General features: G+C 39.1%; 54 protein-coding genes and 1 pseudogene (1 of these 55 cut by a window edge). 34 read left to right on the top strand and 21 right to left on the bottom strand.

Annotation, left to right across the window (positions count from 1 at the left end; genetic code table 11):
- Window positions 1–2,089: the 5' portion of a hypothetical protein gene (locus LVQ96_04540; protein ID MCW6170423.1), read on the bottom strand. It extends 83 nt beyond the left edge of the window; the window shows 2,089 of its 2,172 coding nt (coding positions 1–2,089); it begins with the start codon at window positions 2,087–2,089; its stop codon lies off the left edge, out of view.
- A 673-nt stretch (window positions 2,090–2,762) separates the two neighbouring features.
- Here LVQ96_04540 and LVQ96_04535 point away from each other — a divergent pair.
- On the top strand, window positions 2,763–3,899 hold the full coding sequence (locus LVQ96_04535; GenBank protein MCW6170422.1) for a glycosyltransferase: 1,137 nt from the start codon (window positions 2,763–2,765) through the stop codon (window positions 3,897–3,899).
- Between the two features lie 129 nt (window positions 3,900–4,028).
- On the opposite strand, the gene LVQ96_04530 is transcribed toward LVQ96_04535, so the two are convergent.
- Window positions 4,029–5,108: a glycosyltransferase gene (locus LVQ96_04530; protein MCW6170421.1), complete on the bottom strand. Its 1,080-nt coding sequence runs from the start codon at window positions 5,106–5,108 to the stop codon at window positions 4,029–4,031.
- A 233-nt stretch (window positions 5,109–5,341) separates the two neighbouring features.
- Here LVQ96_04530 and LVQ96_04525 point away from each other — a divergent pair, with 233 nt between their 5' ends.
- The 5 genes from LVQ96_04525 to LVQ96_04505 are packed head-to-tail and all read left to right on the top strand — an operon-like array spanning window position 5,342 to window position 10,407.
- Window positions 5,342–6,460: a DegT/DnrJ/EryC1/StrS family aminotransferase gene (locus LVQ96_04525; GenBank protein ID MCW6170420.1), complete on the top strand. Its 1,119-nt coding sequence runs from the start codon at window positions 5,342–5,344 to the stop codon at window positions 6,458–6,460.
- 7 nt (window positions 6,461–6,467) lie between these two features.
- Window positions 6,468–7,523 carry a GDP-mannose 4,6-dehydratase gene (locus LVQ96_04520; GenBank protein MCW6170419.1) on the top strand — a complete coding sequence of 352 codons (1,056 nt, stop codon included), beginning with the start codon at window positions 6,468–6,470 and terminating at the stop codon, window positions 7,521–7,523.
- A 24-nt stretch (window positions 7,524–7,547) separates the two neighbouring features.
- Window positions 7,548–8,321 carry a methyltransferase domain-containing protein gene (locus tag LVQ96_04515; GenBank protein ID MCW6170418.1) on the top strand — a complete coding sequence of 258 codons (774 nt, stop codon included), beginning with the start codon at window positions 7,548–7,550 and terminating at the stop codon, window positions 8,319–8,321.
- A 15-nt stretch (window positions 8,322–8,336) separates the two neighbouring features.
- On the top strand, window positions 8,337–9,440 hold the full coding sequence (locus tag LVQ96_04510; GenBank protein MCW6170417.1) for a glycosyltransferase family 4 protein: 1,104 nt from the start codon (window positions 8,337–8,339) through the stop codon (window positions 9,438–9,440).
- Complete coding sequence (locus tag LVQ96_04505; GenBank protein MCW6170416.1) at window positions 9,433–10,407, top strand: glycosyltransferase family 2 protein; 975 nt, start codon at window positions 9,433–9,435, stop codon at window positions 10,405–10,407. The genes LVQ96_04510 and LVQ96_04505 overlap by 8 nt, the downstream gene beginning before the upstream one ends.
- Window positions 10,408–10,429: 22 nt before the next feature.
- Here the strand turns inward: LVQ96_04505 and LVQ96_04500 are convergent, their stop codons facing one another.
- Window positions 10,430–12,826, bottom strand: coding sequence for a hypothetical protein (locus LVQ96_04500; GenBank protein MCW6170415.1), 2,397 nt, complete (start codon window positions 12,824–12,826; stop codon window positions 10,430–10,432).
- Window positions 12,827–13,052: 226 nt separating this feature from the next.
- On the opposite strand from LVQ96_04500, the gene LVQ96_04495 reads away from it, so the two are divergent.
- The 8 genes from LVQ96_04495 to LVQ96_04460 all read left to right on the top strand — a co-directional run bounded on the left by LVQ96_04495 (window position 13,053) and on the right by LVQ96_04460 (window position 19,077).
- On the top strand, window positions 13,053–13,220 hold the full coding sequence (locus tag LVQ96_04495) for a hypothetical protein (protein ID MCW6170414.1): 168 nt from the start codon (window positions 13,053–13,055) through the stop codon (window positions 13,218–13,220).
- A gap of 321 nt (window positions 13,221–13,541) precedes the next feature.
- Window positions 13,542–14,660 carry a glycosyltransferase family 4 protein gene (locus LVQ96_04490; protein ID MCW6170413.1) on the top strand — a complete coding sequence of 373 codons (1,119 nt, stop codon included), beginning with the start codon at window positions 13,542–13,544 and terminating at the stop codon, window positions 14,658–14,660.
- Window positions 14,661–15,047: 387 nt separating this feature from the next.
- Complete coding sequence (gene istA, locus LVQ96_04485; GenBank protein MCW6170412.1) at window positions 15,048–16,220, top strand: IS21 family transposase; 1,173 nt, start codon at window positions 15,048–15,050, stop codon at window positions 16,218–16,220.
- Entirely contained in the window at window positions 16,217–16,987 is a 771-nt protein-coding gene (gene istB, locus LVQ96_04480) for an IS21-like element helper ATPase IstB (protein ID MCW6170411.1), read from the top strand. The genes istA and istB overlap by 4 nt, the downstream gene beginning before the upstream one ends.
- 125 nt (window positions 16,988–17,112) lie before the next feature.
- On the top strand, window positions 17,113–17,478 hold the full coding sequence (locus tag LVQ96_04475) for a hypothetical protein (GenBank protein ID MCW6170410.1): 366 nt from the start codon (window positions 17,113–17,115) through the stop codon (window positions 17,476–17,478).
- Between the two features lie 96 nt (window positions 17,479–17,574).
- Window positions 17,575–17,748 carry a hypothetical protein gene (locus LVQ96_04470; GenBank protein ID MCW6170409.1) on the top strand — a complete coding sequence of 58 codons (174 nt, stop codon included), beginning with the start codon at window positions 17,575–17,577 and terminating at the stop codon, window positions 17,746–17,748.
- Window positions 17,749–17,801: 53 nt separating this feature from the next.
- Window positions 17,802–18,155 (top strand): transposase, encoded by a 354-nt coding sequence (locus tag LVQ96_04465; GenBank protein ID MCW6170408.1) that lies wholly within the window; start codon window positions 17,802–17,804, stop codon window positions 18,153–18,155.
- 88 nt (window positions 18,156–18,243) lie between these two features.
- The gene (locus tag LVQ96_04460; protein MCW6170407.1) at window positions 18,244–19,077 is read left to right on the top strand and encodes an FkbM family methyltransferase; all 834 of its coding nucleotides are present in this window, start codon (window positions 18,244–18,246) and stop codon (window positions 19,075–19,077) included.
- 78 nt (window positions 19,078–19,155) lie between these two features.
- Here the strand turns inward: LVQ96_04460 and LVQ96_04455 are convergent, their stop codons facing one another.
- Together LVQ96_04455 and LVQ96_04450 are read right to left on the bottom strand one after the other, a co-directional pair.
- Window positions 19,156–20,808, bottom strand: a complete 1,653-nt coding sequence (locus tag LVQ96_04455; protein MCW6170406.1) for a hydantoinase B/oxoprolinase family protein — start codon at window positions 20,806–20,808, stop codon at window positions 19,156–19,158.
- Complete coding sequence (locus LVQ96_04450; protein MCW6170405.1) at window positions 20,805–22,814, bottom strand: hydantoinase/oxoprolinase family protein; 2,010 nt, start codon at window positions 22,812–22,814, stop codon at window positions 20,805–20,807. Before LVQ96_04450 ends, LVQ96_04455 begins: the two co-directional genes overlap by 4 nt.
- Window positions 22,815–23,139: 325 nt before the next feature.
- Here LVQ96_04450 and LVQ96_04445 point away from each other — a divergent pair, with 325 nt between their 5' ends.
- Window positions 23,140–24,429 (top strand): MFS transporter, encoded by a 1,290-nt coding sequence (locus LVQ96_04445; GenBank protein MCW6170404.1) that lies wholly within the window; start codon window positions 23,140–23,142, stop codon window positions 24,427–24,429.
- A gap of 285 nt (window positions 24,430–24,714) precedes the next feature.
- Here LVQ96_04445 and LVQ96_04440 read toward each other — a convergent pair whose 3' ends face one another.
- Together LVQ96_04440 and LVQ96_04435 are read right to left on the bottom strand one after the other, a co-directional pair.
- Window positions 24,715–24,933 (bottom strand): hypothetical protein, encoded by a 219-nt coding sequence (locus LVQ96_04440; protein MCW6170403.1) that lies wholly within the window; start codon window positions 24,931–24,933, stop codon window positions 24,715–24,717.
- Between the two features lie 483 nt (window positions 24,934–25,416).
- Window positions 25,417–26,976 (bottom strand): acyl--CoA ligase, encoded by a 1,560-nt coding sequence (locus tag LVQ96_04435; GenBank protein MCW6170402.1) that lies wholly within the window; start codon window positions 26,974–26,976, stop codon window positions 25,417–25,419.
- A gap of 160 nt (window positions 26,977–27,136) precedes the next feature.
- Between LVQ96_04435 and LVQ96_04430 the strand changes: the two genes are divergently transcribed.
- The 5 genes from LVQ96_04430 to LVQ96_04410 are packed head-to-tail and all read left to right on the top strand — an operon-like array spanning window position 27,137 to window position 32,380.
- A complete protein-coding gene (locus tag LVQ96_04430; GenBank protein ID MCW6170401.1) occupies window positions 27,137–28,612 on the top strand; it encodes an AMP-binding protein in 1,476 nt (491 codons plus the stop codon).
- The gene (locus LVQ96_04425) at window positions 28,609–29,028 is read left to right on the top strand and encodes a hypothetical protein (GenBank protein ID MCW6170400.1); all 420 of its coding nucleotides are present in this window, start codon (window positions 28,609–28,611) and stop codon (window positions 29,026–29,028) included. The genes LVQ96_04430 and LVQ96_04425 overlap by 4 nt, the downstream gene beginning before the upstream one ends.
- A gap of 17 nt (window positions 29,029–29,045) precedes the next feature.
- On the top strand, window positions 29,046–30,299 hold the full coding sequence (locus tag LVQ96_04420; protein MCW6170399.1) for a thiolase domain-containing protein: 1,254 nt from the start codon (window positions 29,046–29,048) through the stop codon (window positions 30,297–30,299).
- A 1-nt stretch (window position 30,300) separates the two neighbouring features.
- The gene (locus tag LVQ96_04415; protein MCW6170398.1) at window positions 30,301–30,858 is read left to right on the top strand and encodes a Zn-ribbon domain-containing OB-fold protein; all 558 of its coding nucleotides are present in this window, start codon (window positions 30,301–30,303) and stop codon (window positions 30,856–30,858) included.
- A 4-nt stretch (window positions 30,859–30,862) separates the two neighbouring features.
- Window positions 30,863–32,380: an AMP-binding protein gene (locus LVQ96_04410; protein ID MCW6170397.1), complete on the top strand. Its 1,518-nt coding sequence runs from the start codon at window positions 30,863–30,865 to the stop codon at window positions 32,378–32,380.
- On the opposite strand, the gene LVQ96_04405 is transcribed toward LVQ96_04410, so the two are convergent.
- The 6 genes from LVQ96_04405 to LVQ96_04380 all read right to left on the bottom strand — a co-directional run bounded on the left by LVQ96_04405 (window position 32,381) and on the right by LVQ96_04380 (window position 35,594).
- Window positions 32,381–32,893: a transposase gene (locus tag LVQ96_04405; GenBank protein ID MCW6170396.1), complete on the bottom strand. Its 513-nt coding sequence runs from the start codon at window positions 32,891–32,893 to the stop codon at window positions 32,381–32,383. It lies immediately after the preceding gene.
- Window positions 32,894–32,955: 62 nt separating this feature from the next.
- Window positions 32,956–33,375, bottom strand: a complete 420-nt coding sequence (locus LVQ96_04400) for a helix-turn-helix domain-containing protein (GenBank protein MCW6170395.1) — start codon at window positions 33,373–33,375, stop codon at window positions 32,956–32,958.
- Window positions 33,376–33,483: 108 nt separating this feature from the next.
- Complete coding sequence (locus LVQ96_04395) at window positions 33,484–33,732, bottom strand: hypothetical protein (protein MCW6170394.1); 249 nt, start codon at window positions 33,730–33,732, stop codon at window positions 33,484–33,486.
- A 24-nt stretch (window positions 33,733–33,756) separates the two neighbouring features.
- Window positions 33,757–34,272, bottom strand: coding sequence for a GNAT family N-acetyltransferase (locus LVQ96_04390; GenBank protein MCW6170393.1), 516 nt, complete (start codon window positions 34,270–34,272; stop codon window positions 33,757–33,759).
- On the bottom strand, window positions 34,256–34,573 hold the full coding sequence (locus tag LVQ96_04385) for a hypothetical protein (GenBank protein ID MCW6170392.1): 318 nt from the start codon (window positions 34,571–34,573) through the stop codon (window positions 34,256–34,258). The genes LVQ96_04390 and LVQ96_04385 overlap by 17 nt, the downstream gene beginning before the upstream one ends.
- Window positions 34,563–35,594, bottom strand: coding sequence for a hypothetical protein (locus LVQ96_04380; GenBank protein MCW6170391.1), 1,032 nt, complete (start codon window positions 35,592–35,594; stop codon window positions 34,563–34,565). Before LVQ96_04380 ends, LVQ96_04385 begins: the two co-directional genes overlap by 11 nt.
- Window positions 35,595–36,018: 424 nt before the next feature.
- Between LVQ96_04380 and LVQ96_04375 the strand changes: the two genes are divergently transcribed.
- Together LVQ96_04375 and LVQ96_04370 are read left to right on the top strand one after the other, a co-directional pair.
- Window positions 36,019–37,203, top strand: coding sequence for an AAA family ATPase (locus LVQ96_04375; protein MCW6170390.1), 1,185 nt, complete (start codon window positions 36,019–36,021; stop codon window positions 37,201–37,203).
- Window positions 37,200–37,724, top strand: a complete 525-nt coding sequence (locus LVQ96_04370; GenBank protein ID MCW6170389.1) for a hypothetical protein — start codon at window positions 37,200–37,202, stop codon at window positions 37,722–37,724. Before LVQ96_04375 ends, LVQ96_04370 begins: the two co-directional genes overlap by 4 nt.
- A gap of 82 nt (window positions 37,725–37,806) precedes the next feature.
- On the opposite strand, the gene LVQ96_04365 is transcribed toward LVQ96_04370, so the two are convergent.
- The 3 genes from LVQ96_04365 to LVQ96_04355 form a co-directional block, all read right to left on the bottom strand.
- Complete coding sequence (locus tag LVQ96_04365; GenBank protein ID MCW6170388.1) at window positions 37,807–38,517, bottom strand: hypothetical protein; 711 nt, start codon at window positions 38,515–38,517, stop codon at window positions 37,807–37,809.
- Window positions 38,507–39,070, bottom strand: coding sequence for a hypothetical protein (locus tag LVQ96_04360; protein ID MCW6170387.1), 564 nt, complete (start codon window positions 39,068–39,070; stop codon window positions 38,507–38,509). Before LVQ96_04360 ends, LVQ96_04365 begins: the two co-directional genes overlap by 11 nt.
- A gap of 180 nt (window positions 39,071–39,250) precedes the next feature.
- The gene (locus LVQ96_04355) at window positions 39,251–40,600 is read right to left on the bottom strand and encodes an ATP-binding protein (GenBank protein MCW6170386.1); all 1,350 of its coding nucleotides are present in this window, start codon (window positions 40,598–40,600) and stop codon (window positions 39,251–39,253) included.
- Between the two features lie 715 nt (window positions 40,601–41,315).
- Between LVQ96_04355 and LVQ96_04350 the strand changes: the two genes are divergently transcribed.
- Entirely contained in the window at window positions 41,316–41,570 is a 255-nt protein-coding gene (locus LVQ96_04350; GenBank protein MCW6170385.1) for a hypothetical protein, read from the top strand.
- A 237-nt stretch (window positions 41,571–41,807) separates the two neighbouring features.
- Window positions 41,808–43,130, top strand: a complete 1,323-nt coding sequence (locus LVQ96_04345) for an ATP-binding protein (GenBank protein MCW6170384.1) — start codon at window positions 41,808–41,810, stop codon at window positions 43,128–43,130.
- A gap of 120 nt (window positions 43,131–43,250) precedes the next feature.
- Here LVQ96_04345 and LVQ96_04340 read toward each other — a convergent pair whose 3' ends face one another.
- Window positions 43,251–43,781 carry a hypothetical protein gene (locus tag LVQ96_04340; GenBank protein ID MCW6170383.1) on the bottom strand — a complete coding sequence of 177 codons (531 nt, stop codon included), beginning with the start codon at window positions 43,779–43,781 and terminating at the stop codon, window positions 43,251–43,253.
- Window positions 43,782–43,916: 135 nt separating this feature from the next.
- Between LVQ96_04340 and LVQ96_04335 the strand changes: the two genes are divergently transcribed.
- The 7 genes from LVQ96_04335 to LVQ96_04305 all read left to right on the top strand — a co-directional run bounded on the left by LVQ96_04335 (window position 43,917) and on the right by LVQ96_04305 (window position 52,244).
- Window positions 43,917–44,753 (top strand): winged helix-turn-helix domain-containing protein, encoded by an 837-nt coding sequence (locus tag LVQ96_04335; GenBank protein MCW6170382.1) that lies wholly within the window; start codon window positions 43,917–43,919, stop codon window positions 44,751–44,753.
- Window positions 44,754–45,006: 253 nt separating this feature from the next.
- A complete protein-coding gene (locus tag LVQ96_04330; GenBank protein MCW6170381.1) occupies window positions 45,007–46,413 on the top strand; it encodes an ATP-binding protein in 1,407 nt (468 codons plus the stop codon).
- Between the two features lie 232 nt (window positions 46,414–46,645).
- Window positions 46,646–48,490, top strand: a complete 1,845-nt coding sequence (locus LVQ96_04325; GenBank protein MCW6170380.1) for an ABC transporter substrate-binding protein — start codon at window positions 46,646–46,648, stop codon at window positions 48,488–48,490.
- Between the two features lie 111 nt (window positions 48,491–48,601).
- The gene (locus tag LVQ96_04320) at window positions 48,602–49,522 is read left to right on the top strand and encodes an ABC transporter permease (protein MCW6170379.1); all 921 of its coding nucleotides are present in this window, start codon (window positions 48,602–48,604) and stop codon (window positions 49,520–49,522) included.
- A 1-nt stretch (window position 49,523) separates the two neighbouring features.
- Window positions 49,524–50,480 carry an ABC transporter permease gene (locus LVQ96_04315; protein MCW6170378.1) on the top strand — a complete coding sequence of 319 codons (957 nt, stop codon included), beginning with the start codon at window positions 49,524–49,526 and terminating at the stop codon, window positions 50,478–50,480.
- Complete coding sequence (locus tag LVQ96_04310) at window positions 50,477–51,292, top strand: ATP-binding cassette domain-containing protein (GenBank protein MCW6170377.1); 816 nt, start codon at window positions 50,477–50,479, stop codon at window positions 51,290–51,292. The genes LVQ96_04315 and LVQ96_04310 overlap by 4 nt, the downstream gene beginning before the upstream one ends.
- Entirely contained in the window at window positions 51,276–52,244 is a 969-nt protein-coding gene (locus LVQ96_04305) for an ABC transporter ATP-binding protein (protein MCW6170376.1), read from the top strand. The genes LVQ96_04310 and LVQ96_04305 overlap by 17 nt, the downstream gene beginning before the upstream one ends.
- A gap of 151 nt (window positions 52,245–52,395) precedes the next feature.
- Here the strand turns inward: LVQ96_04305 and LVQ96_04300 are convergent, their stop codons facing one another.
- Both LVQ96_04300 and LVQ96_04295 read right to left on the bottom strand, forming a co-directional pair.
- A complete protein-coding gene (locus tag LVQ96_04300; protein ID MCW6170375.1) occupies window positions 52,396–53,847 on the bottom strand; it encodes a glycoside hydrolase family 1 protein in 1,452 nt (483 codons plus the stop codon).
- Window positions 53,848–53,895: 48 nt separating this feature from the next.
- On the bottom strand, window positions 53,896–54,918 hold the full coding sequence (locus LVQ96_04295; GenBank protein MCW6170374.1) for a TrmB family transcriptional regulator: 1,023 nt from the start codon (window positions 54,916–54,918) through the stop codon (window positions 53,896–53,898).
- Window positions 54,919–55,039: 121 nt separating this feature from the next.
- On the opposite strand from LVQ96_04295, the pseudogene LVQ96_04290 reads away from it, so the two are divergent.
- A pseudogene (locus LVQ96_04290) lies at window positions 55,040–55,574 on the top strand (IS1634 family transposase).
- 46 nt (window positions 55,575–55,620) lie between these two features.
- Here the strand turns inward: LVQ96_04290 and LVQ96_04285 are convergent.
- Window positions 55,621–56,130 (bottom strand): retropepsin-like domain-containing protein, encoded by a 510-nt coding sequence (locus LVQ96_04285; protein MCW6170373.1) that lies wholly within the window; start codon window positions 56,128–56,130, stop codon window positions 55,621–55,623.
- A gap of 1 nt (window position 56,131) precedes the next feature.
- Window positions 56,132–56,356, bottom strand: coding sequence for a hypothetical protein (locus tag LVQ96_04280; GenBank protein MCW6170372.1), 225 nt, complete (start codon window positions 56,354–56,356; stop codon window positions 56,132–56,134).
- A gap of 503 nt (window positions 56,357–56,859) precedes the next feature.
- On the opposite strand from LVQ96_04280, the gene LVQ96_04275 reads away from it, so the two are divergent.
- A complete protein-coding gene (locus LVQ96_04275; GenBank protein MCW6170371.1) occupies window positions 56,860–57,081 on the top strand; it encodes an AbrB/MazE/SpoVT family DNA-binding domain-containing protein in 222 nt (73 codons plus the stop codon).
- Window positions 57,082–57,115: 34 nt separating this feature from the next.
- Window positions 57,116–57,502: a PIN domain-containing protein gene (locus LVQ96_04270; protein MCW6170370.1), complete on the top strand. Its 387-nt coding sequence runs from the start codon at window positions 57,116–57,118 to the stop codon at window positions 57,500–57,502.
- Window positions 57,503–57,671 lie beyond the last annotated feature (169 nt).

Raw genomic sequence — 57,671 nt, 5'->3', positions numbered from 1 at the left:
TTTGCAGGTTTTGCTTCTCATTCGGTTTATTTGGAGAGACAATGGTTATCGGGGGCCTAACAGCAGTTATTTTACCTGAGGAGATAGCTTCCTGGACTTGCTTAAAGAAACTGAAATTGTATTTATAGAGGTACATCTGTCTCATGGCTACGCAGAAATCTATGAAACTTGTCTCTCCGCTCAAATTTGTTATCTTTACATATTTTCCGGTCTTAAGAGCACTGGCGAAATCTGCGGGATAAACGACCCCAGCGACTGGAAGCTTCGAGTCCTTGTCCCAGCCCTTTACGGTAATGACGGAAAAATCAGAGCTACAGTATCGTTGTTCAATAACAGACTTATAGGTTTCAGCATCTTCAAACTCCTTTTTGAGTTGATCTGAGATTACTCTTTCCGTGACACCGACAATTAGTTTCTCTATTCCCGGGTTTGGCTTCAGCCTTTCCTCAACGATATCGGAAATGAACTTTGAGACATCATCCTTTATCTGATTCAATTCATGACCGATTTCAGTTTCTTTATAGAAAGCCTCATTGCGCCTGTTTCGGTAAGATACAAGATCGTCGTATTCTTTCCCGTCTATGAACCTTAGCTTATCGGTATCGAAGTACCTAATTCCGCCAATACCGTCACCCGCCACTTCCAGAAGAATCCTTATTGCGTTCTCTCTAACTCGCGCATAACGTTCGATAACGCTACTTTGATTCATATTACCGTTCTCTCTTTCCAGTGCCTTGTCAGTCCAGTATTTCAGAGATTTCACGGTATCTGGAGTACCGAATCTTATAAGATCGTAAAAATCCTGTGCATTCTTAATTTTATCCTTCTCTTTTTCTTCTTCGGTTCTTATTCTGTTCAACTCCTCTCCTTCCGTGTCGATCTGGTTATTGATACTAATGAGTTCTATTCTCTTTTTCATTATCTTAGTGCTTATTTCGTTTACCTCTTTTATCCCGTTTTCTACAATTGTCTTGGTCTGCATCAATGTGGAAATTTCGCCTTCTAAAGATTCTTTATGCTTACGAGCTTCTTCCTTTTCCGTGTTTGTACTAGCGTACTCCTCTTTAATCCTGTTGTATTCTTTCGTCATTGATGATATACTGTCTTTCAGCTCTTTTTCCTCCTCTCTAAGTGCATCAAGTGAATCTTCAAGAGATTCTGTTTCCTTATAATAACGCAGAAGATCATCAACCGCATCTGCTGGCATTACGTTTGTATTTTCAGTTACCAGGTCCAGCTGTTTGAGCACGCGGTGATCCCATCCTTTCTTGTATAGGCTGTCAAGGGACTTCACTATATCCGAGATCTCATGTGTGTCTGTCTCGAAATTAAGTCCGAAATTTTCCAGATCGCTCAGAGAAGATATTCTCTTTATATCAAAATTATGCTTTCTTGCCTTGCTGTAAAACTGATTGAGCTGATCAAGGTCTATGTCGTTTTTCTGTATGAATCTATCGATTTTCTTTGCGTTCTCTATTATACTCGTAGCATCCTCCTTTTCCTTTTTGACAGATTCAAGCTCTCTCTTCACCTCGTCGAGGTTTTTCTTATTAGCAGAGAGTTGTTCGTTCACCTTAAGCACCTTGTCCTTCGCTTCTAGCTCAGCCTTTTTCTGATGCTCGATGCTGACACTTATCTGAGTCAGCTCTTCTTCCTTCTGTTCCTTCTCCTTCTGCATGCTCTCGATCTTCTGTTGAAGCTCCGAAGGTTTTATGCCCTTTCCGATCAGATTTGTCACTGTCCATGACACTTCTCTGACGATCTCCGGATTGTTGATGTCCTTGAGCGCATTGCCGATGCCTATCAACTCATCGATCCCTATTCCAAGGGATTTTACTATAGACGCTATAAGAGCTCCACTTTTCATCTCTGGAAGTTCAACACCGCCTTCACGCATGAACTTTCCTACCGATAGGAGTTCTTCGACGTACGGAAGCGTTTCTTTGAAGATTCCAATATCTCCGTTCCAGAAATCCTGAATCCAGCGCTGAACAGTACTCTTCGGTATACCGGTAGATTTTTCTATTTCTGAATAACTATATCCCTTAAGGTAGAGGGTATAGACCTTCTCAAATTGTTTCAAATTCATATTGATCTTGGATTAACCATGCATATGCATTATTTTATGATTCGTATAAATAGTCCCTTTCTCCCCTATGATCGAACCGTACGATTCATTTTCAGTTTCTGTGCATACTATTTTTCTCCGATCATTGGATGAAATTTTTAGAAACTGCAAGTTCACTTCCGATACATGTACGGACATGCAGGGAATCATGGGCGTGAGAATTCATGATGCGCAAATAGGTCGCTCATGAGCCTATGGTTGGTCGATGGTACGATCGATGGTACTGGAATGGGTTGGATCATGGGTCAAGGAAATATTTTATCCATTTGAAGATGAAGACCTGTAGATAGATGTAAGGGATAGAGCACTTAGCTCTCTTGTATAAGATTTGATTCGTATCCCCAGCTGATCAGACATAATCCCGCCCTAGTTCTCCTTGTCGTTATAAGTCTTTATTGAATCATTCATTATACACTTTTTCAATCAACTTTTCCCACAATTCAGCTGTTTTGTCCCAGGAATGCCACGAACCTTATAATCCTTTGACGGAAAAAACTGCGAAAAAAATATCCGTCCTGACCTAATATACCAGTAATTATGCTTTCACGGACCGATATCGAATGGGGTAGATATTATAATTCCATGCTTAAATTTAAGAAATGAAGAATTATGTACCATAGTGAAAATTGCTTATGTGGGAGATTTTATAAACCATGGCAAATCGTTGCAAACAAATGGTACTTCAATTGTGATTCTCCTGTCTCTATTGGAAAACGTGGACTCTATTGACGTATTTTGCCCTGAAGAAAACGACAAGACTGAAGAATTTGAACTTCCATCAAAGGTGATACTACGAGAATTTTATAGATATGGTAATTCGAAATCGATCCTTCGACTTTTAAAGATACCATGGAAGAATTATGATGTTGTCATATTCAATATGCTACCCACTGGATTTGGCAATGGAACTATGGCAAACGCAACTGCCCTTTTCGTCCCAATATTATTGGTGAAGTTACTCAAACAAAAAAATATTAGGGTAATACACCACAATTCAATATTCACTAATGATGTTAGAAAACTAGGTTACGATACTGGATTCGACAAAATCCGTTCGTTTTTTCTTGGAATTGTTGAAGGGAGTTTATTTAAAAACGTGAAAACATTCGTCTTTCTTAATCTTTACAAGGAAAAAATTAACGAATCCGTAGGGAAAAACAAGGTACATTTACTAAATGGACGATATTTGGAAGCAATTGCCACGATCTATATTAATGGCGCAATGCATGTGAAGTCTTTAGAATATGAAAAGAAGGATATACCAACGATATTGATGCATGGTTCATGGGGACCGCAGAAAAATATCGAGTTAGGCCTCTCGGTATTGAAGAAACAAAAAGAAGAAGGAGGCAAATTTAGACTAGTTGTATCTGGAGGTTTAAATCACCATTTTCCAGAGTACGAGAAAGAATTTAACGAGCTGCTCCATTCCTATTCTGATATCATTGATGAATATCTTGGACCCGTCGCTGAAAGAGATATTATGAAGATTTTTCTAAAAACGAGTCTATTGTTGCTTCCTTATAACATCCCTGGAGGTCATTCTGGTGTTTTGGAACAAGGCATATTTTTTGAGGTCCCTACCATTGCAATCTATTTTCCCGAGTACAGAGAGCAAGCAAGAAGTTTAGCAAACGTAAAGCTAGTTCCCCCAGAAAATTTTTCAAGCGCCATTAAAGAGATGCTAAAAAACAATGATAGCAAAACAGAATTAGAAATAAACCAGAAAATCCATGAGCTTATACAGAATATAAAGATCCTTCTGAGTTAAAGTTGAATTTATGGAATTTATATATTGAATACTGTACCAGGTTTGCTATAATTTCGAAACAAGAAAGGGATTAGGACGAGAAGGACCTTGAAGATTATTAGAAAATTTATACTCTTTACTTCGGTAATATTATCTGAATACATCTGAGTAAATTCTTATATATTCTTGTCTTGCTTTATTATCAGAAAATTCTGAACACCTTTTTTTAATTAATTCTGAATAATAATTTAAAGAATCCAAATCTTTTCCCAAATAAATCAACTCCAAATATTCATGTACCACGTCCGGATTTTCAACGTAAATGCCACTCTCACCGAGGAGTTCGGGTGCCGTTGCACATTTATTAGAAATAACTGGGAGAGAGCTCTTTATGGATTCTATCAATGGGATATTAAAACCCTCATTTGTAGACACATTCAGATACGCATCGGCCGCGTTAAAATAAAAAGAATAACACTTGTCCTCAACTCGTCCAATATTAATACAATTTTTAGAATAAATAGGCGCACCTATCTTTATGAGTTTATAATCATCGGACAATGAATCTGATATTCTCTTAAGTGTATGTAAATTCTTATTTACCCCGTCACCGGATACATTCAATAAAAGTATTTTACTATCTGGAAGTCCCAACAACTTTCTAGAGGCTTTCTTATCTCTATGGTGAAATCTGGCTCCATCAACTGTCTCATGAACAACTTCCGGTTTAATCCCAGTATGTAATCTGATTTGATTAGCAGAATAGTGACTCGGAGCTATTATTTTCTTAAACCTCTTTATTCTTGAGTGAAGTTTAATCATACCGTAGTTATATCCTATACCCCGTAGAAAGCTTCTCGCATTTGGCGATTTTTGCAACCTAGCTACTGTGAAGTAATACTCGTGAATAGTCGCAACCGCTTTTTCGGAAGCAGAAACCAGAGAATAATCAGATCCCAGAAGATGTATGTTCTTTTGCTCGAACTGTTTAGACTTCTTTATTTTTTTAAAATTGAATTTGTTTACAAATGGTATTTGTAATATATTATCCGCATAAAATGTACTCAAATTAATTGAATTATCAAGTTTTTGCCCCCGTATATATGGAACCGAAAAAAGTTTCATCTGTGGAAAATAATCGTGAGTGACCCGGTACAGTTCTAAAGCATAGTTTCCAATTCCTGAGTCACCGCTCATGTTTGTGATTAGATTTATCTCAGTATCATTCAATATGAACCCTAAAAGATTATTTTAGAATACGTTTAAACTTTACTATAACCAGAAAGGATTCGAAAATATTACTCTTAACCTTAAATGAAGACTTCTCTCAGAAACATTTCCTGCCTTTTTGGCTCAAACTTAACAAGTAAAGAAACTGGTTAATCGAAGCTTTATCAACTTGAATCGAGTTATAGTCTCGAGCCGAATCATTAAATATATTAAAGGGCAAATGATTGGCGCTTATGAATATACGTATACCTGTTAGCTCTCCGTTAATCAACGAAGATGACATAAACTCGGTTACGAAATGCCTAAAATCTGGATGGGTCAGTTCGCTTGGTGAAGATGTTTTGAACTTTGAGAAGGCATTTTCAAGTTATCAGGATGCTAAGTATGGCGTATCCACGAACAGTGGAACGACGGCACTTCACCTAGCTTTAGCCTCCCTGAATCTTAAAGAAAATGATGAGATAATTATGCCGACTTTTACAATGATTGCAACTATAAATGCAGCGGAATATTTGAAATTGAAAGTAAAGTTAATAGATGCAAACATAAAAACTTGGACGATGGACACTGAAGCCTTGAATGATAAGATAACAAATAAGACTAAAGCGATTATGGCCGTACATATATATGGGCACCCGGAAAATATGATGATTGTTGATGAAATAGCAAAGGAACACGATCTTTTAGTAATTGAAGATGCTGCTGAAGCCCATGGAGCAGAGATTAATGGAAAAAAGGTTGGAACGTTTGGTGAAGTTGGTTCTTTTAGTTTTTATGCAAACAAGATCATTACAACCGGTGAAGGTGGAATGAACGTTACCAACAACCAGGAATTAGCTGAAAGAATGGCGTGGTTAAGGGCTCACGCTTTTGGAAGAGGGGGAAAGCATTTTTGGCACGAAGAGCTCGGCTATGGATACAGGATGTCTGCCTTGCAAGCAGCTTTAGGAGTTTCCCAGGTAAGGAAAATAGATCAACTAGTTCAAAAGCGAAGAACAAATGCGAAACTATATAACGAGATGCTGCAGAAACTTTCAGATAAAAATTTATTGGTCACTCCTAAAGAGGAGACTTGGGCAAAGAATGTTTATTGGATGTATTCAATTTTAGCAGATCGAAAGCATCGTGACAGCTTGATGGCGTTTCTCGGGCAGAAAGGAATAGAAACTAGAACTTTTTTTTATCCGATACACAAACAACCATATTACAGGCAAAGATACAGCGACGAAGCATTCCCTGTGGCTGACGAGCTATCTTCGAGAGGGATAAACCTCCCATCGGGTAATCTTCTCGATGAGGAAGATATTATTGATGTTTGTTCTGAAATAAATAATTATTTCACAGGGATCTAGATAAATTATGAGTAAAAGAGCGTTGATTACCGGAGTCACTGGTCAAGATGGCGCATATCTTTCGAAGTTTCTACTGGATAAAGGTTACGAGGTATACGGTACCTTCAGACGAACTTCTACACCAAATTTTTGGCGCCTGAACTACGTTAACGTCTTGCAGGATATCGAGCTTCTTCCAATGGATCTTACAGATCTTAGCTCTGCTATAGAGGCAATAAAATACTGCGATCCCGATGAAATATATAATTTAGCTGCACAAAGTTTTGTAGGGCGCTCTTTCGAAGAACCTATCTCTACATCTGATGTTACTGGAATCGGTACTACGAGAGTGCTTGAAGCGGCGCGAATCTTAAAAGTTGATGCACGAATATATCAGGCATCAACAAGTGAACTATACGGGAACGAGACATCAACTTTAAAGTCTGAGAATACTGTCTTCTGTCCAGAGAGTCCTTATGCGGCTGCAAAACTTTATTCTTATTGGATAGGGGAAATATACAAAAAAGGGTATGGTATGTTTGTTGCTAACGGAATCTTGTTTAACCATGAGTCTCCTATTCGTGGAATGGAGTTTGTAACAAGGAAGGTTACAAACGCTACCGCAAAAATAAAACTGGGACTTCAAGAGAAGCTATATTTGGGAAACATGGATGCTGTTAGGGATTGGGGATTTGCTGGCGACTACGTTGAAGCTATGTGGTTGATGCTCCAGCAATCCGTTCCGAACAACTACGTAATTTCCACAGGAATAGGACATTCCGTTAAAGAACTTGTTGATTTAGCGTTTAAAGAGGCTGGTCTTTGTAAGGATGGGTACGTTTTTGTTGAACCTGCTCTCAAAAGGGTTAATGATGTCAATGCTTTGATAGGCGATAACACTAAGGCGCGCGAATTTTTGGGGTGGAAGCCCAAGACCTCCTTCGAGAATTTAATTAAGCTAATGTATAGAGAGGATCTTAAAAGGTGGTCGGACTATTTATCTGGGAAGGAAGTTATCTGGGATGCACCATCTTATAGTGAGAAGGTGAAAATAGCCTCAGTTAGGTACAGTATCAAGATATGATTACTCGTTTCTGAGGGAGAAATTATGAATTGGATAAATAGTTATAAAAAGCTGGCGGATGTATATATCGAGGAATTTGAGAGTCGATGGAAGGAAGGAGTGGATGCTGCCACAGCACTCTCTCATTACGTTAGGACTAATTTCCCAGGCATAACTCGTGTTTTAGATGTTCCATGTGGTATAGGAAGACTCTCTATACCCTTGTCTTTGCTGGGCTTTAGTGTTCTCGGGATAGATTTTTCTGATAAATTTATAGAATGTGCAAATAAAAAAAAATCAGAATATAGTTCTAAAACTTCGAAATTCGTTGTAGGTGATATGTTCTCTAGCGATGAATTAATATTAAATCACAAACCACAGCTTGTCATCAACTGGTGGACAAGCATCGGTTATAACGATAGGAAAACTGATTTGAAGTTTTTGAAACACTTGAAAATGGTTACCGAACACGGAACGATATTGATTGTCGAAACTTGGACCAGGGAATATGTCATCAATTTTCCAATAAGGCGTTTCTGGAACGATCTAGGAAATTCAGTAGTTATTGTGAGCCAACAAGTTGATCCTCTTACTGAGTTTGTTAAATCTGAACACAGTTATTTTAGAAAGATAAATGGTGATCTTAAGTACGTAGGTAGTTTTACATCCAAGATTATGCTTTACAGCGTTCTTGAACTCAGAAATATGTTCGAAAGCGCCGGTTGGAAAGTGCTTCGTGTTGCTAATTCGATAAGTCAAATTGATGGTTCATTTAATCCACGAATAGATAGATGCGTATTTGTTTGTAAATCTTTTTAACGAGGAGATAAAGGAATGGCAGAAAGATCAGATACCCTGACTTCGCTTAAAAAAATAGTGCTAATAGGTTTTCCCTATACAAACAAAATTGATACTGGAAGGGGCATAGACCGTTACCTTGCAACAATTTACAAATCTTTTTCTAGTCATGGTATAGGTCTTAGAATAATAGAAGAGGGCGTAGTTAAGCCTCGACCAGTATGCTTCATAAAAGCCTTTTTAAAGGCATTTATTGAATTACGGAAGTCTAATGGGAACGCCTTTCATGCAGTGGATCCTTTGGGATCGATTGTAGCTGCCTTAGCTCTTAAAAAGAATATTATCACAACAATTCATGACACTATTCCGCTTGATGGCAAGGTGGTAATGTTTAATCCTTTTGTTTTTTTCTTTGCAAAATTGTCAATGCTAGTTAGCCTGAATATCAGCAAGGAAATTATTGTTCCGTTCGAATCAACTAGAGATGCTCTTATAGATAATTTCCACGTTGCTGCTAACAAGATAACTGTTATTCATTACGCCCTTGATCTTAACCTGGATCAATTGGTTGACTCGAATGTCTGTCAAGATGTAGGAGATGATAATATGAAGATTCTTTTCATGGGTGGGAGTTCACCCAACGATAGGGGTATGGATATAGTTTTAAGATCATATATGGAATTTGTCAGAGATCTACCACGTGCTACTCTAACGATCGTAGCTAAAAGTGGAACTATCTCCGATGAGAACCAAAAACTATTAAACGGAACAAAATCTTGCCGAATAGAAACTATTGAGTTAGTACCAGAGCCTGAGTTGATGTCGTTCTTAAAAGAATTTTGCGTTTTCATCTATCCGTCAAGATTAGGCTTCAGTTTTTTAGTTATGCAAGCAATTGCGTCTGGAGTTCCTGTCATTACTTCAAATTCACGGGATACGAAGGACTTCCTGGGAGATGCAGGTATCCTGTGCGACAATGATGAAGTAAGTTGTTATGTTCAGGCGCTAGTTAGATTGACAGATAAGGACTTCAGAGCAAACATCATCAAAAATCAATATGAAAGACTTCGAATGTTTACGTTAAATAAATTCTACGATGAAATGAATGAATTTTACATGAGAGTGCTACGCGATGCCTAACACTAATGACATTATAAAGCGAATTTTTATTAGTGTTATAGTAACTGCACACGATAGAAAAAGCTATCTCAGAATGGCCGTGGATTCAGTACGAAATCAGACGTTAGATAAGGAGTTTTTTGAAATTATTGTCCTCAAGAATTTTGAAGACGATTATATAGATAGCATTCATGAAGAAAACTTTGTAGTAGTAAATATGGAAGGGACAATTGGGGAGTATTTGTCTACCGGAATAAAAAAATCCAAAGGTGACATAATTTGCTTTCTGGATGACGATGATGAATTTTATCCGAACAAGTTACAGAAAGTGAGTGACGTGTTCAACGCACATCCTAATCTAGGATATTATCACAATGGTTTCAAGATCATAGATGGAAAAGGAAAACCATTAAAGAAGCACTTTGGTTATAAACAACCAAAACAGGACATAAGTGTATATGAACAGGAGGACAAAGAGAAATATTTGTTCAAACTGGGCAGGTTTCAAGGAACATTCAATTTAAGCTGCGTCTCCGTTAGGCGATCTATTCTTCCCCCAGACTCAACCCTTTTGAAAAGTCTACCTGCAACCACAGACGGCGCTATTTATATAATCGCTCTAAAGTCGAACATGGGCTTACTTATTACTAAAGAAATTTTTAACAGATACAGGATACATGGAGATCAGTCAATCACATTAAACTATAATCAATGGTCAGCAGTAAATAAGAAAATGCTTGAAGCTTCAGCTTTGTTTTGCTACTTTTTGAAGGAAACAAAGTTCGAAAAATACGGTGAATGGAGTAACTTCTACTGGTCAATGAGGTACAGAATTTCAGAAGGTTGGCCGGGTATAAGATGGGGTGATGTACTAAATTCTTTCCGGTATTATGTGTTGACTGGTCAAGTATCTTCCTTGTCTCTAATGATTATCTTGATAGTATTGAAAATTTTTAGAGTTTCGCTGATCGACATAAAATACAGATAATATTTATACTCTCTAAAGGCAGTCAATCGTTATGTTGGAAAAATTTTACTCTAATAAAAAGAAAGATAAGATACGATGCCACGGATGCAACTTGAATTATACTACCATAAACCCACATTTGATAACTAGTGAAATATACAAAGTTGGTTTTTGCAGAGACAGAAATGATAACCTGATTAACTCCACCAAGAGAACTAAGCAATATGCCGTTTGATCTTTCGTCGCTGTAATATGGGTAATTTATGTTAAAAATCTTGTTCGCTCCGCCTAGTAATTTATACCCCCATTCTGTTGGTTCTAGGGTTGCATTTGAATCTTGAATTGCGACGTTTGATAGTGCAAAAGCTGAGAAATTAAAAATTGTTAACTTGCCTTCCGAAATTAGATTATTGATGTAGTTACGGTTATCAGAAAGTTGTGTACCATTCGTTAGATAGATACTTCCTATAGCATTGATCCAGTTATCTTCCAAACCAGAAGAATTAATTCGCAACATTTGATTTTTATTGAATGAATAGTTTATCTTTACGAGCTTAAACTCACTATTTCCGGGAAGAAATGTATCTACAGTCTGTATAAGTTTTCCATCGGTGAAAAACGAAACATTTCGCGAGTCCCCAGAAAACCATAACTGAATCCACGCCTCGTTATGGTTTTTCGATCCTGGGATAGGGATAGATACCGTAGAATTTGAACTAGTAAAAATAAAATTCTGAGGCGCTGTAGGGATCTGAGAAATCTCTGGAACATAGTAGTTTGGGCCGTAAGCCCAATTTGTTAAAGGGTACCTAGGATTAGATGATCCGGAATCGCTGTTGTTAATGTAGTCAAATGTATCCACCTTTGTGAAATTTGTAGTGACGAGCCCTAGGGTATTCAAATCTGTCAGGTTCGGAAGAACAACATAATTAGAGTGGTTCAAAATGATCTTCCAGTCTCTTACATTAATATCACTCGACATAAATATACTCTTACCCAACAAATTTACTCCTTCATTTGCAAGTTTTGTCAACGAGTAGTAATTGCCGATGATAATTTCGGAAGTATTTGTTGTAAATGCAGTAGGAAGACTATAATCTCCCTTGTAGATAGTATACGATTTATTGTTAGATATCATGCTGATTCCAGTTTGATAATTCATTAACTGGGATGCATTTTGTGATCCGTATTGATCGTTATAATCTTTTACCCCCTTTAGAACAACGAAATACTCTATACCAGCAAGACCCATCAGTTCAGCGATGTGGTTCGTTTCATTACTGTAAAATTCTGAATAAATGAAATCAAAATAGTTTGAAATATTCGTAGGAAGAGACCCGTAACTAGAAATGTATGGTGTCCTAAAAGATTGAGAGTTATAAAGCGGATTATTAAAATGCGGCGACCCATTTACGAGAACTAACTCCTGATTTGGGGGAAAAAAGGCCACTCCTGACATTGTCCCGGTTGTAAGTTTGTCTATTTCAGTAGTCAGACCATAATAGGGCTGTGGCACGTTTTGACCTCTATTTATTATCCCTAATGAATTGTAATAACCTTGAGAAACCAAAGGAAAAACCAGAATAAATATTAATAAAACGATGAAAGAGATTGCAAGAGTCCTCCTAAGATGTTTTTTTGATGAACCGTCTTTATCGGTGAACCACTTAACTTTATTGAATATATTTTTTCTAGGAATCGAAATGTAATTCAAGATGTCCACTAATATTAAAGAATATAGCGGAACTATGACGATCCAGTCCCAGTAATAAGATGCATTAAGGAGTTGGTAACCGGGGATGTTAAGATAGAGAAAGTTGGGTATAGATGGGACCAAGCTCTTTGGGCCCGAGCCCAAAAGTCCAGCAATCACTATAATTAAGGAGAATACTATTAAAGTTCTTCTCCTAACAATGAACCCCCATACGAGGGCAAACAGCAGGACACTATACAGAATCACATTCCATGCTGATAATGCAGACACAGATATTGTCGCCACGGAGAATTCAGCAACGTTCGAGGAAAATCCCCAAGGCTCAAGAAATAAAGTAGGGAAGAAACCGTTAGAAAATAGCTTGACATTACCGTTAAAAGACTGAGCATAAGGGGATGAAGGGCCTAAGTTGATGAACGACCCAAACTCTGCTGGTAATATGAAAGGTAGAAAAACGAGAATCATAAGAATAAAAGAGAACAAAAGGGGAATTATCAAATTAGAAGCCAGATTTTTTAACTTTTTTAGCTCAAAGCGCAAATCCTTGGAGAAAATAACGAAAAAGATGATCCATAGAGCAACCCCCAAATATGTTATCTGTTCGGTACCAATAGTAAGAAACATGAAAACGATTGAAATCAATAAATAAATATTCGGGAAATTATCTTTTCTCCTTCCGACTATTACAAAATAAAGAGCAAGAAGCAGAAACCCCAGTGAGAACATTAAAATAAAGTCTCCACCGGTGAGGATCAATATATACGCCGGGTTAAATAAGAAAAAGATTGTGCTCCCTAATCTTACTAGAAAATTATCTGAAAATGCTCTAGTTAGAATGAAGAAGCTGAACGCAAGAAAAAAAATAGAAATAACTATATATGCCCTAATAGCAACCTGTAATGGCATAAGCAGCCATAGAAATATGCCTAAGTAATTTCCGAAGATGTGATTGATGATAGTAGTGCTCGGAAATGCATTGGGCAAACCATCACCTGAAAATGGATTCCAGAAAACATGCACTATTGAACTACCCAAAATAAATTGTTTAAGACTAAGTGGAAATATAAAAAAATTTCCCCATTCAATAAAAGAAGAAGAAAAGAAGAAAAGTTTGAAATAGAATAAAATGACCGTTGACAAGATTACGATCGCAAATAAGAAAAATTCTTTCCTTCTTGAGGCCAATTTAATCATTGCTGTATGATTTTCCCATTATAAATACTTTTACCACTATTTTCTAATCCTAACACCTCGATATTTTAATGCTCAATACAGAGTGATTTGTTTCAAGTATATCTTGACAAATACTAAGTTGTATATAGGAAACCCCCCATCAAAATATTTGACCTTCCCAAAATCATGTATATAAGGAATCACTGCCAAAGCTCTGTCAGCCAAAATTAAAATAATATCATAGAAATGCCTACATCGAGAAAATCTAATGGAAAAAACATTAAAGAAGTTCGTATTTTGTAGCCCTGTCACTCCGATTTATGAAATGCACAGCCATAGGCCGTATTTTGAATTCCCAAAGGCAGCCTCTCACTTCGGTTTTGGGCCTTACCTCATAATCGGCAAAAATCATTTTAAATACAACGGACCCGTAAATGTCATTGAAACTGGGGATGATTCGAACAGGCATCTTAATGTAGTTAGGACTCTTCCATTTTTATTGAAATTCATTATGAGAGAAAAGCCGAGTGTCTTTGTTTTTTTTCATATGAATTTGGTACTGCCATTCATAGTGAGTGCAACAAAAATATTTGGCCTGGGAAAAAAAGTGAAATTTTTATTGAAGATGGACTGGGATGGTAGTGCATTCAGCCAGTTAGGAAAATTTATGCCTCTAAGGAACCTTTTCTTGGCTTTTGAATCTTTCTTTGTTGACCGAATAATAATAGAAAATAAATGCGGCTACGATTCACTGTCTTCTATTCCGTTAATAAATAAGAAAAAGATTATACTTCTCCCAAACGGCTATCCTGAAGACTTTATTCAACAAGCAGACTATTCAAATTTCAAAAGACACCCCATCATTCTTACTGTTTCGAGGATTTCCCCGGAAAAAGGCCTTGACATATTAATTATTGCATTTGCCGCCCTTTCATTTGAATTTCCTGAATGGAAATTACATATTGTAGGTCCGATAGAAGATGTTGTCTATTATAATAAATGCGTTTCACTAGTTGAGGATTTGAATATACAATCTAGAATAGTATTTACCGGACCACTTTATAGCGATTCCCTAAAATGGGAGTACTATCATTCTTCAATTTTCTGCCTCCCATCCTTCGAAGAAAGTTTTGCTATAGTCCGCCTCGAGGCTATTGCCGCCGGTCTTCCACTCGTTACGTCGGAAGCGGGTTGTGGACGGGAATACAAGCATTTTGGATCGATGATATTCAAGATAGGGGACATTGCAGAATTAAAGGAACATCTTAAAAGATTAATGGCAAACGAAAGACTTAGGGAAGAAATTTCAGCCAAGCAACAAGGATCTATAATTTCATATGATATTATTATAGAAAAGTTGTTGCGTTCTTTGGCTTTACTCAACTAATAAAGGGTTGAATGGCAGTAAATGTGAAGCACTCTAATTAATTCTATATCACCTGAACTCCCGGATTCTTACCACAATTAATTTATGATTCATCTGTAATTTATTGGTTGATCAATAAAAGCTAAGCTTATTGATAATAGTGGTATTTCCCACCATTACATCAAGGAATCAGACAATAGAGAAGGTTGTGAAAGGTAAGACATACGTTTATGAGAGGATACCATACTACAATCCAAAGATACGGAATACCAGCTACCTGTAATCGCCCATTCAAATTTACCCATTTTCGGCCATTGAAAAGTATCCAGAAAAGGCCATTGAATATTTACCACCCCGTGCATTTTCATGCTGGAGATGGTAAATGCGCTTACAGCGGAGGATTGGCATATGTTTAAAGCCAAGAAGGAACAGGGAATGAACATAAGTGAGATAGCAAGGAGAACGGGAGTGAGCAGGAAAACCGTGAGAAAGTATATTGCAATGGAGAAGCCGGCGAAGTACAGCAGAGAGGGGAGACAGTCTGTCATTGCCCCTTACACTGATTATGTAAGGGGGAGGATTGACAAATATAACCTCTCTGCTGTGAGGATATATGATGAGATCGGAGAAAAAGGTTATCTCGGATCATACACAACTGTCAAGAGGCTATGTAGGGAACTGCGCAAAGATCGTAGGGTTCAGGCAGTATACCGCTATGAGACTAAACCTGGAAAACAATCCCAGGTTGACTTCGGCGAATTTGGTTACATAGACATGGACGGAAAAAGGAGGAAACTCTACGCTTTCTCCATGATCCTGGGATATTCCCGGATGCGATATGCAGAATTCACAACAGACATATCCACTGAAAACGTGATCAAAATGCATCTGAACGCGTTCTCCTTCTTTGGCGGGTTCACCGATACGATACTGTATGACAATCTGAAGCAGATCGTCATCGATCGTAAGATAAAGGCATCAGAATCGAGATTCAACGAGAAATTCATGGATTTCGCTGAATATTATGGCATAGCGATCCGATTGTGCTATCCCTACAGACCGGAGACAAAGGGGAAGATCGAGAGCACAATAAAGTATCTCAGATACAACTTCTGGACAGGCAGGACATTTGATTCTCTCTCAGATATCAATGTTCAATGCCAGGAATGGCTTAAAAAGGTAAATTCGCAGATACATGGAACAACGCATGAGACACCCTTAGAGAGGCTGAAAGATGAGAAACTCAACCCACTTTCATCAGTACCGGCATACATGACAAGGAAGGAAGAATCCAGAAAGATATCCAGGGACTGCTATGTCTCGTATAAAGGGAACAGGTATTCTGTTCCCTGGAAATATGCCGGAAGGGAGTGCATGGTAATTGAAGAATCATCAGCGTTGAAGATAGAGGTCGATGCCAGCATCGTTGCTGATCATTCAATTCTATCAGGAACAGGAAGGATATCAAGGAAGAAGGAGCACTTCGAAGGCCTTTTAAAGGCGATAAGAGAGGAGAATTCTGCAGTATACAGGCAGATTGTGGAAACCCGTGACTTAAAGAAATACGAGGATGTGGTATGATGGATTCATATGAGAGAGTGCATGAATACCTTTCAAGACTCGGCATGACCACAATGGAAAACATCATTGATTCATACCTTGAGGCATCCCATGACAAGTCCGTAATGGACATACTGGATCACCTTCTTTCCGAAGAGCTCAAGCACAAACTTTCAAAGAAAACGGAAAACATGTTGAACTGGTCAGGTTTTCCATTCAGGAAGACAATGGACGATTTTGATTTTTCATTCCAGCCATCCATAGACAGATCGGTGATAGATGATCTCATGACGATGCGGTATATACACAACACTGAGAATGTTGTCTTCCTCGGTCCTCCGGGAATGGGAAAGACCCACCTGTCGGTCGCACTGGGAATGAGGGCAATCATGTCAGATATCCCAGTGTACTATGTGTCCGCCATGAAACTCGTTCAGACGCTGAAGCGTGACTATGATCTCAAGAGGCTTGAATACAGAATAAAGACATATTCAAGGTTCCGGCTCATGATAGTGGACGAGATCGGTTACCTCCCGCTTACAAGGGAGGAATCGAACCTGTTCTTCCAGTTTGTGTCGTCCAGATATGAGAAGAGATCGACAATATACACATCGAACAAGTCTTTCTCAGAATGGGGTGAGATACTTGGGGACCAGGCGATGGCAGCAGCTGTCATTGACAGGATACTGCACCATTGTACCGTGGTGAACATAAGGGGGGATTCATACAGGCTTAAGGACAGGAGAAGGAATGCATTACCAACAGAAAAGAGGAGAAGAGAAGAATGAATGAAAAGTTATATAGGGTGGATCAATTTTACACCGGCGATTTTGCACAAATCTTGATCGGCGTTTACAGAATCTGAGATAATCCGGTTATCGTCAGAGCGTACAACCTACGGTTACAGGAGAATATGGGCACTCATGAGGAATTCCGAGATCATGTGAACATAAAGACTGTCCGGAGGATCATGAGGAGAAACAGCCTTGCACTGCCTTATGCAAAGCATAAGGACCGTACCAGAAGAAAGGATCTCACTAAGCCTGATAACACTGACAGGTTATGGGAGACAGACATCCATTATGTTGGTACTGCAAGGGACGGAATGCACTATCTCATGAGCATAAAGGACTGCTTCAGCAAGAAATGGACTTCCTATGAGTTCTCAAAAAGATGCACAGCAAGGGACTGCATCAGGGCAGTTGAGAAGGCTTATGCCATCAGGTTCCCTGATGGAAATCATAATGATCTCATTCTCAGAACGGATAACGGTCCGTAGTATATCTCCAGGGAGATCAGAAGGAAGTTCCTGGGCGATCCAGCATTCAGGGAAAGATTCCAGAGGAAAGAAGTCGAGGTGATACTGGAATGAAAATTGAGGAAAAGTGTTCCAAATCTTTCTGGAGCATATCAAATACAGTATTACATGGGAAATCCTGAGGAGTTGCTCAGGATAAGGGAATCAAAGATCGAAAAGGCAAGAATATTAAGGAGGGAAAGAAATATGACAGAACGAAAGGGAGGTGAAACGGCAGGAACCGTATCATAATTCTTTTCGTAAATTGTCCAGAAATGTAAGAAACAGTGCAGAGGGATCGCCTCATGTCTGTGAAATCCCTGGATCTACAGACCTCTCATGCATACCATTTCAAGATCGCACTCCAGAAGCTATGGCATCTTAACATTGGGATTGCAGAGGAATATCTGAGGAAATGGATATCATGGGCATACAGGTCAAGGATGCCTGATATCATCAAACTGGGAAAGACCATGAAGAAGTACATTGATGGCATATTGGAATCCATAGGATCGGGAATAAATTCAGCTGTTGTTGAAGGCCTCAACAACAAGATAAGAACAGCATTCAAGCGTTCATATGGTTTCAAGGCACAGGAATACAGAGATATGATCATATATCTGGTGGCAGGAGGATTTAGGTTACCCCCAGAGTGTTAAAGAGATCCATACTGGTTACATTACTATGGAAAAAACGCTATACAAGGTATGTTAGCTAAATTTATAAGCTGCTAGAAATTCATCCCTCATGGTTGGGATATCTACAATAAGGAATGTTTATAGATTTCGTAAGCATTTAAAAAATTGGCCAAATGCAGTTTTTGCTTTTTATGTTAAGAAATTCCCTTTCGAAGCCATTTATAGGGATGGGACGAAATATTATATAAAATATCTAAACCACCTATGGATGGCTTCGTATGGCTTTAAATTTGAATATGGCGACGATGAATCAATAATTTTCCCCTACGAAGGAAGAACTTTAAGGTTCTTGGGGACTAGAAATAACGGTTCAATAGGTGATGTCTTTGTTGAAAAAGAATTAAGCGTGTTAGATGTTAAGGGGCGAGTAGTAATTGATATAGGCGCAAACATAGGAGATTCGACTGTTTACTTTGTTATTATGGGTGCTGAAAAAGTAATTGCCATAGAACCTTTTCCCTTTACATTTGATCTCCTTAAGAAGAATATAACCATAAATGGAGTTCAAGATAAAGTCAAAATCTTGAACTTTGCCATGGGAGGAAAAACTGAGATAATTAAGATTTCTCCTGCTGCAAAAAACACAGTGGGTCTTAGAGCAACAGAGTTTCCTGGAGGGACACCCATTAAAGTTATCACGTTTGAAACTTTAACAAAAGATTACAACATAAATAATGCCGTTTTGAAATGTGATTGTGAGGGTTGTGAATATGATCTAATAAATAATATGAGTAACAACGACTTTGACAAAGTTGATGAAGTCTTAATTGAATACCATAATGGGCTAAATTCCTTAGACGAAATACTTGAAAAGAATGGCTATGTTACTAAAATTGTGAGAAAAGGAAAAAATATGGGTCTTTTAATAGGAAAGAAAAAATGAGCCTTTCATTACTGTATAACTATTGTTATACAACTGTGGACTATCTTTTATTACCACCATCTACCGGTGGAATCTATTTCATAAATTTTTGTAATAAGTATTTGCAAATTTTTTGCTTATTATTCCAGAATCAAGATCCTCCAAAACCTTTGTTTTACTCCTCTGAGCAGGTGAACCGTATCCGCCTCCACCTGCAGTCCTAATCTCGAATATTTCATTTTCCTTCAGATAGTAAGTTCCCTTTGTATGACCTTTTCTTGATTTTCCGTTACTGTATATCCGAACTTCTGTACTCTCGCCAGGAAATCCGCCTTGAAGGCCCCATGGTTTGTGCCGTTCCCTCTCCGAAAGCACTGTTACGGTGACTAGCCCTTCTCGTATTCCAAAAGAACGTATGATGCCTGAGCCACCCCTATATCTCCCTGGTCCGCTACTGTTCTCCCTGAACTCATATCTCTTCATGACTATGGGCATGTTCCTCTCTATCTCTTCAATAGGAGTATTCATAGTATTGGTCATGTTTGAGTGTATTCCGTCAACTCCATCTTTACCCAACTTTCCGCCTAAACCGACGCCTATCGTCTCGTAGAACGCCCACGACTTGGATCTATAAAAGCCCCCCATCATTATGTTATTCATAGAGCCCCCTGAAGCTGCGGGAATCTCCGCCGGATCGGCTTTGCTCAAAGCTAGATAAAGCAAGTCTGCATTTCTCTGGCTTGTTTCTACGTTGCCTCCAGAAACTGGGGCTGGAAAAGTTGGGTTTAAGATTGTACCTGATGGAACTTTAATGCTAAACATCCTAAATGTACCGTCATTCACAGGAACATCTTCGCCCATGATGCTTCTAAAGACAAAGAATACCCCAGATATGGTTACACCAAGAACCGCATTCAGAGGTACTTCTACCTGAGCATCTGTGCCATCGTAATTTACTTCTATCTGATTATCCCCAACACTTACCGTAACTGAAAGCCTGAGATCTCTTCCATCCGGAGCTTCAAGATAGTCTACAGCGCTGTATTTACCATTTTTCAGTTTTCTCAGCTTAGATTTTGCTAAAGCTTCAGCATAATTGAGATAGTAATCTATAGATTCTGTAAAATTGCTGATGCCGTATTTGCGTATTACCTCAATAACTCTCCGTTCACCGGTATAATTAGCAGCCACCTGAGCCTTAAGATCTCCAATCCTCTCGTAAGGATTTCTTGAATTTGAAGAAAACATGGATAGTATACCGTCATCAAATTCCTCTCCTCTTATGAGCATCACAGGATTAATTATGAACCCCTCTTCGAATATTGACTTACCATCAAAGTTTATGCTTCCAGGTACCTTGCCTCCAATATCCGAATGATGTGCTTTATTCGCCGCAAATGCAACAAGTTTTTCATCAAAAAAGATGGGTCTGATCAGAGTAACATCATTCAGATGGGTCCCTGAAATGTACGGGTTGTTAACAAGGATCATATCTCCATTTTTTATCTCGATGTTCTCCCTTGCTATGTATTCCAAAGTGTTTTTCAAACCCCAGGGCAGAGAACCTAGATGAACAGGGATGTGTTCTGCCTGTGCCAATAGATGGCCTCTATCATCGAATATCGCTGCAGAATGATCCATTCTTTCTTTAATATTGGGAGAATATGCCGAATTCCTCAGAGCTATTCCCATTTCCTCACTAGCGTAATAGAGGGTGTTGCTTATAACCTGAAAAGTAAAGAGGTTCTTCACTTCCTCACCATCCTTAAATTAAGGTACTCATCGGTAGACCATCTCCATCCGGGATTCACAACAGCAGTAGAATCATATCCTTCAATTATTGCAGGACCCTTATCCGAATAATAAGGCTGAATAGTATTCCACGTGTATACTGGTGTGTCAATAAAAGTGCCATTAAACCAGACCTTCCTCACATTGTTTTGCGGTTTGGTATTTGCGGCTTCATGTTTTACAATACGGATCTTTGGCATCTGCACCTTACCTGACACTCTAGCGTTAACTATCTCTATCGGATCATCAGATGAATATCCGTATCTTCTCTTATATTCAAGCTTAAATTCTTCAGCGTCTTTGCTACCATGTTCGATAGTAATTTCATATGATTGACCAGTATACCTCATGTCTACGTATTTAAATATATCTATCGAGTTAAATCCTTCATTTTCCAATTGCCTTCTGACCTCACTTTCTATTTTCCTGAATTTTTCATCTAGATCCTCTTGACCGGTCACCGGAACAGTGTAGTTCCTAAGCATGTCTACTGAAAGAAGACCATATGCAGAAAAGAGACCTGCGTGCTCAGGAACAAAGATTTCCCTTATTTCAAGTTCCTCGGCCAGATCGCATGCATGCAATGGACCCGCACCGCCAAAGGAATAAAGAGTGAAATCTCTTGGATCTCTTCCCCTTTCAACACTGACAATCGATATGGCCTTTGCCATAGAGTTATTTATCAACTTAATTATTCCACCGGCCGCTTCTACTGTACTCATGTTCAAAATATCAGCTATTTTGGTCTTGAGAATTTCCTTGGCCAAATCAGAATATATCTTCATCTTTCCGCCAAGCAGGAAATCCGGGTTTAGTCTTCCAAGTATTACGTTAGCGTCTGTTATCGTTGGGTTTTCACCACCGAGACCGTATGCAGCAGGACCTGGAACAGAACCTGCACTGAGAGGGCCTACCCTTAATGAATTGCCTTCATCCACCCATGCAATGGTACCGCCACCTGCACTAACTTCGGCTAGATCAACAAAAGGAAATCTAACAACATAACCGCTTCCCTTTATCGATCTTCCACTGTGGGTCTTGCCTGCCGCCTCGAATTCGTATGATATGTCGGGGTTCCCGTCTATGACTACCCCCGCCTTAGCTGTGGTTCCTCCCATGTCAAAAGTAATTACGTTATTGTCCCCCAATAGCCTGCTGTAGTAGGCAGATGCTAGAACACCAGCTGATGGTCCGGATTCGATTACGGATATCGGAACTCTCTCTGCATAAGATAGCGTGTTAAGACCGCCATTGGAGCCCATCATATAGACAGGGGCCAGAACGCCATTCCGTTCAAGATTGTTTCGAAGCCTACCAAGATATCCGGAAACAAGTTTGGAGAGAACTGTGTTTACCACAGTTGTGCTAGTCCTTTCATACTCCCTGTACTGCATATCTATTTCATGTGATGCAAATACGTAACCCTTGAAACCCTCAAAATGCTTCTTGACTTTCTTTTCCTGGCTATCGTTGACATATGAATTTAAGAGTGAAATAGCCACACCCTCTATACCCAAACCTTCTATCTTTTTCCTGAGGGCATCAATTTCATCCTCTTCAATTGGTTCTTTTTCGGTGCCATCGGACAAAACTCTTCCGTGAATAGTGAAGCGGTACTTCCTAGGTATCAATGGTACTGGTCTTTCAAAATTTAAGTTGTATATCTCAGATCTCCGTTGACGACCTATCTCAAGGACATCTTTGAATCCTTCGTTGGTTATTAGGGCTGACTTGGCTAGACCTGTTCTTGTCAAAAGTGAATTCGTGGCGACGGTACTTGCATGATTTATCATCTTTATTGAGTGTTTGTCAATGTTCATTGAATTTATGGCGTTAATAACAGCCATTTCCGGTTCCTCAGGGGTACTTGGTACCTTTATTATATTTAAATTCAGGTTATCCGGATCAAATATTACTACATCTGTAAAGGTTCCACCTATGTCTATTCCAAGGTAGTAATTTGGCATATGTTTTATAGATCGTGACAACATATTTAGATTTGTTCTAATGCGTGAGATTCTAACATGAACTCTTAAATTGCTGCTGGCATCCCCTACTAAGATCCACAACCCTAGCACCACTTCTTTCAATTTTAATTATAGCGCTACTGATAAAAGAGCTACTTTTAAGGGTAAGCTACTATTTGGCGCTATTTATAATTATTTCCAAGCTTAAACAAATAATTAGGCTCAACCATATTTCGCGTGTCTTTTTTAAATATTTCCTTCTTAAAATTATCAATAAAATTATGTATAGGGAAATATTCTTATATACAAGCTAGATTCCTTTAGCATGGTTGAAACAGCAACCAAGCGTATTAACACGAGACGTGAGATTATTACCGCTTCAATGGTTGGAACGATACTTGAATGGTATGGAATTTTTATATTTTCAAGCGGCGCAATCTATATTGCTGCTACTTTTTATCCTTCCGTAACTAGAACTGAAGCTTTGTTGCTAACGCTTTTAACGTTTGCGCTGGGGTTCATTACCAGACCTGTTGGCGCATTTGTATTTGGACACTTTGGAGATAGGCTTGGAAGAAGAAATGTACTTTTGGTCACACTGCTTATTTCCGGGATATCTACGGGGATCACAGGACTCTTACCTGGTTATGTTAGCATCGGTATTTGGGCAATAATACTCCTCGTAATCCTTAGATTAATTCTCGGTTTTGGACTTGGTGGTGAATGGGGTGGTGCAATGTTGCTCACTCTAGAAAATTTCAAGGGAAGAAGAGGATTTTGGTCATCATTCGTTCAATCTACTGTTGGAATTGGTTTATTGATAGGGACAGCAATTTTCTTGCTGCTGGAGTTGATACTCCCTACTAAGGCCATGTATTCGTATGGCTGGCGAATACCGTTTATTCTAAGCTTTGTAATCCTTGCAATAGGGTTCCTAATCAGGTACAGACTAACAGAAACCCCAATATTTGAAGCGGCAAAAGCTGAGAAAAAGATATTGGGCTTACCGGCTAAGCAGCTTTTTAAGCGCAACTGGAGAGAGGTGCTTAGCGGAACCCTTCTGGCAGGTTCAAGCGGGAACTTCTTCTATTTTGCTATATCACTGCTTCCGGCAGTTTTTGAAGTTAAAGGGATTGTGAGCGTTACTGTTGGCCTGATAGCAGTTTCTATCTTTGCAATAATGGATATAATATTTGTATTCATTGGTGGTGTGCTATCCGATAAACACGGAAGACGTGTTCTACTAATTGTTGCGAATGCAATAGCTCTTATCATCTTATATCCTTCAATATACATTTATAATCCGTACTTGTTTACAATGTTTCTTGCTATTTTTGGAGTTGCACACGGGCTGAGTTATTCTCCATTAGCTGCTTTTATATCTGAGGTTTTTCCAACAAATGTGAGGTATTCTGGCAATTCATTCAGTTATCAATTTGGTAACGCCTTTATCGGCGGTCCCGCCCCATATGCCTCAGACGCATTGGGAATAATTGCTTATCCATTGTATCCTGTATTCACCATAGTATTCATTGTAACTGCATTTGTTACCATAGCGAAGATAAAGGAAACAAAAGATCGTGATATGAACGTGGCTAGTGATCCTGGCACATAATGCAGACTATTTGTGTCTGTATCAATAGAAATAAAATTTCAATTATAAACTTAAGGGATCAAGGGTCTTCGTCTTAGAACAAAGTGTAAAGTGCACAGATAGCAGAATTTGAAAGGTCCTGGGATCTTCGATATATTACAGCTTAAAGAAAGGCGATTAGCCGTTATTCTGTTAACTGCTCTTTTGTTTAGGATCATCGCCGTCCATTTGGAGTGGTGCATTTCCTATTTTTAAGGAATATGTAAATTTTTCACTGTTCAGTTCCATTTTCGTCACCTTTGTATTTTATGACATTGACATTGAAGCTAATATTAAAAGTATAATACTCTTTTTTGTTCGCGGATCTAGTAATGGATTATTTCTTTCATCGAGAGGCATGATAATTGAAGTTATAATGGGGATTATCCTGATAACGTCTTTATTCTCAAGTTCACAGATTAATGGTTCTTCATTGTTCATTCTGAAATTGATTTCTTTTCCGTTTACGGTTTTTTCCTTTTCCAAAGGATTCTCTACTTTTACTATGCGGTTTTTCACGTTCAAGAAATTGAAATTGTAATGATAAGCCTTTAAAATTAAAATAGTGTTTTACAAGTGAGCTAGCTTTCTGGACATCAACGATCATCTACCTAAAGTTTCTTAAGAATTGTTTAAAGGTTCTTTTGCTTATCTCCACATTATTAACCATAACGGGAATGAAGTGTTAAGTGAATTGAGATGAATCTTGAACTTCACTCCTCACGGCTTGTGAGAGAATAGAAATAAGAATGTACTCAACATGTCTCTATTGATTCTTGTTTCAGGGTAACATCTCAAGAGGCATTCTTGTTATTACAAATAACATATCGTCTGGTTAATTTCGCTACACTGCTCAGGTTTTATAGCACCTATGAGATAGTATAAAGAAAAAAACTAGCATTTCGGAAATACGATCAACATCCGCAAAGTTGAACGTATATTTATTGAAAAAAAGCTCCCTGAAAATTTTCAATTAGGTTGATAATTCTTATTGGCATAAACTTCCTTCAGGGCAGCCTTGTTAATCTTTCCACTACCCGTCTTCGGAAGTTCATTGACTACGAAGACACGTTTTGGCCATTTGTATGACGCCAGGGAAGTACTTTCTTCACAGAATTTTATTACATCATCAGGGGACAGTTCATCATTTTTTGGCACAACGATTGCAGTTACTGCTTCGATCCATCTCTCATGCGGAGTCCCTATAACCGCGACTTCTTTCACACCCGGATGCGATGCAATTAGGCTTTCAACTTCCTGTGGATATACGTTTTCTCCTCCAGAAATAATCATTTCATCGATTCTTCCAAGATAATACATTAAATTGCTATCGTCAATTCTTACTATGTCTTTCGTATTGAACCAACCATCTATGAAACGCTCCTGATCCAGTTCAGCCCTATTAAGGTAACCCGTGGTTATCGTATCCCCTTGCAGTAACAAGACACCTTCCTTGCTATCTATTAGTGTACTATTCTTACCAAGACTTTCCGGCTTCACCACTCTGTATTTCGCTACTTGTCTCATAATGTACCCCATTGATCCTAGTTTCCATGTTTGCCCTTCATCATAAGAGATAACAAGGCCTGTGGCCTCCGTAAGACCATATATTTCTCTTAGAGGGATCTTAAAGAATTTCTCAAAATACGAAATAACGGGACTAGGAGTAGGAGAGCCTCCAAAGAAAATGAATCTGTAGCTGAATTCATCCCTTCGTATATTTTCTCGAGACTTTATTGCATTAACAGTGTCCACTACCATTGTAGAGACTAGCCCAGACCATGTGGCTTTTCTATTTATGGATAGATCTAGCCAATCAGTTGCGTTCCACTTTGGCAGAAGAATTACTTTTCCTCCTGAAAACATTGCGGGAAAAGTTCCACATTGAAGACCTCCTACATGGAATAATGGTACATTGTTAAGAAGAATATCCGTTTCTTTCAATTTCCAGGCGTCCATTACCATATGGATAGATGCCGAGTTATTTCTATGGCTTTGTCTGACTCCCTTTGGTTTTCCGGTAGTTCCGCTGGTATACATAATCATAGCGTCATCATCATCTAGGGCCCAACTTTCGTCAGATGTTCCTCCTGATTGTTCATTTGCATATATGTGGCTGAAACTGTTGTCTTCATGTTCATTACCTTGGATGACAAGCTTTATTGACTGATTCTGCCCTAGCAAAGGAGCAAGTTTCTCTTTTTCTGGAGCTGAGAGAAAAAGTCCTTTCAGGTGAGCGTCCCTCATCACAAATTCGATATCGTCCGCAGAAAACCTGTTATTTATTGGAACTGCAACGGCACCAATCTTCCAAGCTGCATAGAACGATACGAGGTAATCTACAGACATTGGCAATAATATACCAATCCTGTCATTTCTAGAGAGCCCTATATTGGACAGGTAGAGCGACAGTTTCTCGGCCATTAAGCCGTACTCATTGTAAGTAATCTGTCTTCCAGATTCTTCTACAGCAATATTCTTAGCGTGTTCTAAGACCGATCTGTCTAGGTAGGATGCAAGACTAACCATTTTATCGAAAATAACATGAGATTAAAAAATATTAAGATTTCTATTAGTGAAGCACAAATTCACCAATATAAAGATAATAAATAATATTAAAAAATACCACACATAATTCTGTCCTAGAAAAATTTTTAAAATACGAACACATTGGCATTTTAATGGTTTTATGTTGAACATCTCGGAAGTTCTGGATCGATCTTCGGAAAAATGGCCAAACAAAGATTTTATAAATTTTAACAACAGAGTATTTACATTCGGAAGCTTCCGGGAAGAGGTGTTACGGTGGGTCTTCTATTTAAGGAAGTCTGGCATAAAAGCTGGCGACGTAATCTCTGTCTTTTCAAAGAACCGACCAGAGATGCCCGAGCTATGGATTGCTGCAAATCGCATAGGTGCGATATTTTCTCCCTATAATTTCAATCTGAAAATTGATGAGTTAAAGACACTCGTCAATAATTCTAAGCCCTCAGTAATGTTCACAGATTCGTCTCTAACGGCTGACTTAGGTACAAAGATAGTGAGATTTGATGAGGTGAACCTTTCAGATACTGACGAGTTCCTAATCGAGACAGCACCAGACGATGTTTCAACACTTCTTTATACTTCAGGAACCGAGTCTTCCCCTAAAGGAGTTATGAACACCCATCTGAACTGGTACAGTTCACTGATTAGTTCCATCCATGACCTTGACTGGCAGCATGAAGATGTCTACTTGCTAAGCATTCCATTGTATCATGTAGCTGGTCTGTACACATTCTTGGGATTTATGAATGTGGGTGCGACAATTGTGCTTGAGGCCATTCCGAATCCGACAGAAATAATTTCTCTTATAAATAGATATAATGTCACATATCTCATCTTTCCTCCCACTGTTTTTATCGGATTGTCACAAGTCGTAAAGATGCCGTTTAGCTCTGTGAAGAAATGTATAAGCTTTGGAGCTTTTATAAGCGAATCGCAATTCAATGACGTCTCCAAAATATTTCCGACCGTTCAATGGAGGAATTACTATGGGATGACTGAGACGACGCCGATGGGAACAACCCTTCAACCGAGTTTTTTTGAAGGTAGAAAGGAGTCCATAGGCAAGCCACACATCAACACATCATTGAAACTTGTGAAGGAGGATGGAAACGAAGCAAAGAGTGGAGAGGTAGGGGAAATATGGATGAGGGGACCTACTGTGGCAAAAGGTTATTTTAAAGATGAAAAGAGGACTAAAGCATACTTTGAAGGTGGGTGGTACAAGTCTGGTGATCTTGCAGTAATGGATAAGGATGGTTTCCTTTACTTTGTGGATAGGAAAAAGGATATCATACGCACAGGAGGGGAAAACGTTCCATCAGTGGAAGTGGAAAGGGAACTTCTCAGCTATAAATCCATAGCAGAGGCTGCCGTAGTTGGCATAAAACATCCCTACTGGATTGAGGCTGTTACCGCTTTTGTTACGGCCAAGAAGGATCAGAAAGTCAACGCAGAAGAAGTCATAGAGTATCTTAAACAGAGGATAGCAAATTATAAGGTGCCAAAGAAGATTATTGTTCTTGACTCTTTGCCCCACAGTGCTGGCGGAAAGATACTCAAAAAGGAGCTCAGGGAAGATTTCAGGGATCTCTACTTCAGTAATGAGATGAAAAAATGAAGGAAGGAGAAATTGTCACGGAAGGGAGGACAATAACAGAAACCGATCTAGTTATGTTCTCGTATTTCACGGGAGACTGGACTTACCTTCATACCGACAAAGAAAAAGCGAAGAAGAGCATATTTGGTGAACGCGTGGCCCATGGATACCTTACCCTGTCTGTTGCGCTTGGTCTTATGATTAGGTCAGGAGCAATAAACGCAGATTTGTTCATGGCTCTAAGGTCAATCGAAAGTGTTAGCTTTCTTAAGCCGGTAAAGATCGGAGATACCATAACAGTTTCATACCGGGCAGAAAGGGAAAACTCCGAGTCGAAAATGGATAGGGTACTTGTAAAACTTACTGCGAAAACATTCAACCAGAATAATGAATGTGTGATGGAGTTTATCACAAAGCATTTGGAAAGAAGGAAATAAAACGGAGGAAACAACTCATGAAATCGTACACAGAATTAAAAAATGAAAAGAGAAGGGTGGCAGTTATCGGAACAGGACAGACAAAATTTGAGGCGAGAGTTCCAAACAAGACATATTACGAACTTGCACTAGAAGCCGCCATGATGGCAACCAAGGACGCGGAAATTGCTCCGGGAAGTATCGATTCGGTAGTTTACGGAATATACAATGACCTGTTTGAGAGACAGATAATGCCGGACACATACATACATGACTATCTTGGAATGTACGGAAAACCAGGAATAAGAATAACAACTGGTGGGGCAACCGGAGGCTATGCATTCAGAGCGGGATATTCTGAGGTAGCTTCTGGTCTCTCAGATCTTACAATGGTAATAGGTGTCGAAAAGGCCCAGGACTGTTACGACTGGGCGCAAGGCAAGACAACGCCTGAAGTTATAAAGTCAATCGCATACAGTGCGGATATGACATGGGAATTTCCTCTGGGGACCTCTGCAGCCTCATCATATGCCATACTTGCGTCGGCACATATGAAAAAGTATGGCACAACCGAGGAGCAGGCTGCGTTGGTGAGCGTAAAAAACCACGGAAATGCCATGGATAACCCATTTGCCCAGAGTCCCATGAAGATCACCGTTGATGATGTAATGCAGTCTAGGATGATATCCTTCCCATTCAAAATGCTTGACTGTTCACTTTACACCGAGGGCGCATATGCACTGATTCTTGCTAACGAAGAAAAAGTCAAGGAGCTTGCAGTTAAAGAACCCGTATGGGTAATGGGAATTGGGTCATCCAATGACAAGTCTTTTACAGGATCTAGAACTGTGAACGACCGTATGGGTAAATACGGAGACATAGCTGATCTGAGGAATCACTATGAATCTGCGGCACAAGCTTACAAAATGGCTGGCATTCAGAATCCAAGAAAAGTTATTGACGTCGCGGAGCTTCACGATGCCTTCAGTATGACGGAGATTCAGGCCTACGAGGCCATGGGGTTCTGTGACAGGGGAAAGGGAGGCAAATTCATAGAGGATGGTGTACCAATGAAGGATGGTGATCTTCCGGTATCGCCGTCAGGTGGTCTTCTCGGAGCTGGTCACGCAGTTGGCGCAACCGGGGTAATGCAGATAGGTGAGATCGTAAACCAGCTAAGACAAAGGGCTGGGAAGAGGCAGGTCGAAATAAAAAAAGGCATAGGAGTAGCACATTCAATAGGCGGACCGGGTTCATCATATTGCTCTGTTTCTGTGTTAGGGGTGAAATAAAATGAAGACGTCGACCGAAAAGGCCAAAGAGACCATAAAGAAGGAACTCAAATCTGAGCCCCTGGAAAGTGTGATAGACAGCATCATCTCCGAGAAGGTCGATATCAACCCGTCTGTTCTGGAACGCGAGAAATATTTCGAGATACCTGATAAAATGGTTATGTTTTACAAGTACAGTTACGGTGAACAGTCGTTCTTTTTTTCAGAACTCATGAATCACGCACAGTTATATGGTTCAAAGTGCAAGAACTGCGGAATTGTACATTTTCCTCCTAGGTTCATATGTTCTGAATGTTATGGTGAAACAGAATGGGTGAAGGTTAGCAACGAGGGGACTGTCCTGTCCAGCACAACTTCATGGTATGCAACCTCCGAGTTTTTCAATAAAGTTCCGTACGCCGTTGGTTACATTAAGCCCCTAGATGCAGATACTGGAATACTACAGAGAATAGATCTTAAAGAAAATGAAACCGTTGATCCTGGCACTAAGGTTACTGCCAAGTTCAAGGAAAATAGAAGGGGGACTGTTTCCGATTTTTGGTATGAAATAATGGAGTAATTGAATGACGGCGATCGAGCTTCTTCGCATGATGGAAGAAACACTTCTCAGGGACAACAAAGAAATTTTTTTATTTTATGATAAAAGTTATAGGTCCCGTGAAATAGTAAAAATGTACCGTTCTGTTGCAAAGTACCTTTCCAGCCGTGGAATAGGCAAAGGCGACGTTGTCGCTATAGATCTCCTCAACAGGCCGGAGCTTCTTATAATCGTGATGGGTTCATGGATGGCAGGCGCTACAGTAACTCCTATTAATGTTCACCTCAAAGAGCAAGAAATATCTTACCAAATTAAAGATTCTGGTGCCAAAATAATTTTTGGAGAATTAGCATACGGAGAAAGGATCGAAAAAGCGATCGAAAAATCTGGGATCAGCGTAGAGAAAGTTATAATGGACTTTGATAAATTAGACCTATCTAACGGCATTTATCAGACGGTATTTAATGGCGAAAGTGACGATACTTCCCCATCCTTTAATCCAGAAGATCTTTTCATTATTTATACTTCCGGTACAACAGGAGAACCCAAAGGCGTTGTCCTTTCCTCTACGAATATTTTTACAGAGGCCATTCAATTACAGCTATCTGTAAGTATGCAAAAAAGTGATAGGATGATCGTAATACTGCCGCTTTTCCATGTTAATAACCTCATGTTCAGCATCGCTTCCATTTTGAAAGGAGGATCTTTGGTTATCCTTAGAAAGTTTGATCCCGATGAGTTTTTCGAGAACGTAGAGAAATATCAACCAACACTATTTTCCGGAGTTCCAACCATTTTTAAGATGCTTTCAGATTTAGCAAGTCCTGATCATAAAGTTAGCCTATCTTCATTGAAAATTGGAATCTGTGGCGCTGCCCCTATGCCAGTGAAATGGTTTGAGAATTTTGAGAAATTTTACGGGATTAAAATAATAGAAGGATACGGAATGACAGAGGGCACTGTTGCATCAACTATAAATCCGAGATTCGGTGAAAGAAAAGTGGGATCAATCGGAATACCTTTGCCTGGACAGGACGTGAGGGTTTTTTCTGATAACGATGAAAATTTACCTCCGGGAGAGATTGGAGAGATTGTAATCAGAGGACCGAATGTAATGAAAGGATATCTCAACAGAAAACTTGAAACCGAAGAGACTCTGCGGAATGGCTGGCTTCACAGCGGGGATCTTGGATATATGGATAAAGAGGGCTATTTCTTCATAGTAGACAGGAAAAAGGACATGATAATACGTGGCGGTGAAAATGTGTATCCAAAGGAAATCGAAAACTTAATCAATACACTCCCTGAGGTATCAGAAGTTGCCGTCGTTGGAAGGTCTGACGATAAATATGGTGAAGAGGTAGTGGCATTCATTGTTAAGAAAAATGAGAACCTTACAGAAAGTGAAGTTATCGAGTTCTGTAAGTCCAGAATTGCGTGGTACAAGTGTCCTAAGAGCGTTTTCTTTCTTAATGAGCTTCCAAAAAACTCGGTCGGAAAAATCCAGAAGAATGACCTTAGAAAGCTGTTAAATTATAGTTAATTACCTCACCGTTATACTTTCGGTTGGGAACTTCATTACCGATCTTTTTGCATATATCAGCCTCTCTAACAGCTCCATGAAACTCTTTTTTATTGTATCTTTCAGATCGCTTTCAGATTCCATTGACGCGATGGATACGACTCTCTTGATGCTCTTACATATAAATTCTATCGGATTAAGATCGGGTGAATATGGCGGAAGGAATATGAGTTTCATATTCAATGACCCTATACTCTCCTTCACGGCTTTTGAATGATGGGGCCTGAAGTCGTACAGTATGATCATAATCGACTTTTCAGGTTTCAATTCTCTAGTCATCTTCAAAAAGAAGATAATATTCTCTTCCCTGGAATGATCCTGGAAGTCTACAACGCTATTGCCATTGAAGGAATAGAAACCGAAAATGTTGGTCCTGTGCTTTGAGGTATCCTTCACAATCTCGGGCTTGCTGAAGGACCATGATCTAGCCGTGTTCGCCGTGGTCTGTGGCGCAGACTCATCAAAGAATCCTATGATCGTGTCACCCGAATTTATTGAACAGAGTTTTTTGGCTTACCTTCGGCATCGTCAGATTTTCAGTAATCAACCTGATACGGTTTCGCGTGTTTCATCCTGAAGCCCTTCAATATCCTTCGAACCTGACGCTCTGAATATTCAACACCGAATCTTGTCTTTATGAGAACAACAATGCCGTTCAGATACCACAGATTCTTCGCTTCCAGCGATTCCTTCATTTCTTTTTTCTGATCTCCCGTCAGTTTTGATGGCCTACCACCTGCAAATCTTGGAACAAGTCCTTCGTAACCGGATTTATTCCATCTCTCGAGCCATTGGTATCCAGCTCTTCTTACAACACCCATATCCTTCGACGCTTCAATAACACCCATTCCAGTGCAAAGGAGCTTTATGAATATGAGTCTTGGGATGACTCTTGCTCTGTTCTTCTCCTCCCATATTCGTTTTGTTATGTCGGCTTCGCTGACTGATCTATTCACAATAAGTGTCCTGCCCCTTCCCACAAGGTCAGAATGACATATATGGATAAATGGCCATGGCAATCACTATAGTAGCTATCGTTGTTTCAGACATTTTTGGGATTTTTTCTAAGATTTTATGGTTTCTACCTTTTTCATATTCCTCTTATAGGAATCGCCAACTTTTCCAGTGAAAAAGCCACCCTTTTCAGATCTCTGTGCTTGTATAAACCTATTGATATCTTTGTTTTCCCTAAGTATGCTTTCAATGAGTCTTGATTTACTTAATCCAGTCTTTACGCACATGCTTTCTGCTGCCCTATTAAGCTCTGGGCTAATAGATATGGAAATTTTTACAGTTCCATTATTCTTATCCATACTCAGGTATTACTATTGTATTATTTAGGCGTTTTGATCGTCAAGAAATTTATCATTGGTAAGAATTTTTTCCATTGGTACTAGCTGCCCCCATTCTCTATCTATATATTTTCCACCTTTTATCGTGTAACCTAGCTGCTCGTAAAAGTAGACCTTATCCTCGACAGCCTCCAATAATATCCTATAGGCATTAAATGACCTACCAATATTTTCCGCCAGAGCCATCACTTCGGTGCCAATCCCATGTCCCTGATAAGCTCTATCCACTGCAAGTAGTTCTACTACCAAACTATTCCCGTAGAATTCTATATCGTGCCTAGTACCTTCTGTGTTACCAGAGTGAACTGTGAGTTCAATTACGGCAATAGGTTTTCCTTTTACCTTTTTGAGACATACAAGTGTATCTTCTCCCAAGGAATCCTGATGAAATCTTCCAAGTGAATAATCATCCATAACTTGATTTCCTGAAATTATCTTGTAATGCGTATCACTTTTCTTGATCCAGTGATATCTCCTTGGGAGTCTAAATTTTGGCCGCATTAGAGATATGTAATGTCTGTTTGTATAATAATACTTTTAGATAAAGTGGAACCTTTTCCGTGCTGTAACCACGCATTGTGTATAGGTGATTTTTTAATGAACCTTTAAAACGATCGGTTGCAAGCAGATCTATGTCCAGTGAATATTTCCATGGATTAAATGAATGGACTGCCCATCCACCAACGAGAACCGTGTCACCTGGTCTGTAATTTTTGTTTGTTATGCTCCAATTGAAAATGTATCTAAGCTCTATAAATGAATCTCTTGCAAGAGTATTTGTTTTGTTTTCTTCATCTACCAATATTACTCACCAGATCTTTCGCTGCTGTTCGCCCTTCCATGCCTAATCCTGCAAGGTCAAGTATATTCTGGCACACGTCTACAACTTTTATACCATTAAACATGGTCGAAGATTTCATCACATCTCTGTCAGGCAAGTACACTTTCAGGTCGCACCCACTTGTCTGTTCTCCAGAATATGTCCTGAGAATATCAATATCGGACGAATCTCTGAGGTATATGTATGCGGTATCCTCTCTCATTATTGATGACCCGTATAAAATGGCTGACGAATGGGCCGTGAAAGCATAATTCACTCCAAGCTTATTGAGATTCAAGGCCACTTCGTTCATACACTGGGTTGCAGTGTTAAAATTTGTTCTTATAGTCTCAAGAAGCTGACCATTGAGGGTTCTTTCCCAGGAAACTACATTGAAAAGCTTATCTAAATCGCTGATTTGAAACCCATAACCTGAAGTTACTATCCCGGAATCTGCAAGTTTATGAACTATTGCATTTGTCCATCCGTACGAAACACGGATTTTCTTCGAAATTTCAAGGATGCTGTATGATTTATCTATCAATAAGGAACAGACAATTTTCCATGCCTTTTCAGAAGTGGTTCTTAAAGGAGTTGTTTTTGGGCGCTCTAAAGAAGTAATTGAACTATATGCAATCGTCTTTGGAAACAGATATTGGTACAACCTTGAGGGAATAAGCAAAGTCTCTACTTCAAGTTTGGCAGCAAGTTCCTGAGTACTATAATCAATTGATTTCCCAAGGCAAACTGATCTCACCCTTTTCCTGCCAAACAGATGCATCTTCATCAAGTGGGAAAGTGCGTAGATCCTGTATATTGCGTCCTCTCCTATTCTTGGCTCTATTTTAACCAGTATAATAGTGTCTTCCGACTCAATTGCTAAATCTATACGTATTTCTCTTTCTCCAACAGGTATTGGATAAGACCAGTTTATTTTTACTTCCGAGGATGTGTGGAGTTTTTCTAGTATAAACTGACTAATTAGCTCAATATTTTTATCCATTTGTTTATCTGTATTCAGTGATACTTTATGAATGTATCACTGATAGCTATCAGTGATAAAATTTCAAAAAAAAAGGAAACTGGACTGGTTATTACATGAAACCCTTCGTTTTATTAGATATTTTTGTACATATTCTAGTTTCTAGACAAAATGTCAAAACAAGGAGAATCGAATAAGAATGATGATCCCATGGGCGACAGAATTTATATAATGTCTCTGGGCCCTTATACTGAAATGCCACCCTCCGTATTCTTGAAACTTCCTCGCATTAACGTTTGAGAACATTTACGATAAGATCGCTAGTTGAAGGTGTTTTCAACACGGCATTTATTACTAGCTACACTTTAAGTGTTATAGCGAAAGCAATCGATTAGTCAAGTCACTCAATAGTGTTTTTATAGTGGAAGTCATTATGCTTTTGGAAATGATTAAAAGAGTTATCGCCAGCAATTTTAAGAGTTTTGAATCTCTTGATATAAACCTATCAAATCTGAATGTTGTAATTGGCCAGAATTCAGCCGGAAAGTCAAATTACGTTTCTATATTTCAGTTTATTAGAGACATAGCAACTATCGGATTAAATAATGCAATTTCTCTTCAAGGCGGAATAGAATACTTGATGAATTTCAAGAATTATGACAAAAGTAATTTAGAAATTGAAATTCAGTTTGATGATAATCGGGCTTTCTTATTAGGCCCTCCTCCTGTGATTCGATTTTCGGACTTCTCCTACAAGATTATCCTGTATCCTTCTAAAGAAAAAAAAGGAATAAAAGAATACGTTGAAGTTCTCTCAATGAAGGGTTACAAAAAAGGAGCTGCCCTTGCGCAGAAATCTGTATATAAACTTATTTTGGAAAATGGCAGAATTCGCTGGGAGGGCGACAAAGAGGCTAAGGAAAGGGTACTTTCTTTCCCCGAATCCCTTAATTTAAAATTTGGAACTCTATTAAGAATTCCACCTTTATCACTTTTATTGGGCTTTACTTTTGGTGCTCAGATGCAGGTTTATGATTTTGACCCAAAATTATCTAGGAAGGCTATACCAATTACAGGAAGGGCTGAGCTAGAACCAGATGGTAGCAATACCACACTCTTGATAAAGAATTTAAAGGATGATCCGAAGAAATGGAAAGAATTCATTCGTTATCTGAAGGTATGCTTACCATTCATCAAGGATGTGTCCGTTGAAAACCAAGCAGATAAATCCATACTGTTTAAAGCGTTGGAAACTTACGATCCAAATACGGAGATACCAGCTCCTTTAATTTCAGATGGCACCATCGAGATTGTTTCTACAATTTACGCTCTGTTTTTCGAGAAAAAGGATCTTATTGTTTTAGAGGAGCCTGAAAGGAATATCCACCCAAAGCTTATTTCAAGCGTAATGCACCTGATTGAGGAAGCTTCTCGCGCAAAACAAATTATAGTAACGACTCACAGCCCAGAGATAGTGCGACAGGTTGGTATCAAAAATCTCTACGTAATCGATAGAGATGAAAACGGTTACTCGAAATTGATGCATGCTTCTGATATCGGTACAGTCAAAGCATTTCTGAGGGATAAAATAGGTGTAGAAGAACTATTCATAGATGGGATTTTGACTTGAACAGAAGGGAAAAGTATTTTTTTGTAGAGGGATTTTATGATGGACGCTTCTTTAGGGCAATAATTGATAATATCTTTAAGAACTTGCCCGCCAAAATAATACAATATTTTATCAAAAGGGATGAAAAAGTTGATAGATATATTATAAGTTTAGATGCTCAGCATATTTCTTTTCTTTTCATTGCTGATGAAGATCCAGACCACTTCAGTTCTAAGGAATCAAGGATTAACGAACTAACAAGGAGATTCCCACGTCTACCCAGAGAAAAAATCGTACTTATAGTACCGGAAATAGAGGGGTGGTACATAGCTGGCTTGCCGTCTCAAAAGGCGAGATCGCTGGAAATAAGAAATCTTCCAGATCCAGATAATTGCTCCAAAGAAAAATTTGTGTCTATTCTTCCTAGAAATACTGACGGGATACCCATAAGAAGTGAGATGCTTGAAAATTACGACTTAGCTCTTGCCATGAGTAAATCTACTTCTTTCCAAGAATTTGTGAATAAAGCAAAACAGATTTGAAACTTCTATGCATCTCTGGCTTCAAAATTTATCCAACCTAATAGAGTGAAGAAACCAGTATGATTGCAAACTCATTTGGATTTTAACCACTTAAAATTGCATCTATCATGCTATCCACAGTAGTAGTAAAACTGTTCCATTGTTCTCGCGCTTTTGAAGAATCTCTAAAATGTAACGCAGATCTCACATCTGGATACGTATTCTTTTCTCTTAATTTTCCCCTGGTCTTCAATAGTTTTTCTTTAAGGCTGTCACATCTCAGTTCCGTGAAGATTTCTATAACGCTCTCATGCGAGAATTTTCTATTGAAAATAGAGAACATATCTGAGATATCTTGCAATCTACCTGCCTGCATCTTCAATGCCCATAATGCCTCCAAACGGACTAATGGAACTTCTGTGATAGTAGAGCCGTTAAATCCAATAATTTTACTCATGGTTGGTTGTTTGGATATCCAGGTTTCCGGTATATCAACCTGGGCTTCCCTGTCCCGGACTGCTCCAATCAATAAATCAACACTCAATTCGCCCTTTGAGTAATGTGTATACCTCCCATCATAATTCTGTGGGTTCGGAATTGCAACTTTATCGATTGAAAATCCTTGCTTTATAAACCATTCATTTATTTTCTTAGACAATCTGATGGGTATTAGAAGGTTCAGGTCTCTTGAATACCTTAGTGTACCGTAACCTAGTACAGCATAACCTCCTATGACTACACACCCTTCTTCCCAAGGAAACCCGTCAAGAAGGAGAAGTGATTTCTTTTCCTTAAGTATCGAATCAATCTTCAATTAATTCATCTGCCTCTGCAAATATTCCACGGTGATTTCTAATAATTTCTAACGTCCTTTCCTTCGGGAGAACCCTTTCACCATTATGAATCACAGATTCCAGATGCTCTTTTGAAATAAGTTCTACGATTGCGCCGATCCTTCTTTTTCCCACAATCGGCACTGAATGTGATCTGAGGTATCTCTTCCATTTATCAATGTCACTAATAAGAACTTCAATATAGTAAGTTCTGAAATATGGGTTTGGACCAACCAAATATGCCCCATTTGTCCATTTTTCCACCGCAGTCGACCATGCCCAAACATATGGAAGAGGTGAAGAGTTCACTATCTTCTCAACTCTTTTCCATTCGTAGCTTCTAGTATCAATCCTTTCAGATGGTGTAAAAAGACGATATTTTCCTCTTCCTGTGCGCTCAATCAATCCCCTGAATTTTAATTCGGAGAGCAATTTAGCACTCCGCTCTGTTCTTAATAAGAGAGCAATATCTTTAGTGCTGAATTCAGAATCCTTAAAGTACAAACTAAGCACGTCAAAGTATGTTAATCCCATGTTCCGATATATTCGGAATTAGTATTAAAGGATTTCTGCAGCAGTCCCTGGAAATTTCGATTGTAAATAACTACGATAGGATATGACTAAACGTGTTGCAAATCCCTCGCAAAATGGGGGGCAAGCAAGTAACGGGGAGTAAGAATATCTAATGTATGCGTGGTTATCTTGATTGTAAGCCTATGGTAGTCGTGAAATGTCGTCGGAGGAATTGTTTTGGCGCAATAACCAGTACCAAAGGGGTATGAATTGTATGTCTCCCTCCTCTGTGGATCCATAGAGATCCCAGGTAATTATGCTAAGTCTACTGGATCCAAGCTCTTTAGAACCTTTTCTTAGGGATTTAACCTCTCTGGATGGGAGATCTGCCGTGCTTGATGCATATGAAACATTCAGGAGTTCGATCACCTTGCCACCCCGGCTTATAACAAAATCCACCTCCATCCCTTCCGCCTTCCCGTACTCTTTCCAGTAATTTAAAGAAAATTCTGAAAAGTCCTTCGAGCGCCTATATAGTTCGACGAAAACAATATTCTCTATCAAACGTCCCCAATCTCTGGACCTGAGCACTGCATTAATCAGCCCAGTGTCCACAACATAAAGTTTCCTTGGATAACTTTTTCTAGATCTAAATGACCGGGAGAATATTTCTAAATGGAATAAGGCAAAAACTTCTTCGAAGTAACTCAAGAGTTTTAGTGGTGTCTCATGGGAAACAGAGTAATTTATACCCTTCAAAAAATTGTATGTCTTTGAACCACTGAAATATTTCGAGTATGACTCGAACGAATGTTCCAAAAAAACTCGCAAAATGGAAGGCTCAACCCTGAATCTTTCGCCAACATCTTTAAGGATTATGGTATCAACATAAGATTTTAACAGGTTAAGCTTGTAACTTTCATTCAAAGCCACTTCGGGAAATCCTCCAAATTCAGCGTACTCACGGAGCATCTCAAGTATTTTTCCTCGCTCCTCGCTATGGAGCATGGCCTCCAGGTCACCAATATTACCTAACTCTTTTATGCGAATAAATTCCTTGAATGATAAAGGAAGAACGACAAAATCGATGCTTCTTCCACGAAGTTCTGTGGAAAGCTCTCTTCCAAGAAGCTTTGAAGAAGAACCTGAAAGGAAAATGTGAAAGCGCTTTGACTCATAAATCCTGTTTACCCATGCGCTCCATCCATTTACAATCTGGATCTCATCTAAGAAGAGGTAGATATCCTTCTCTGGCTGTGGCTTGGCCAATTCGTAAAACGAGGTAAGAAGATCACTAAGATCGGAAGCATCCAGGCGCCTCAATTTTTCATGTTCAAAATTTACATAAAGAATATTGTTTTTTGGGATAATCTTCTTAAGCGTATCAATTGTGTTATACATGATAAAAGTTTTTCCAGCCCTTCGTGGCCCAGCGATAGAAATGATAAACGTTGTATCTTTAGGTATTGATAAATCTCTCTCAACTGCCTTAGGGAGTTCTGTCAGAATATAATCCGAAATAACTGCGTAAAAATCCCTTTTCCTATTCATATATCGTTATTTTAATCATTGATATGAAGTTACCTATCACAGGACAATTTCAATGCTAAATTATCCTGAGAGAGGATAACTTCCACCATCGATACTGACCTCCGTCCTTATAGCGCTAAGAATCTAATTATTAAGGAAATCGCTATTTTTCGGTATATTATATTCTATTTATTAATCTGGAGCAGATCATTTTCAAATAGTCAACAAGATAGCAATCTCAGGTTCTCTTGGCCTGGTACTTCAAGCGTATGCATCGTTAACATGTTTTCGTTTATTCTCTGAGTATGCTTCAACTATTTCTGATTCACATTTTTTGCAACTAAGTATGTGAAAATTCAGCAAGTAATCATATTTCACTTTTGTCAGGATTTCTTGAAAAACTCTTCTTAGCTCTCATTAAGACGTATTCTTAGCCGTCTTGTTTTTGTACCCGCGTATCCACTCATATATCTCAGAACACACATCACGCAATAAAAACAATGTTCTTGATTGACTATCCAGTTTCCACTTGGATTTTACAAAACAAGTCGATAAGCTAGAATCAAGTGCAGCTAGGAAATCATGCAAATGTTTAGGCACTAAATCGAAATTAGGCCTAATCATGATTAGATTTATTGATCGAAACTCCGAATTGGAGACATTGGGCAAGGAGTGGTCTTTACCTGGTGCAAAGTTACTTTTCCTATATGGAAGAAGATGAATAGGTAAAACAACTTTGCTTTCTGAATTTTTCAAGGATAAACATGGATTGTTCTATATTTCGGAAGATATCTATTACAAATTGCAGGTTGACGATTTTGGAAAAAATCTTGCGGATTTCCTGCAAGATAAATTTCTACAAAATACTACTCTTAACGAATGGGAGAGTCTTCTTCAGTACCTGCCAAGGACAATCGACCCCAGCAAAAATCTTTCTGCGAATGCAAATGGAAAGGCGAAATCGATCACACCAAGATACTGCCGAATCTGAAAAGAGAGGCAGAAAAATTCTTAAGAGGAAAAAATTTCAGTAGAGTCTCTTATCAAATAGTAGCAAAGAGCTTTCGACATAAAGTTCAGAATGATGATCTTATTCTCACTGATCTCTTTGATTTATAGAAGAGACCTTCCACCCTGTAAATAAATGAGGATTAAGATCAATTCAGTCATGATATTCGCTTACTATAATAGACGAATAATTGATATATTCGTATAATATGATGTACGTATGGAAGAAAAGCTCCTGGCCAGATTCAATGAATGGTGGGTATCTGGAAAGGTACGAAATGAACTGGCTAAAACGTTTGTCAGAAATGAATATAAACTCGCTGGTGAACTTCTCACCGACCGGCGTATTACCATAATATATGGATTGCGGAGGGTAGGCAAAACAACAATTATGTATCAGTTGATTTCTCGCCTACTTCAAAAGAACATAGATCCCAGATATATTTTCTATTTCTCGTTCGACGATTTATCAGGTGATTTCGATGACGTTCTGACTAGTTATTTTGAGAAGATATTGAATATCCCGGTCTTCAACGCACACAGCGTATACATTTTTCTTGACGAAATACAAAAAGTCAAAGACTGGGAGAATAAACTGAAAATATATTATGACCTCTATCCGGGCCTTAAATTCACCGTATCCGGATCAGCATCGCTCAACGCGTCCAAAAGATCATCCGAAACCCTTGCAGGTCGAATTTTTAAATTAAAAATCGATCCGATCTCATTTAGAGATTTCTTGCACTTAAAGGGCTACGAGGTTTCAATCGACAAACTCAAGCTGGCAGGTGAAACGTTGAAACCGCTATTTTTTGAATATCTGAAGAAAGGCGGGTTTCCTGAGTTGATTAACGAGAATAATCAATGGAAGATCTCTGAATATATAAGAAGCATTGTTCTAGATCGAGTTATCTACTTCGATATTCCGCAGGAATTTGGTATTAGAGATATTCAACTTCTTAAGAAGCTTGTTGAAATCTTTCTTCATAATCCTGGGATGATCATTAACATTGACAAACTTTCTTCAACGCTTGGAAGAAGCCGTACTACCATTGGAAATTTTATTTCCTTCCTCGAGTACTCGTTCATCATTCGGCTTGTCAGCAATTTCAGACCTGGAAATTTTTCAAGCTCAAGAAAATTAAAAAAGGTCTATCCATACAGCACAGCGTTTACCTATGCAGTCGAGCCATCCGAACATGACGAGTCATTTCCATATGTCTTGGAGAATGCTGCTCAGTTTTTCCTGTCAACTGACATGTACTTCAGAGATGGATCAACAGAGATTGATTTTGTGAAAACACTAAATGGCAACGTGATTGCTGTCGAGGTGAAAAATGGAAACATAGATTATAAGGCAATTGCAAATTCTTTAAGTAAGCTTAACTTAGATTCAGGTATTATTCTTAACATGGACAGTTTTGAAGCCAGGGAATATAACGGTATAAATCTCTTCTTGTACCCTATCTGGGCATTCGCACTCTATCCTGACGAGATTCTTAAGCAATTCTTGGAAAAATACTATACTCATGAAAAACATTGATAACAGTTTGCCTAAGCATCACAAATTCACGGGCATATATGTCCACTAATCTAATATATATAGACCAGAATAACAACAATTAATGTCAATATTAAACTATATCTTTGTCTGTTTAATGGATCAGTCTAATGTTTTCACTCGGTCTCCTATTGCTTTTTTCAGAGTATCTGTATATTTATTGAATGTTTCCTCGTCTAAATGGGCTAGCTTTTCATAATTATTGTGCATCAGTTTGTATTTGAGGTTATCTGAATTCGTGGAAATGTCTAATGAGGGTAACTCAAGAAATTTACCCTGAGAAAGTGTTATGCTCTTTATATCGACATAGTTAATTTGTTGGAAATCAGGTGGGTTCTTTGTGATTTCGCCTTCTATATTTTTCTCGATTTGAAGACCATCGGATATTGCCTGGTCAATGATCTCTTTATGTATAATCTTTGAATCTTTGTATGTGCCATAAGATTCGACAGCTGTGTTAGGAACTAGGGTTAACGGATCAGAGAGAAGGTAATCTCTTGTTTCCTTCCTGATATATTTTTTGTTCATCACATCAAATATCAATATAGAATCTTCGGTGAATATTAGGTGATGTATGTTAGTCGTATGTCCCCGTTTCCAAGCGTTATCTATTGAACCTAGTATTGTTACCATAATTTAAGATGATATGACTATATAAGAAGATTTTCCAAAATTGTGAAGATTTCCCTAGGATTTCGGCTTTGAAAATGAATTGACAATAACTCTTTTCGAATAAGACTTTATTTCAGAAAAACATGCCATTTCAACATGGCGCAAAATGAAATTATTAAAGCTATAGGAGATAAAAACAGGATCATGATAATTCAATTATTAGAGAAAAATGAAAGTATGACCTACACAGAGATACTGAATGAGATGAATATTTCTACTGGTCTTCTGAATTACCACCTTAAAGTCCTTTTTCCAATGCTAAATAAAAACGGTAACAGGTACTCCCTAAATGAATATGGAAAGGCAGCTTCTCAACTCATCCCGTTAATGTCTGTTTCTCGTAAAATAGGGAACATTGGACCACTTGGAAATGTGTCGATAGATACATTTGTCGGCCTTTTTTGGTTGATGTTGGCGATTTCTGCTGGAGGCGTTATTTTACTGCTTGCTCAGCCTGGAAGATTTTCGATGGTCTTTCTTTTAATAACAAGCGCCATCACTGCGTTCTTTATGTTTAAAATTGACAAGGCTAACGTTAATAGATCTATATTCGCTGGTTCTTTAGCAATGACTGCGCTAGTAGATAGTGCAGCTTTTGGGATGTATATTAATTATGGTCCTTCAGGGATAAGTTTGAATCCATATCTCCTCGTTTCTTTTCTTGTACCTGCGTTGATATTCACACTCTTTGTTTTGCCGTTTACCATTAAGAGCAAAAGGATGCTTCTTGTTGGCCTTCCTATTTTTCTTATAATATCTCTATTCGTACCAATGGCATTGATTTTTCAGAGGATATTTTATCCTTCATCAATGGGAACGTGCGGAACAGCATACACCCCGTTTCCCATTATTTTTTATCTCGCCATAATAATCATAGCGATGTTTCTACTCAAAGGGGAATACGACCTCAGTAGCAAGAGAAATGATACATGATAATGTTTTTGTGAGCATACTTGTTCATGCAAGCTGGAATCAATAGTTTCAATATCAGCATGCCTCCTGAGTTTATTAAATTGCAAAATGTAGTGGAACCGTGATATAATTTTCTTAATATTTAGCAAAGATGCGGGATGTAGTTATGTATCTCTGTTCCTTTTGTCAGAAGACTGCTATTTTATTCTTTGTGAAACTCTCAGAGTATCCTTGAGATCGTAGGTAAGAATATATTATTATAATACTAAGTATTATGAGTATAATTATCATGTTCCTGGACCGAGAAGATGAAATAAGCACAATTGACAAAATATACCAATCAGAAGGCGCCTCATTAGTTGTCTTATATGGCCGTAGAAGGATAGGAAAGACAGAGTTGTGTTATCATCTGATTAGGAAGTACTCAGGACTTTATTTCTTGTTCGATAGTTTTAATTTGAATCGTCTTCTGAACAATTTTTCCGAAACAATGTACCATGCAGGGGCACTTCCAGTTAAACCTTCAATAAAGAGCTTTAGGGAGTTCTTTGTTTTGTTGTCTCAGATTTCACAATCTAGGAAAATTTTAGTTGTACTAGATGAATTTCAAAGAGGTATCGATCTTGATAAAGACTTGAACATTGAGCTCCAGGCATTATGGGATCAGACTCTAAGCAAAAGTCAGATCAAGCTTATTTTAACCGGTTCTGCTGTTGGCGTAATAGAATCTGATCTCCTTTCCCACTCCTCTCCACTTTACGGGAGGAGAACCGCACAACTGAAAATGAAGTCTCTGAGTTTCAAGGGCGCTATTCCTTTTTTTAAGGACATTGGTCCACAGGATATGGTGAGGGCATTTTCTGTTTATGGAGGAACACCTATGTATCTCCTGAACTATGATCCAAAACTGACGCTAAAGAGAAACTTAAAGACCTCCATGCTGAACAAAATGAGCTTGCTTTTTCAGGAGCCATCCTTCATCCTTTCCGAAAATACTAGAGAGCCCATGCGTTACATGGATATTCTTGAAAATATGGCTTCTGGAGCTTCTACATTGTCCGAAATTGCTAACAAGGCAGGGATAAACCAGACTGAGATACCCAAATATATGCACTACCTTACGGAAGGCCTAGATATAGTCGAAAGACGTTACCCCATATTTGAATTCGGCAAACGGGGTCGAACTAGATACAGAATTGCGGACAATTTTTTCAGGTTCTGGTTTAAGTTTATCAGAGATAAAGTACCTATGATAGAGTTTGGGCTTTCGGATGCGGTTTCTGACGTAATTATGAAAGGATTAGATGAATATGTTTCCAAAATATTCGAAGACATTTGTATTGAACATATAGCAACCATGGTTAGAACAAAAAAAATTTTTGCCACAGATATAGGGAGATGGTGGTTCAGAGAAACTGAGATAGACGCTGTAGCGGTTGATTCTCGTTCGTCCACCGTGTATTTTTCCGAATCTAAATGGACTAACAGGAAAGTTGGACGCGATACACTAAATGAGCTCATTAAGAAATCTGAACTTTTTCCTTGGTACAAAGAGAGAAGAAACAACAAATACATAATTTACTCCCGATCTGGTTTCTCTTTTAGTGACGAAGATGTTCTGCTCATAGATCTTATAAAAATGATGAATGACTTTATTAGCGACAAAACTCAGTCTTATTAAAACCACTCAAAAAAGAGTCCCAAGCCGATACTTGTGTACTCTCCATTAATTTCTCTAAAGTTAATGAAACATCTCTCTCTTCTTGCAAATTTGCTATGTTTTAAGAATGATTATCCCAGCTAGAGACTGTATTTTTGAAGAGGCTGTAAATTTCGCTGTTGTATCCTATACTACATTCCTAAGTATATTAAAATGCTCAAACTATAAATATACCCATTGGATGAATCGAGTAATGACAATAATAAGTAGTAAACGAAAAATTGCAGTAGCAATTGCGTTGATTATGGTTTTGTCTGGATTTGTCGTTTTCGGTGGGCATTCGTCTGTCGCGCACTCATCGACTGTGACAAATGCAGCAACTGCGAGCAACCAGAGTACGCTGTATCTCTCCCCGGGACCAACTGCCGCGTTCGTGGATAATTTTAACCCGTTCAACGTATGGACAACTCCTGCTGGGATTATGGGATTCATTTTTGAGCCGTTGTTCCAGATAAATACATACAATGGAACTGTACTGCCCTGGTTGGGAACGTCGTATAAGTTTAGCCCTAATGGCATGTACCTTAACATCACATTGCGTCATAATGTAACTTATAGCAATGGTGCTCCCTTCAACTCACAAGATGTTGTTTATACCTTTAATCTTGAAAAGAAAGCTCTTGGTTCATGGCCAGTTATAAGCAACATTACCGCCGTAGGTCCATACCAGGTCTCGTTCAAATTCACTTCACCACAGACCCAGTATCTCTTCTATATCGGATCACAGGTTATTTTCCCGGTAAACGAGACATGGGAAAATGCAACATCTAACGGCGTTCCTGATCCCCAAAGTCAGATAGTTACAGATCCGATAGGAACTGGACCATATATACTGCAGAGCTTCAGTCCTCAAAAGATAGTGCTTACGAAAAATCCTCATTACTGGCAACCAAATGAACCAAAAATTACAAACGTAGTCTATGTTGATTATACCAGCAACAGTGCACTTGCACTCGCTTTGGCGGAGGGTAAGGTCGAATGGGCCTCTGTCTTTGAACCAAACGTGACTCAATTATTTACAGCCAATAATCCCGCGCATAACAAATACTGGTATCCTCCGGGGCAACAGACTACCATAGTCCTGAATAACCTCATCTACCCGCTTAACCAGACATTCTTCAGAGAAGCACTGAGTGTGGCTATCAATAGAACAGCTATAGACAACATCGGAGAATATGGATACGAGACACCCGCAAATGGCGCGAATATACTGCAGCAGCAGATGTCGTATCTTAACACGTCTAACACGAATTTGGCCAACAAATTTGCAGAATACAACGTTACTCTCGCACTAAGCATACTATCAGACCACGGATATAAACTCAATTCAAAGGGTCAGCTCACTGCCCCTAACGGAACTGTAGTTCCTGATTTGAACTTGATGTCTGTGGCGGGTTACACTGACTGGGATACGGACATAACCATCATTGCAAAAGATCTCAAGGCGATCGGACTCACCATTACAACGACAACACCCACTTCAAGCGTTATAGCAAGCGACATATCTGACGGAAATTACCAAATGGCACTTGATACAGTTACAGGAGTTGGACCTACGCCATATTATGATTATGGCGGCTTCATTGGCAACATTGTCCCCATTGGAAATACTTCATATATCAATGAGGAGAGGTGGAATTATTCCTCAACTAATTTTATGACTTACTACAACAACTACACGCTTACAGGAAATCTGACCTACCAAAAGAGCGATATAAACCACATGGTAACAATCGTTACGGAACAGATGCCTATGATTCCTCTGGTCTACTCTGCTCAGTGGTATGAATACGTGAATACTTCAATAGGTGGATGGCCGAATGCCTCGAATCCGTTCTGGATACCTGTTCCATGGTACCCAGGGCCGTCTGAAGTTGTGATGCTTCACCTGTATCCACTGAACACCTCTGCTACACCTAATAAAGGAATTAGTCCGTTAACCTATGACTATATTGCTGTCGGCGTTGTGGTCGCAGTTGTAGCAATAGGCTCTGTTCTCTACCTAAACAACAAAAAGCAAAAGAGAAAGAATGATTAAATATCATTCTTTAATTTGGTGGTTAGAACGTCGCTTCCTGTAAAATATATACTAAAAAAACTTACTGTTTTTTTAATAGTTTTTTTTGGGGCCTTGATCCTTAATTTTGTTTTGCCTAGGCTTATTCCGGGTGACCCTGCTTACACAGTTTATGAAGATGTCCTGAGAGAAGGAGGCGGCTCCATAAATTTGACATATCTCCATCAACTAGAAGTTGAATACGGGATATCAAATAAACCGATATACGTTCAGTTCTTCACCTATGTAATCGATCTTTTTCACGGTAATCTTGGGGTTTCGATCGCTTATTACCCAGTTCCAGTTGCAACAATTCTTGCCGAGGCTCTCCCCTGGACACTTTTCCTTGTGATCTCGTCCATAACACTATCCTTTTTCATAGGAAACAGACTGGGACGATATGCGGGAATGAATCGTAACACCTCGAAGGACCTGGCCGTTGACCTTTTCGCCATGTTCATGGCTGCGTTCCCGGCATTTGTTCTCGCCTTCATCATGCTTGACATATTCTCAGTCTACGGCAAGCTTTTTCCTATTGGAGGAGCATATTCTTCAAGCGTAAACATGGGATTCAATGCCCCTTTTATCATAAGCGTGCTCTACCACGCTGTACTTCCGGTAGCTACGATAATGCTTACATCCCTCGGGGGGTGGGTTCTTGGTATGCGGAATAACATAATTCCGAACGTCAACAGCGATTACATAAATTTTTCCGAGAATCTTGGCATGAAGGATTATCAGTTAAAGAGAATAGCATACAGAAATGCAATACTGCCGAACCTGACAGGATTTTCCATGTCTATCGGTTTATCAGTAAGCGGGGTCATAATAGAGGAATCCATATTTTCATATCCTGGTGTTGGCTTGTACATGATCACTGCCATAGATAATCTTGATTACCCGCTTTTGCAGGGGATATTCCTTATGGTCATAATAGCTGTGCTGGTGGGTAACCTCGTGGTTGATATACTCTATGGCTTTCTCGATCCGAGGATAAAGCAGGAAGGTGAATGACTTGGATGGTCTCAAAGACGGATCAGACTTGCCAAACAAAATCTCGAATAACAGCATAATCTCTCTTTTAAGGAAACTCTACAGTCCGCTTTCGGTCCTTCTCCAGAATAACAAGGCGAAGGCAGGCTTCTTTCTTCTTGTTTCAATCCTTGTTTTCGCTGTTGTTGGTATTTTTTATACCCCGTTCAGCCCAAATGCTTACCTCTTCCCTAAATCTCTGCCGCCCAGCGGCGTTAACTTGCTCGGTACTACGGTATATGGACAGGATGTTTTTTCCCAGCTTCTAGCGGGCGCTGCTCCAACTCTGATGATAGGCTTTTCCGTTGGAATTTTCGGAACGATGATTTCCATTTTTGTTGGTGTTCTTTCTGGATTTGCCTCGAAGAGGGTCAATGAGATAATCAATGGAGTTGTCAATATATTCCTCGTCGTCCCGGGAGTTCTGTTAATAATGCTTTTCGGTTCGTACTTTCTTGGAATGCGGCAGAATCTTGGCTACGTTCCTACCATAATTATCCTTGTTATTACGGGATGGGCTTTTGGTGCTAGAACTTTCCGTTCTGTCACCTTGTCGGTGGGAAAGAGAGATTTCATTCTATCCTCCATACTTATTGGCGAGAATAGACTAAATATCATTTTCAGGCAGATAATAAAATCAATAATGCCTGTTATCGTCTCCAATTTCTTCTTCACTGCCATGTACGGAACCATGGGACTCACATTTGTGGAATATTTAGGCGTTGGTAACCTTCAGCAGGTGAACTGGGGGACAATGCTTTACTGGGCCATAAACAATGAGGCTTATCTCGTCGGCGAATGGTGGTGGATTCTTCCCCCAGCGATCATGATCTCTGTATTGATGTTTGCGTTCATTCTGCTGAACTTTGGAATGGATCAGATTGCAAATCCATCGCTCAGGGTCTACGGAAAGAAAAAAGTAAGGAAGGTTGAATCGTGAGTATTTTGTATACGCAAAACTTATCAAAAACTTTTGACGTAAGAAAGAGTCTTACCAAACAGGAAAAAATCAGAGCTTTGATCGATGTAAACATTGAACTAAGAGAAAAGGAGATACTTGGCATAGTGGGTGCCAGTGGAAGTGGGAAAAGCACTCTGGCAAGGACGCTGGTATTTTTATACCGCCCTACATCCGGCAAGATTTTCTATAAGGGTGATGATATAACGCCTTACAAGGGTAAGAAATTAAAAGAGTATAGGGGAAACGTTCAGATGGTTTTTCAGGATCCTTACGCTTCTCTTGATCCAAATCACTCTGTTGAATGGCACATAAAGAGGCCTCTTCTTATATCCGGCTATAAGGGAAATGTCAGCGAAAGAGTTTCAGAACTGCTCACTGATGTAAGACTGAATCCTCCGGAGCAATATAAACAAAAATATCCACACCAGCTCTCCGGTGGCCAGAGACAGAGAGTTTACATGGCTCGTGCACTTGCCCTGGAACCTGAGATCCTGATTGCTGATGAGCCCGTTTCCATGCTCGACGTCTCTCTAAGGGTAGAGATACTTGATCTTCTCGTTTACATAAGAAATACTATGGGAATAAGCATAGTTTACATCACGCACGATCTTAACACTGTCAGCATGATAACGGATCGATTGTATGTTTTGAATAAGGGAAAGGTCGTTGAATCTGGATATACGCAGGATGTTGTAAAGAGACCTCAGGATGACTACACAAGGCGTTTGATGGAAGCCGCACCCGATCCTTTCAAGAAGATAGAGGTGAGCAATTATGGGAACCATCCTTGATGTAAGGAACCTCTCCGTCGGATATCATGGGGAGGGAGGGATCTCGACCATAATCTCCGATCTAAGTCTTTCTGTAGATCAAGGTGTTATTTTTGGAATCGCAGGAGAATCGGGTTCTGGGAAAAGTACACTTGCTCAATCGGTGTATAATTCGCTAAAGTACCCCGGTGAAGTCCTTAACGGAGAGGTGATGTACGATAATAAAGACCTTCTGAAGATGCCTAAAAATGAGCTCAGAAAAATAAGAGGAGTTGAAATCAGTTTTATCCCGCAGGCAGCGATGAACGCCTTAAATCCCGTTAAGCGTATTGGTGATCAGTTTGAAGATGTATTCGTGGCCCACGGTGTTGATCCTTCTGAAGGCTCATCAAAAGTCTCAGAGGTTCTTACTCTCGTCCGACTCAACAAGAATATTTTGATCAATTATCCTCATGAGCTGAGCGGAGGTATGAAGCAGAGGGTTGTTATTGCAATGGCCCTAGTTATGTCCCCAAAGCTTGTAATCCTGGATGAACCAACCACCGGCCTCGACGTCCTGGTAGAACATGATATCCTGGTTGATCTTAAGAACATTCAAAGAAAAAAGCAGCTGACAATGGTACTTATCACGCATGATCTCTCAATTCTGTATGAAATTTCTGATCAAATAGCCATGATGTACGCAGGTGAGATCACTGAACATGGGGATCGAGAACTCATGCTTAATGAGCCGGCCCACCCTTACAATTACCTGCTTCTGAAGAGCATTCCTAGGATCGGAGTGAAAAGGTATGATGGAATTAAACTGAAAGGCATGCCTACAAATTTTGACCCGTCATATCCGGGCTGCCAATTCAGTAGCCGATGCCCGTACATGACAGGTGAATGTGAAGTCTCCCATCCTGATCTCGTCAAGTTAGAGGGTAAGAATCACTATTACAGGTGTTTGAGATACCCGGAGTGGAAAGCATAAAATCTCCAGAGAATCTGGAAAGTTTGTTGACACAAAATTTAACACGTACCCTTTCCACGAAGTTCTGGAGTGCTTCTTTTTTAAACTGAAATTTTTTCGTGCTTGAGGAAAAGGAAAGTTTTATAAAATGAGACAGCTATGAAGCCATCCATCAGATCTTTTCTTCTGCCATCCATCTCTGTTCTTCCGGAACTCCTTCGTTTTCTATTATGCTTTTCAGGACAAATGCGCTGGGTCTAAGCCGGCGCTGTTTTGTTACGGGATCGAAACCGTATATTCCAAAGTGCATTTGAAAGCCGTTTGCCCATTCGTAGTTGTCAGTTAAAGCCCAGTGAAAATATCCATTGACCCTAATCCCCTTGCTTATGGCTTTCTCTATCCTGTCTATGTGAGAAACTATATACCTTGGTCTCAGGGTATCATTGTAGTCTGCAATGCCATTTTCCGTTATGAACATGGGCATATGGTACTTCTTGTGGTATTCCATCAGGAGGTTGTAAATTCCGTCAGGGTAGACTTCCCAGCCCGCTTCACTAACTGAACGCCCGTCAAGCGACTTGTTTCTGTTGCCCGTTGCATAGCCGTATCCCTGCATGACCTTCCATGGATTACCGTCACTCTGCACGACATCCCTGCTGTAATAGTTTACTCCTATCCAGTCAAGCTTGTTTTTCATGTCCGTTCTGAAATCATCAGTAGGTTCTTCGGATGAATCTGCTATATTTTGGTTGTAGTCCTTCATGTCACCATTGATTATAGAATCAAAGAACGAGTACCTCTGAACATATGTCATTGTGTCTTTGGCTCCAGCATCTTCAGCGGTGTGAGGCTGTACGTCGCCATTTGCATATATTATGCCTACAGGTTTTTTTGAGATTTTCCTTATTGCATCATAAGCACGTGCATGTGCTTCAGCGAATTTTTTCTTTCTCACGCTTAGCGCCTTCAGACCTGTGTCATGGCTGCAACCGAGAAAAACCATATTTGGCTCATTCATGGTGCACCAGCTGTCTGCCAGCTCATCAAATTTCCAAGCTATATAAGATGCAAATTTGGAAAACTCGATCGCCTGCCTTTGCTCAAAGCCTCCACCCATTGGGCGCCCATATATTCCGTCACCATTACCGTCGGGATTGTTTATCCACAACGGGACAGTCCAGTGATAGAGATTTATGATCAGGTAGTCCATTTTGGACTTGAAATCGGAGAAAATTTCTGTGTAGTGTTCCAGGGCAGAATGATTTGCAAGCTTGTCGAGTTTCTCTAAATCTTTCTCGGAAATGTCGACGGCAATCAGGTCACTGCCATCTTCCTCTATGTCTACGTTAACGGATTCAGTGGATTTCGGGAATATCCTGGACCACTCCACACCCAGCCTGGCTGAGTTCATACCCATCCTCTTGGCGTTGTCATGATCCGTCCGGAACAGATCCCAGTAAGCGGGGCCATTTTCAGGGAAATCACCGGAAACTAATCTTTTTTCAATATTTCTTCTGTCGTGAACCCACTGGTACCAATCTGAATTAGTATCTGGGTCAGAGAGTCCCATCTCAAACTGAAATCCGGCTTCGGAGAAACCAACTTTAAAGCCTTTCGGTAACATTGTTAATAATTTTCCGTTCCTATTTGAATATTGTCGCTAATACAATACTCATTTCTGTAGTATTTCTGGCTTAAGCATAACGAATAGCATTCTGAAACGTTCCAGTGTTGACGTTTTCCCACCAACAGAGTATTCCTGACCTTTGATTCTCATAAAGAACGAATTTCTCACCAGCGGAATTTTCTCAACCTTGAATATCTCTCCGTCAAGTTCTCTGTAATCATCCAAGTAGTAACCTTTCAGATGCGCATTTATCTTGAAGCCGTGTGCAAGGTAGTATTCAATTATGTCGCAAGCAAGCCAGATTGTCCGAAGTCTTATGGATTCATTGCTCACATTGTCCACATAAATATTAGCATTTTGCCACACTGTATGGTTAAAGTAGTAAGATATTACGTGTATAAAATTATCCTCTTCGAAGTAAAGAGCAACCTCGGTCTCCTTCCTTTTTGTATCGATCTTCATTATGCATTGCTTTCTGTCCGATATCACCAGCTCAATCGGTTTCGCCTTCATAGTCCTAACAAAACAGTTCCCCTGGAACTTTTCTCTGAGTTTCTGGTCTCCTTCAAGAAATACCAGTACGAGCAGCGTAACGCCTTTCTTCTGCAGGTTGAGGAGAGAAGGGTAAATAGTTTTAAACCTTTCATAGTTGACGGATATTATGAGTTCATCCTGGGTTTGGTCTATCATCGAAAGGATCCTGTCAGTAACATGTTCCTCTCCTTCGATAAGAGAGATGAAAGAAAGATAGTTGTCGGAATAAATCTTCATGTTCTGGACATATCTTTCCAGGTTGAAGCTGTAGGATTCCAGCCATTTACGTTCCTTCTCCAAGATGTACGAGACAGGAATTGCTTTGTATAATTTCTTCTTACCAATGCTACCTTGTATAAACCCCTTTTTCTCCAGAGAACCAAAAAGATCATATACCCTTGGCTGCGGTATATTGGTCTCTTTTACGACTTCGGTAGATGTCATCTGTCCCTTTAACAGAAGAGTCTTGTAGATCTTTATTTCGTAGTTGCTCAGGCCGAGCTTCGAAAGACCATCAAAAATGTCTTCCTGCATACTTACTACATGTATAATGATCTAATAAGAGTATTTAACTGAGGAATATAGCCATTGATACTCAAGTTATAATCCAAATGAAAGGCACAGATCTAAGAACTTCCATGAGAAATGATAGATTTACGATAAAAAACCTGTCTTTAGTGGAAGCGTGAGAATTATGTTTACATGTTCGAGGATCACGTTCCACGATCGGAGACGGAGGATTTTCCTCTCAGGATTGTGGAAAACAAGAGAAGCAGGAGACAGCACGTTGAAAATGATATTGATTTTGTAAAGCTATATCTTCTTTCGGATTTGACCAAGAACCCTTAGAGAATATAAAAACTATACAAGTAATGTAAATATTTGGAATACGCTTTCAATATGTACAAGAATGATCTTAAGACCGACTGGTGATCCTTGAGAAATGACCACATGATGAGAGCCCACATTTTCTTAAACCTTCTTTCGCTGTATCTTCACTTTCATATCCTGGACATGATAGATGGGAAAAGCAGTGTTTGGATGTTCCGCTCATCTTATCAAGGACCAGGATTTAAAGGATGGAGCGATCAGAAATGGTCAGCGAAATTTCAAAGAAAGTCAATGAACTTGTATCGAAACTTAATATGAATTTAGTTATATTACACAAAACTTCGTCAATTAAGGTTTAAACTTATGCGTGTCAGGGAATTATACAGCGTAGTGCTATTCAAATAACTAATCAGATATGCTTATTTGACCTGTTTGGCCATTATAGTGCATATGCCAATTACTCATAGTCTCTCTTCCGATAAGACAATGAAACGGCTGATTGGCTAAATCCACTTCTGTCGCTCTCAAAATATCATAATTTTTTAGATTGGATCCTGGAAAACTCAGAGATACAAAATAAACAGGGGATATTTTTGCCCCATTAGCTGTCAAATTATTCGTTATTCCCTTTTTCTTTAGACCCAAGGTAGAGGCGATCGTCTTATCAATAGCAAGACCTGATGCCCCAGTATCCACAAGGGCCTTGCAAAGAAATGGTTGAGGAGTTTGCACTCCCTGAGTCTGGAGTGTGGAAGCAGTGGGCATGTCCGGAGATATTGCAACATTCAAAATTATGCCGCTTTGTGCTAAAACTGATGCTCCAAGTGAAGGATTCCATTGAAAGTGTATCTTTTTAGGATCATTGGGATCAGAGGCTGTTTTAAAGCCCATCGGAGAGAGTGTAAGTAACCCCATTCTAAGCCACCGACGCAAGGAAATTCAATGGTTGTTGCTCTACCATTTGAATTATCAAAACATCCTCTACCCCAAATAGTTCAAGGGCCTTTTTATGTGCATCCTGAAAATTAGAAAATGATCCATGTACTTTTTTATTCTTAATTAGGATAAACATATTTTGGTATTCTCGCATAAATTTCTGCTTATTTTCCTTATAGAATTCAAGGTCTTCTTCAAATGTCATAATTACGTATCTCATTTCTGCGTAAATACTTTTGTTACAGTATGCATTATCATAATTTAGTTTATTTTACTCTGGAATGCCTTCTTGAATGGAAACCATGAAATATCATTAAAGTACACCACCAAATGCAACTGTAAGAGGCACCATATACTGAGTTCAAGAAGATACAGACATTCCTTGATAATTTCTCACAATTGTGCACCCCTGTTCCAATAATAAATAACGCGCCTGAGATAGACCTTGAACATAGGGGTAAGTAGACTTCATAAGTTATATAAATTCCGTATTCTGCAGTATAGTTCACTGTCTGGTGAATTCAGATCCTTTAACCGTTTCTGGATGGTTTTCACTACAGCAATCAAATTAGAGCATGCGGGCTATGCGTTTGTTCCCCAAGTTGAGTGCGATAATGAGTAAGAAACGAAGCTTATGTATTGCCCAGTAACAGGAAACTAATATATGTAAGGAATTCGTTACATTATGGTAATGATATGCTTCTTAAAATGAGTAAAGTCACATCAAAAGGCCAAATAACAATACCTATAGAGGTAAGAAAAGCACTGGGGCTGGAGGTGGGAGATACAATCTTATTCGGGAAGATAGATGGCAACATTGTCATAAAAAAGAACAAGAAAGATACATTGGTATCGGTCCTCAAGGAAGCTGGTGCCCTCGGCGAGGAGACTAGGAAGGCACTCGATAAAATCAGGGATAAGTGGCGTTAAGGTATGTATTGACATAAACGTGTTTCTGAATGTGTTGAATAGGGAACTTAATTTTTACAATGATTCGAAAGAAGTGTTGAATGCAATTGACCAGGGTCGAGTAGATGCAGTTATACCAACTTTAGTGATAGAAGAGGTCCTTACTGATATTTATGCGGATAACAAATCCAAGGCAGCACAACAATTCCTATCGACCATTCTCTCGAATAATAATATCAGAGTGGTTCAGCTGTCCGTTGAAATAGCGAATTCTTCGACACTTATAAGGGCGAGGACAGGAATGAGACTCTCTGACTGCATAATTATGTCCACAGCTTTGCTTGAAAAGGTTGATTATGTCGTAACAAATGATAGAAATTTTCCAGACACATTTCACGGATTGCACTGCATAAAACCATCAGAATTGGTGAAGCTACTTTAATAAATCATTATAGATTCCATAGTGTGCTGGATTTCTTTCCTTTTAGTTTTCACTGTTACAGCATGTCCGATAAATTATATACCTTTCTTACTACGTTACCTATTTTTTGGCTTATCACAGTAAAGAGAATAGATCCCTCGTATGTATTATAAGGAACATTGATATATAA

It is taken from the genome of Thermoplasmatales archaeon (assembly GCA_026127925.1).
Lineage (GTDB): Archaea > Thermoplasmatota > Thermoplasmata > Thermoplasmatales > Thermoplasmataceae > JAKAYB01.
This window is presented reverse-complemented; position numbering and strand designations above follow the sequence as displayed.

Excerpts from the sequence above, each read along its gene's own strand:
- LVQ96_04525 (MCW6170420.1), top strand. The coding sequence starts at position 5,342 with ATGAATATACGTATACCTGTTAGCTCTCCGTTAATCAACGAAGATGAC.
- LVQ96_04520 (MCW6170419.1), top strand. The coding sequence starts at position 6,468 with ATGAGTAAAAGAGCGTTGATTACCGGAGTCACTGGTCAAGATGGCGCA.
- LVQ96_04515 (MCW6170418.1), top strand. The coding sequence starts at position 7,548 with ATGAATTGGATAAATAGTTATAAAAAGCTGGCGGATGTATATATCGAG.
- LVQ96_04510 (MCW6170417.1), top strand. The coding sequence starts at position 8,337 with ATGGCAGAAAGATCAGATACCCTGACTTCGCTTAAAAAAATAGTGCTA.
- LVQ96_04505 (MCW6170416.1), top strand. The coding sequence starts at position 9,433 with ATGCCTAACACTAATGACATTATAAAGCGAATTTTTATTAGTGTTATA.
- LVQ96_04500 (MCW6170415.1), bottom strand. The coding sequence starts at position 12,826 with ATGTTCTCACTGGGGTTTCTGCTTCTTGCTCTTTATTTTGTAATAGTC.
- LVQ96_04495 (MCW6170414.1), top strand. The coding sequence starts at position 13,053 with ATGATAGTAGTGCTCGGAAATGCATTGGGCAAACCATCACCTGAAAAT.
- LVQ96_04490 (MCW6170413.1), top strand. The coding sequence starts at position 13,542 with ATGGAAAAAACATTAAAGAAGTTCGTATTTTGTAGCCCTGTCACTCCG.
- istA (MCW6170412.1), top strand. The coding sequence starts at position 15,048 with ATGTTTAAAGCCAAGAAGGAACAGGGAATGAACATAAGTGAGATAGCA.
- istB (MCW6170411.1), top strand. The coding sequence starts at position 16,217 with ATGATGGATTCATATGAGAGAGTGCATGAATACCTTTCAAGACTCGGC.
- LVQ96_04475 (MCW6170410.1), top strand. The coding sequence starts at position 17,113 with ATGGGCACTCATGAGGAATTCCGAGATCATGTGAACATAAAGACTGTC.
- LVQ96_04465 (MCW6170408.1), top strand. The coding sequence starts at position 17,802 with ATGTCTGTGAAATCCCTGGATCTACAGACCTCTCATGCATACCATTTC.
- LVQ96_04460 (MCW6170407.1), top strand. The coding sequence starts at position 18,244 with ATGGTTGGGATATCTACAATAAGGAATGTTTATAGATTTCGTAAGCAT.
- LVQ96_04450 (MCW6170405.1), bottom strand. The coding sequence starts at position 22,814 with ATGCCAAATTACTACCTTGGAATAGACATAGGTGGAACCTTTACAGAT.
- LVQ96_04445 (MCW6170404.1), top strand. The coding sequence starts at position 23,140 with ATGGTTGAAACAGCAACCAAGCGTATTAACACGAGACGTGAGATTATT.
- LVQ96_04435 (MCW6170402.1), bottom strand. The coding sequence starts at position 26,976 with ATGGTTAGTCTTGCATCCTACCTAGACAGATCGGTCTTAGAACACGCT.
- LVQ96_04430 (MCW6170401.1), top strand. The coding sequence starts at position 27,137 with ATGTTGAACATCTCGGAAGTTCTGGATCGATCTTCGGAAAAATGGCCA.
- LVQ96_04425 (MCW6170400.1), top strand. The coding sequence starts at position 28,609 with ATGAAGGAAGGAGAAATTGTCACGGAAGGGAGGACAATAACAGAAACC.
- LVQ96_04420 (MCW6170399.1), top strand. The coding sequence starts at position 29,046 with ATGAAATCGTACACAGAATTAAAAAATGAAAAGAGAAGGGTGGCAGTT.
- LVQ96_04415 (MCW6170398.1), top strand. The coding sequence starts at position 30,301 with ATGAAGACGTCGACCGAAAAGGCCAAAGAGACCATAAAGAAGGAACTC.
- LVQ96_04410 (MCW6170397.1), top strand. The coding sequence starts at position 30,863 with ATGACGGCGATCGAGCTTCTTCGCATGATGGAAGAAACACTTCTCAGG.
- LVQ96_04395 (MCW6170394.1), bottom strand. The coding sequence starts at position 33,732 with ATGGATAAGAATAATGGAACTGTAAAAATTTCCATATCTATTAGCCCA.
- LVQ96_04390 (MCW6170393.1), bottom strand. The coding sequence starts at position 34,272 with ATGCGGCCAAAATTTAGACTCCCAAGGAGATATCACTGGATCAAGAAA.
- LVQ96_04380 (MCW6170391.1), bottom strand. The coding sequence starts at position 35,594 with ATGGATAAAAATATTGAGCTAATTAGTCAGTTTATACTAGAAAAACTC.
- LVQ96_04375 (MCW6170390.1), top strand. The coding sequence starts at position 36,019 with ATGATTAAAAGAGTTATCGCCAGCAATTTTAAGAGTTTTGAATCTCTT.
- LVQ96_04360 (MCW6170387.1), bottom strand. The coding sequence starts at position 39,070 with ATGGGATTAACATACTTTGACGTGCTTAGTTTGTACTTTAAGGATTCT.
- LVQ96_04355 (MCW6170386.1), bottom strand. The coding sequence starts at position 40,600 with ATGAATAGGAAAAGGGATTTTTACGCAGTTATTTCGGATTATATTCTG.
- LVQ96_04345 (MCW6170384.1), top strand. The coding sequence starts at position 41,808 with ATGGAAGAAAAGCTCCTGGCCAGATTCAATGAATGGTGGGTATCTGGA.
- LVQ96_04340 (MCW6170383.1), bottom strand. The coding sequence starts at position 43,781 with ATGGTAACAATACTAGGTTCAATAGATAACGCTTGGAAACGGGGACAT.
- LVQ96_04335 (MCW6170382.1), top strand. The coding sequence starts at position 43,917 with ATGGCGCAAAATGAAATTATTAAAGCTATAGGAGATAAAAACAGGATC.
- LVQ96_04330 (MCW6170381.1), top strand. The coding sequence starts at position 45,007 with ATGAGTATAATTATCATGTTCCTGGACCGAGAAGATGAAATAAGCACA.
- LVQ96_04325 (MCW6170380.1), top strand. The coding sequence starts at position 46,646 with ATGACAATAATAAGTAGTAAACGAAAAATTGCAGTAGCAATTGCGTTG.
- LVQ96_04305 (MCW6170376.1), top strand. The coding sequence starts at position 51,276 with ATGGGAACCATCCTTGATGTAAGGAACCTCTCCGTCGGATATCATGGG.
- LVQ96_04300 (MCW6170375.1), bottom strand. The coding sequence starts at position 53,847 with ATGTTACCGAAAGGCTTTAAAGTTGGTTTCTCCGAAGCCGGATTTCAG.
- LVQ96_04295 (MCW6170374.1), bottom strand. The coding sequence starts at position 54,918 with ATGCAGGAAGACATTTTTGATGGTCTTTCGAAGCTCGGCCTGAGCAAC.
- LVQ96_04285 (MCW6170373.1), bottom strand. The coding sequence starts at position 56,130 with ATGGGGTTACTTACACTCTCTCCGATGGGCTTTAAAACAGCCTCTGAT.
- LVQ96_04280 (MCW6170372.1), bottom strand. The coding sequence starts at position 56,356 with ATGACATTTGAAGAAGACCTTGAATTCTATAAGGAAAATAAGCAGAAA.
- LVQ96_04275 (MCW6170371.1), top strand. The coding sequence starts at position 56,860 with ATGAGTAAAGTCACATCAAAAGGCCAAATAACAATACCTATAGAGGTA.